The sequence below is a fragment of the Armatimonadota bacterium genome (assembly GCA_031460175.1).
Taxonomy (GTDB): domain Bacteria; phylum Sysuimicrobiota; class Sysuimicrobiia; order Sysuimicrobiales; family Sysuimicrobiaceae; genus Sysuimicrobium; species Sysuimicrobium tengchongense.
The window spans coordinates 283,942-337,589 of the sequence record JAVKGW010000003.1 but is presented as its reverse complement, the minus strand read 5'-3'; the positions used below and the strand labels follow the sequence as shown (position 1 = coordinate 337,589).

Sequence of the window (53,648 nt, the reverse complement as noted above, 5' to 3'; positions counted from 1 at the left end):
GAGGGAGCGCGGAGGCCAACCGGCAGCGGCTCCGGGCGCTGTGGGGAGAGGTCGCCTTCCTGGAAGGTTACGGTCTCACGGAGTTGTTCACGTTGGGGACGAACTGTCCGTACTCTGCGGCGCTGCACATTTCTGGGGACGTGGTGCTGACGGAGGTGGTGGATCCGAGGACGGGGGATCCGGTGCCGGAGGGGGAGCCCGGGGAGTTGGTGTACACCATGCTGGTGGGGGACACGCAGCCGCTGTTGCGGTACCGGTCTGGGGACATCGGGCGGCTGGAGCCGGAGCCGGTGTGCAGGTGCGGGTCGAGTTGGCCGCGGATCGCGCGGGGGATTGAAGGGCGGGCGGACGAGGTGATCTGGTACCGGGGGGTGAACGTGTATCCCGCGGCGGTGGAGCAGGTGGTGCGGGGATTTCCAGAACTCTCGGACAGCTACCGGATCGTGGTGCGGGGCACCTTCGAGCGCCCGGAGCTCGCGGTGCAGGTGGAGCCGGCGACCGATGAAGAGCCCGAGAGCCTACGGGAACGGCTCGAGGCTCGGCTCCGGGAGGCCCTGGGCGTGCGGGCTGCCGTGGAGATCCTGCGGCCCGGGACCCTGCCCCCCGCGGAGTACAAGGTTCGGAGGGTAAGCGACGAACGCCGGAAGGAGGTGGAACCGTGAGGGCAGATGGACGAAGATGGGGAATCCTGGCCGCGGCTGTTCTCCTGGTACTCTCCGCCGCCTCATCCGCGAGGAGCGGGGTGTCCGTCCGGGAGCGGATCTGCGAGGCGGCCCAGCGGGAGGGACGTCTCCACATCCTCCTGCACCTGCAGGAGGTGGCGGAGGATCTCGAGAAGGCGCTGAAGAAGCAGTTCCCTTGGCTTTCCATCCGTTCCGTGGCGGACATCGCGGCCCCCACCCGGGCGGTGGCGGAGGCCCAGGCCGGGCGGCACGACCACGATCTGTTCTACTGGAGCATCCCCGGCGTGCTCCCCCTATACGAGCGAAGGCTGCTGGCCTCCTTCTCCGATGAGGAGATTCGGGCCTTCGACATTCCCGGAAGCGGCCGGCTCTTGGGAGGGGCCGCCCTGAGCGTTGCCAGCGTGGTGCACACCCTGGCGTACGACAGCCGGCGGATTCGCGCGGAGGAGGTCCCCCGGAAGTGGGAAGATCTGCTGCAGGAACGGTGGCGGGGGCGGCTGGTGAGCGAGATCACCGCGGTCACCAACGGCATCGCGGCCCTGGGGTTGCTCTTCGGCGAGGCGTGGGCGTTCGACTTCACCCGGAGGCTCCGGGACGAGGCCCGGATCACCCTGGTTCCGAGCCCCGAGATCGCCCGCCGGATGGTGCTCTTCGGAGAGAAGGACCTGCACTGGACGCCTCTCGGGACCATCCTCCAACGGCGGGAGCGCTTACAGGAGCCCTGGGGGTGGGCACCCGTCTCCCCCACCTTCGCGGGCCGGTTCGTGATCGCCCTGTTCGCCCGGGCGCCACACCCCAACGCGGCCCGCTGCGCGGCTCTGTGGCTGGCGAGCCGTGAGGGAAAGACGGTCCTGGAGGAGGTGAGCTACTCCTTCGGGGACGCAACTCCGGGAAGCCCGACCCGGGTGCGGAAGGAGCTCGATCGGATGCGGATCCGGGTGTTCCTGGAGAACGTGGAGGTGGCCCGGCGGCGGCTGGAGCTTTACGGGCGCCTGGTCCCCGTGCTCACCGGACAGGTGCGCTGAAAACCGCTGGATCCAACCGCGAGACGTGATCCGGGAGGAGGGAGGAAGCATGGCGGAGCCGATGCGGTTTCCCAGCCCGTTCGAGGTGGAGGCGCCGCCGGGCGCGGAGGACTGGCACGAGATGTACCCTCCGTACGTGCGGTTCACCCCGGAGCGGAGGGCGGAGGACGAGGCGCGGCTGTGGTTCTACAACGGCATGCATTTCCCCGAGCCCGTGGCCCCCTTCGATCTGCTGGTCCCCGAGATCTGGTACATCGCCATCGGGGAGATGAACAGTCGTCTGTTCTGTATCCCGCCTGCCATGGGTGTGGACTTCCGGGTCCTCAACGGGTACGTGTACATCAGCAGTGTCCCCGTGATGGATCCCGCGAAGATCCAGGAACGGGCACAGCTGTTTAACGAACGGGCGGGCTATTACTACGCGAACTGGAAGACCCTCTACGAGGAGTGGACGCAGAAGGTCGTCGGGGAGGTACGGGCGCTTCAGGAGATCCGCTTCCCGGATCTCCCAGAAGTGGAGCCCAAGGAATGGGTGTTCTCCCGGAGAGGTCTGGGCACCTCGTATGACCTGTTCCGGGGCTGGACCCAGTTCCTCGAGAGCGCGAACCGGGCCGCCCAGTACCACATGGAGATCGTGATGATCGGGTTCGCCGCCTACCTCACTTTCTACGACTTCTGCAAGCGGGCCTTCCCGGAGATCAGCGACCAGGACATCACCCGCATGATCGGGGCCATCGAGGTAAGCATGTTCCGGCCCCAGGACGAGCTCCGGCGGTTGGCCCAGCGGGCGGTGGAGCTGGGGATCGCGCCTGCCTTCCAGGGCCGGGCCCCTGCGCAGGAGGTGTTCCAGGAGCTGGAGCGAAGCCCGGAGGGCCGGACGTGGCTGGAGGAGTGGAAACGCAGCAGCGATCCTTGGTTCTACGTGAACACGGGCTCCGGCATGCAGCACCAGCACCGGGCATGGGTGGACGATCCCTCTCCCGCCGTAGATGCCCTGCGTGTCCTCATCGGCAAGATCCAGCGAGGAGAGCCCGTGGAGCGGGATACGGAGACGGTGCGCCGGGAACGGGACGAGATCACCCGGGGGTACCGGGAGCTGTTGGCCACGGACCAGGACCGGCAGGCCTTCGATCAGCTCCTGGCGCTCACCCGGGACGTGTATTACTCCATCGAGGACCACAAGTTCTGGGTGGATCACTGGTACCAGAGCGTGTTCTGGAACAAGGTCCGCGAGCTGGGACGCGTGTTCGTGCAGCAGGGCTTCCTCCAGGATGCGGAGGACATCTTCTACCTCCACCACACGGAGGTGTACCAGGGCCTGGTGGACCTCCTGATCGGATGGTCCGTGGGAGCCCCCGCCTGGGGCCCGCGGCACTGGCCCAGGCAAGTGGCAAAGCGGAAGGCACTCCTGGAGCGGCTGCGGGCGTGGAGCCCACCGCCTGCCCTGGGCACCGTTCCCGAGGTCATCGGGGATCCCGCGGTGATCATGCTGTGGGGAATCACTCCGGATCGGCTCCGGGTATGGCTCACCCCCGAGGACGGGAAAGTGGTGCGGGGAGCCGCAGGCTCGCCGGGCACCGTGGAAGGGCCGGCCCGGGTGGTCCACAGCGTGGGAGAGCTGCATGAGGTACAGCCCGGAGAGATCCTCGTGTGCCCCGTCACGGAGCCCAGCTGGGCACCCGTGTTCGTCAAGGTGCGGGGCATCGTGACGGACATCGGGGGAATCATGTCACACGCGGCCATCGTGGCCCGGGAGTACCGGATCCCCGCGGTCGTGGGCACCGGGATCGGGACCAAGCGGATTCGCACCGGCCAGTGGATCCGGGTAGACGGGAGCGCGGGGACGGTGACCATCCTCAGGGAGTGAGGGGGCACCCGGGGGGGCGACCCCGGGAGAGCTCCCAGATGGCCCGGCACACGCCCGGAACCTGCCGGAGGAAGCTGGGGCCGTAGTGGGCGAGGGTGTCCGCGGGGAGGGTGAGGATCCGACCCTCCCGGACCGCCCGTAGGTCCGCGAGACCCCGCTCCTGCATGCGCCGGAGGCCCTCGTCCCCGCGGGGATGGAAATGCTTGGACTCGTACACGATCACGTCAGGATCCGCGGCCCGGATCTCCGAGGCCACAGAGATGGGTTCATAGCCCGCCACGGGCATCCCGTAGAGGTAGCTCGCCGGGACGTGCCCGAACACGTTGTGGATCCCCGCAAGGTCTAGGGCCCCGGTCACGTGGTTGGCATAGGCGGGAACTGTGGGGCCGCCGAGGTCGATCTCCACGTAGACCCGGGGGGCTTCTCCTTCCCGTCGGAGGGAGAGGAGGACATTGAGGCTCTCCGCGAGGCGGGCCGCGAGCGCCAGGGCCCGATCCGGCGCTCCCACGAGTCCACCCACCTCCACCACCACGGAGAGGATGGCGTACACGTCCTTTGGGAACGGGATGGGATAGAGGACAAAGCCGGAGGCACAAAGCTGCTCGATCAGCGGTCTCTGAGTCCCCGTGGTGGTGAGGACGAGATCCGGCCGGAGCGCCTGGAGCCGGTCCTCTAGGACCTGGACGTAGCTCCCCACCTTGGGCTTGGACCGGGCCTGCGGCGGCCGGTGGCACCAGCTGCTCACCCCCACCACCCGGTCTCCGAGGCCGAGCTCGAACAGGATCTCCGTGACGGAGGGGCTGAGGCTCACGATCCGCTCGGGCCGATCCGGGAGCGTCACCCACCCGACGAAAGGGTTGTACACCCGCATGCGGTTGCTCCCTCCCTTGACGGGGATGAGTACCGCCCAAATCATACAGGTGCGGACACGTCGGTTTTCGGGGGCGTTCCGATGGACGAGCTCATCGCCCGGGCCCTGAACGCGGCGCAGCTGCGGGGGGCCACCTATGCGGACGTGCGGGTGGTGGAGACCACCCGGCAGTCGCTCTTGGTCCGGAACGGCACCGTGCAGGGCATCGCCCAGACGGAGGACGTGGGGTTCGGGGTACGGGTGGTGGTGGACGGCGCGTGGGGGTTTGCCAGCAGCCACCGGATGGAGCTCGCGGAGGCCGAGCGGGTGGCGGAGCAGGCGGTGCGCATCGCCCGCGCAAGCGCCCTGGCGAAGCGGGAGGATGTGGATCTGGGCCCGCCCGTGGTGCAGCGGGGGAGCTACCGAACCCCGGTGGAGATCGACCCCTTTACCGTTCCCCTGGAGACGAAGCTGGACCTTCTGCTTCGGGCGGATGCGGAGATGCGCCGGATCCGAGGGGTGACCACCACGGAGGCGGAGATGGTCTTTCTCCGTCAGCGCAAGACCTTTGCGAGCACGGAAGGAAGCTACGTGACGCAGGAGATCATCGAGTCCGGATGCGGGATCGAGGCCACGGCGGTACGGGCGGGAGAGGTCCAGCGGCGCTCCTACCCCAACTCCGTGGGCCGCCATCAGCAGACCCGAGGCTGGGAGTTCATCCTGGAACAGGATTTGGTCGCCAACGCCCCCCGCATCGCGGAGGAAGCGGTGGCGCTGTTGCGCGCGGATCCTTGCCCGGACACGGTGACCACGGTGATCCTGGGCGGAGCCCAGGTGGCCCTGCAGATCCACGAGTCCTGCGGACATGCCATCGAGCTCGATCGGGTGTTCGGGACGGAGGCCGCCTATGCGGGAACTTCCTTCCTCACGCCCGACAAATTGGGCCGCTTCCGGTATGGGTCAGAGGTGGTAAACATCGTGGCGGACGCCACGGTTCCGGGGGGGCTTGGGACCTTCGGGTGGGACGATGAAGGGGTTCCCGCCCAGCGGGTGGACATCGTTCGGGAGGGTCTCTTTGTGGGCTACCTCACGGACCGGGAGACCGCGCGCCGGCTGTGGCGGCTGTTGGGCTCCTCCCCCGACGTCCCGGGGGAGTCCAACGGCGCGGCCCGGGCCATGAGCTGGAACCGCATCCCCCTCGTTCGCATGACCAACATCAACCTCCTGCCGGGCGATTGGCGACTGGAGGATCTCATCGCGGACACGGACGAGGGGATCCTCATGGACACGAACCGATCCTGGAGCATCGACGATCGGCGGCTGAACTTCCAGTTCGGGTGCGAGATCGCGTGGGAGATCAAACGCGGCCGGCGGACGCGTCTGCTCCGAAACCCCATCTACACGGGGATCACCCCGGAGTTCTGGCGGTCGTGCGATGCGGTGTGCAACGCGGACCACTGGGTGCTGTGGGGGACGCCCAACTGCGGGAAGGGAGAGCCCGGGCAGATCGCCCACACAGGCCACGGCGCCGCGCCCGCCCGGTTCCGGAACGTCCGGGTCTTCGGGAGGCGGTGACGATGTTGGGGAGGCGGAAGGTGGAGGTTCTGTTGCAGGAAGCCCTCATGCGCTCCGGGGCGGACGAGACGGAAATCGTCCTCCTGGCCGCTGAGGAGGCCCTCACCCGGTTCGCCAACAACACCATCCACCAGAACGTGGCGGAGACGAACGGGGAGGTGGCGGTACGGGTGGTGGTCGGTAAGCGCCTGGGGTCTGCGATCACCAACCGGCTCGATCCGGAGGCCATTGCACAGGCCATCGCCTGGGCGGAGGCGGCAGCTCGGCTGGCGCCGGAGGTTCCGGATTTCCCCGGACTGGCCGAGCCTCTGCCCGTAGACCCCGTGATGGCCTTCGATGACGCGGTGGCCGCGCTGGGTCCGGAGGACCGGGCCCGGGAAGTGCGGGAAGCGCTGCGGATCGCGGAATCCAGCGGGGCCATCGCGGCCGGGGCCCTCTCCGCGCGCGTGGAGGAGGTGGCGGTGGTGAACTCCAAGGGGGTGTTCTGCTACCATGCGGGTACCCGGGTCCGGTTCAGCACCGTGGCCCACAGGGAGGACGGCTCAGGCTATGCGGAACGGGCCGCGTGGCGGTGGGATGCGCTCGACATCCCCTCCCTGGCCCGGTCCGCGGTGGAGCGGGCCGTGCGGGCCCAAAACCCCAGGGCGGTGGCCCCTGGGGTCTACCCCGTGGTGCTTGATCCGTACGCGGTGCGGGACGTGGTGAGCTGGCTGGGACACGCGGGTGCAGGCGCCCTGGCGGTTCAGGAGGGCCGCAGCTGGATGAACGGCCGGATCGGAACCCGGGTCCTCTCGGAGCACGTGACCCTGTGGGACGATGGCCGGGACACAGCGGGGATTCCGCTCCCCTTTGACTTCGAGGGCGTTCCCCGGCAGCGGGTGGGGATCGTGGAGCGGGGCGTCCCGCAGGGGCCCGTGTACGACACCGTGACCGCGGCCCGGGAGGGGAAGCGCTCCACGGGGCACGCGCTCCCGCGAGCCTGGCCCGAGGCCGCAAGCCTCGGCCCTCTTCCCGCCCACCTCTTCCTGGCGCCCGGGGAGGCGACGCTGGAGCAGCTCCTGAGGGCTCTGGATCGGGGGCTTTACATCACCCGGTTCTGGTACACGCGGCTTGTACATCCCCGGGACTGCGTGGTGACGGGGATGACCCGGGACGGGGTGTTCTGGGTGGAGGGTGGAGAGATCACCTATCCGGTGCGGGACCTGCGGTTCACCCAGGGCTACGTCCAGGCCCTGGCCGCGGTGCGGCAGGTGGGACGCGAGACGTGGCTCCTGAGCGACGGCCGGTTCGGTTCGGACCGGGTTCCGGCCCTGTTCCTCGAGGCCTTCACCTTCACAGGCACGACGGAATCCTAGTCCCGTTCCACCGCGAGGGCCACCGCCTCCCCGCCCCCCAGGCACACGGCCGCAATGCCCCGTCTGGCACCGCGTTCCTCCATGGCGTACAGCAGGGTGGTGAGGATGCGGGCACCGCTTGCGCCGATGGGGTGTCCCAGGGCCACGGCCCCGCCGTGCACGTTGACTCGATCCAGGTCCAGCCCGAGCTTCCGGCTCACCCCGAGGACAACTGCGGCGAAGGCCTCGTTGATCTCGTAGAGGTCTACTTCCTTCGGGGTCCATCCGAGCCTACCGAGCAGCCGCTCGATGGCGTAGGCAGGCGCGATGGTGAACCATTCGGGTTCCGTGGCCGCGGTGGTGTACCCCACGATCCGGGCCATGGGCGCCCGTCCCAGCCGCTCCGCCACCTCTTCCGCGGCCACCACCACCGCGGCGGCCCCGTCGCTGATGCTGCTCGCATTCGCCGCGGTCACGGTCCCGTTCGGCTCGAAGGCGGGCGGGAGGTGCGGGATCTTCTCGAAGTTCACCCGCCGGGGCTCCTCGTCCTCCTCCACCACACCCTTCCCGTCCGGGAGCTCCACGGGCACGGTCTGCGACCGGAACAGCCCCCGGTCCAGGGCCTCCAGGGCCAGCCGGTAGGACCGAACCGCATAGCGGTCCTGCTCTTCCCGGGTGATGCGGTACTCCGCGGCCAGAAGCTCCGCGCAGGAGCCCATGTGGCAGTTCCGGTAGGCGTCCCACAGTCCGTCATGGATCATGGAATCCAGGAGTTCCCCGTGTCCGAGCCGATAGCCGGTGCGGGCCCGGGGCAGGAGGTACGGCGCCTGGCTCATGTTCTCCATGCCGCCCGCCACCACCACCTCCGCATCTCCTACCCGGACGGCCTGCGCGGCCAGCATCACGGCCTTGAGCCCGCTCCCGCACATCTTGTTCACCGTGGTGGCGGGCACCGAAGGGGGAAGGCTGGCGTACATGGCCGCCTGCCGGGCCGGGGCCTGACCCAGCCCCGCGGAGAGGATGTTGCCCATGATCACCTCGTCGACCTGCTCCGGTGTAACGCCCGCCCGCCGCACCGCCTCCCGCACCACGAGGGCTCCCAGTTTGGGGGCCGGAACCGTGCTGAGGCCGCCCAGGAATCGGCCGATGGGGGTGCGGACGGCGCTGAGGATCACCGCCTGGCGCATGGATGTACCTCCGGAAGGTTCCGCTATCCCGATTGTATCGCAGCGGGCCGTCCCGCCGTCTGGTACAGTGTTGCGAAGAGAGCTCGTGCGGAGGGAGGCGTGCGGGAGGCGTTCGGTCGGACGAAGGAGGGACATCTGCGGCTTGGAGGTCTCAGCGCGGTGGAGCTCGCCCGGACCTACGGCACCCCGCTTTACGTGCTCGACGGGGAACGGCTGCGGGCGAACCTGGAGGCGTATCGGGAAGCGTTCCGGAAGTTCGTCCCCGCTGGCCGCCCCTATTACGCCTCGAAAGCCCTGTGCACCGTAGGCGTCTGTCAGCTGGTCCACCGGTACGGGTTCGGACTCGACGTCACAAGCGGCGGGGAGCTTTACACCGCCCTGCAGGCGGGTGTTCCGCCGCAGGACCTGTGCCTGCACGGGAACAACAAGACCCCGGAGGAACTTCAGATGGCCCTCCGGGCGGGGGTGGGCCGCATCGTGGTGGACAACTTCTATGAGCTGGCGCTTCTGGAGGAGATGACCCGCGAGCGAGCCCGTCCCGCGGAGATCTGGCTGCGGGTGACACCCGGCATCGAGCCCCATACCCACCGGGCCGTCCAGACGGGTGGGGTGGACACGAAGTTCGGGTTCGGGATCCTGGAAGGGGCCGCAGAGCGAGCGGTGCGTCGGGCCCTGGAGATCCCGGGGGTGCGGCTTCGGGGCTTTCACAGCCACATCGGGAGCCAGATCCTGGACCTGGAACCGTTCCGGCTCAACGCACAGGTCTTGGTGGCGTTTGCGGCCCGGATCCGGGCCGAGCTCGGGTACACCCCTGAGGAGCTGAACCTGGGCGGGGGACTCGGAATCCGGTACACCGCGGCTGACCGGCCTCCTTCCATCGAGGACTACGTGCGCGCGGTGGCGGAGGCGGTACGGATTGCCTGCGCGGAGCACGGCCTACCGCTACCGGCCCTGTTCCTGGAACCGGGACGGTCCGTGGTGGGGCCTGCGGGGGTGACCCTCTACACCGTGGGGGCCGTCAAGGAGATCCCGGGCGTGCGCACCTATGTGGCGGTGGACGGTGGGATGTACGAGAACCCCCGGCCCGCCCTCTACGGAGCCCGGTACGAGGCCGTGGTGGCGGACCGGCCGGATGCGCCGCCCACCCGGACCGTGGCCCTGGCAGGCCGGTGCTGCGAGTCCGGGGACGTGCTCATCTGGGAGGCCCGTCTCCCGGAGGTAGGACCCGGGGACGTCGTGGCGGTGTTCGCCACGGGGGCCTACACCTACTCCATGGCCAGCAACTACAACCGATTCCCGCGGCCCGCCCTGGTGCTGGTGGAGGAGGGGAGGGTGCAGGTCGTGGTGCGGCGGGAGACCTACGAGGACCTGGTGCGCTGCGATCTCCCGCTCCCGCCGGAGGGATAGCTCCGCCCTGGCATGGGAGATGCTCCCGAACCTGCCCGGATGCGAGCCGGCTACGCGGTCCTGGCGGTCTGCGCTCTCTCCTACGCGGTGGCGGGCCATGTGCTCCTCCGGCACCGGGCCTTCTGGAGCCCAGACCAAGCGCTGCGGTTCGTCCAGGTGGAGGTCCTGGCGCGGTCCGGACAGGTGCCCGTGCCGTACCCGGCGGGGGAGCTCGATCCGGAAGGCCGCTTCTTTCCCGCGGGGAGCTGGTTTCACTTCGCGCGGGCCGGAAAGCACTACCTCAGCTACCTCCCATACTTCTCCGCCCTCACGGCACCCCTGTACGCCACGTTCGGATGGCCGGGGCTTCTCTTCCTTCCAGGAGTTGCCGGTCTTGCGTCCGTGGGGGTCACCCTTCGGTTTTTGGGAGATCGGGCGTCGGGAGGAGCGGTCCTCGGCGGCTTGGGGCTCGGGCTCGGCTCACCCCTCGTCCTGTACGCCGCCTCCTTCTGGGACCACGCCCTCGCGGTGGCCCTCGCGGCGGGGGGTTGTTCCCTCGCGGTTCGGGCCCTGGAGGGGGCTTCGCTCCGGACACTCGGCCTCGCGGGTTTCGTGTTGGGTCTGGGGTTGTGGCTGCGCAACGAGATGTACGTGCTGGCGGCCGCGGCCCTGGTGGGCTGGCTTTTGTGGGGGACTCCGCGGATCCGGGGGGCCGTGGCCCTGGGATCCGGGGTGGTGGCCGCCGGCCTTCCCCTGTGGGTCATAAACGCCGGTCTTTTCGGCCACCCCCTCGGCTACAAGGGCTCTAGTCTCGCGGCCTCCCGGGCCGAGGCCATTGCCACCGCGGCGGACGGGGGATGGGAGTGGTTGGGGCAGCGCCTCCTCGTGGCCTACTACCAACTCGTGAACACCGACTTCTACGGTCTCACCTGGCGCCACCTGTGGATCTCCCTGGGGGTCACCGGGGCGCTTGCGGGGGCCGTGCTTTTTATCCTTCTGGGCCTGCGGGAGCGGTCGGAGCGGCTCGTGGCCCTGGGAGGCATCCTTGCGGTGGCATCGGTCCTCTCCGTGGTCGCGGGGCGTTCCGCGGTGAGCGGCCTCCTCCCGGTCTTTCCCCCGCTCTTGCTGGCCTTTCTCCCGGACCGGCGGCAACGGTGGGAGAAGTTCCTGTGGGCGGTGTGCCTGGTCTTCGGGGTCGGGGTCGTGGCCACGGGGACCCGGGGTGGGGTCCAGTGGGGACCCCGCTACCTCCTTCCCATCTTGCCGGCCCTGACATGGCTTGCCTTCGCCTCCCTGGACCGCTGCCGCCTACGCTTCCCGGAGACCTGGCCCGCCCTGCGTGGGGTTGCGGCCGCGCTCGTGGGGGCAGGGATTCTGATCCAGGCCTCAGGGGTGGACCAGCTGGAGCAGTGGACCGTCCGCAACCGGGCAGGGATGGAAGGGTTGCGGCGGGCGCCCGCGGAGGTGGTGGTGACCTCCTTCGAGTGGATCGCACTCCTCGCGGGCCCCGTGTACTTCGAGAAGAAGCTCCTGTTGGTGCAGAGCCCGGAGGACCTGCGGGCCCTCGTGCGCCGATTTGCTATGCTTCGAGTCCCCCGCTGGACGTACATCCCGGCCTCCGGAGTACGGTTCGTGCCCGCCTTCGTGCTCCGGTGGTCCCGGGAGGCGAGCTGGCCCTACAGGGTGGCAGAGGACCGTGTGGATCCGGAGAGCGGCCTGCGGCTCGTGACCTTCGAGGGGGGTCGGTGAGGAGGCGTCTGGAAGCCCTTGGAGCGGTGGCCGCGGGGGCCGGGGTGCTGGTCCTGGCAGGCCTATCGGTGTCACGGCACCGAGCCTTCTGGTCCCCGGATTCAGGTCTGCGCTTCGTGCAGGTGGAGGCCCTCGTGCGCCAGGGGTACCGCCGCGTCTCCATCCCGTACCCGGGGGCCCCGTTCGACCCGGGGGCCCGCTACCTCCCCTTCAGCGGCTGGTTCCTGGTCAGGCGGGAAGGAGAGCTCCACATCCTCTATCCGCCGTACTTCCCGGCCCTGGCCTCCCTCCCGTATCAAGTGGTGGGCTTCCCCGGCCTCCTCCTCCTGCCCCTAGCCGGCGTGGTGGCGGTGCTCGGGACGACCGCATCTCTCCTGAAAACGTGGACACCCCTGGCCGTGCCCGCGATCCTGAGCACTCCCCTCTCGATCTACGGTCTCCTGTTCTGGGATCACGCTCCCGCCGTGGGGCTCTGTGCAGGTGCGACGGCGCTCGTCCCGGCCGCGGGCCTGGAGAAGCGTTCCGTCCCTGCGTTCCTCGCGGGAGTGCTGGCGGGGCTTGGGCTGTGGCTGCGCACCGAGATGTACCTCTTTGCCCTCGCGTTGGTCCTGGCCGCCTGGCAGGTGTTCGCAAGACGCGTGGCGGCCCGGATCGTGGTCGGCATACTGGTCCCGGCCCTAGCCGTGTGGGCCCTCAACCTCTACCTCTTTGGACACCCCCTTGGCCTCAAGGGAGAGGCCGCCGTGGGCGCCCGGGTGGCGGAGGTCCGATCTGCCGTCGGAGCGGTGGAGGAATGGACAAAGCGCCGCCTCCTGGTGGCCTACGACCTCCTCGTCAGCACGGAGCAGCCGCACAACGGGGAGCACCCCGAGCGGATCCCGCTCTCCCTCGCCGTCTCAAGCACGGTGGTGGCGGGGAGTGTCCTGCTCTTCTGGGGCGTGCGGAGCCGGGATCCGATCTGGGTTCTGGCGGGTGCCGTGGTGGCGATCTTAGGCCCCCTCTCCGCTGCGGTCACCGGCCAGCACCTCATGGGGCTCCTGCCCACCACGCCGCTTGTGGCCATCCTGTCGCTCGCCGCGCGGAGCCCCCTCCCCGAGGTCCGGTTCCCCCTGCTCACCGGGGCCCTCTACACCGCGGCCGTGCTCGTCTCGGCCAGCGTGGGCGGTCTCCAGTGGGGTCCCCGATACCTCCTGCCCGCGGTCCCCCTCTTCGCCTGGGCCGGACTGGCTGCCCTCGTCCACCAGAGCCCCTCTTGGCCCCGCGGAGAGCGGGCCGTGCATGCGGCCCTCGGGATCCTGATCATCGGGGGGCTCGTGGTGCAATCCGCGGGGATGGCGGGGATCCACGCCAGCGTCCGATCCCTGGCCACCCTCTCCGGGGAGGTCGAACGGCGCTCCGCTCCGATCTTGGTGAGCGGAGCGGAGCCGGTACTCCGGACGCTTGCGCCCTTGTACTTCCGGCGGGTCCTGCTGCGGGTGGACGGTCGCGAAGCCCTCCGGGACCTCGTACGGGCCCTGAGCCGCCACCGGGTGCGGGAATGGACCTACATCCCGTTCACCGGCCCGCGGTTTGACCGGGAACAGATCGAGCGGTGGTCGGAGGCGGAGAGGTGGCGTTTCCAGGTGGTGCGGGACGAGGTCCTGCCCATGGTGTTCGTGGCGGAGGCCCGGGAGTACCGGGCCCTCACCGCGGTGCGCCTCATCACTTACCGAGGGTGGGAGCCCTGACGCGGGAGGATCAGGCACGTTCCCGTGTCCGGGGCCTTGCGCCGCACGGACTGAGCGGGGAGGCAGAGGCCCTCTGGCCAACCCTGGAGCAGATGATCCGGGGTGGACCTTTTGGAGGGGCCGTGAAGTGAGGTACCGTACGGCACAGAGGTTGCTCCGGTCGGAGCGGGAGAGGTGGAGGCCGAGGGGTAAAGAGAGGGTGAGGTCGGGCCGCCCGGTGGGAAGCCATGGCCTAGGGATGCCGCTCTGGCGGAACTCCGCGGTGAACGTGGCCGGGCAGGCCCTGCCTGCTGTGGCCTACGCCCTCGTGCTGCCCTCACTCGTCCACCGGCTCGGCATGCACCGGTTCGGGGTGTTCGCCCTCGTCTGGACCCTCTTCTCCTACCTCACCCTCTTCGATCTGGGACTGGGCCGGGGAACCGTAAGGGCTGTGGCCCGGGCCCGGGAGCTCGGGGACGACCACCTCCTTCCCGGGATCGCTTGGACCTCGTGGCTGGTGTTGACTGGTGTTGGAGTAGTGGCAGGAGGATTGCTCTGGGCGGTGGCTCCGGTAGGGGGAGGGTGGCTCCGGCTCCCGCATGATCTCCGGCAGGAGGCCGTGGAAGTCTTTCGGATTGCCGGAGTGGTGCTCCCTGTGTTTCTGGCCGCTTGGGCGTTTCAGGCAGTGCTGGAAGGCCTTTGTTGGTTCAGGCCCATCGCGGCGGCGAGAGGAGTGTCGGGCGTTGTAACGGCTCTGGCCTTAGCCGGTGCGGTGCATTTTGGTCTGCCTGCTATGGTGGCGGCCATGGCGGGCGTCCGGGCTCTCTACCTCCTGGCACTCGGTTTGTTTTTAGGAAGGGCGATTAACGGGCTGTGGAAAAACCTCCGGTTCGACCGTCAGGTGGCGCGAGAGCTTCTTGAGTTCGGCCGATGGGTTATGGTGCACGCCTGGATGGCTCCTGTCCTCACCTATGGAGACCGGTTCCTGGTGGCCATCTTGCGAGGAGCAGCGGACGTCGCCCTCTACGCGGTGCCTCAGGAGACGGTCTTGAGGCTCATGATGGTCCCCGTGGCGGTGGCCACCGCGGCCTACCCAGCCCTGAGCGGAAGCCAGGCAGTAGGGAATACGGAAGTCATGCGGAGAACCTATACGGAAGGGATTCGCCTCGTGGGGATGGTACTGGGTCCATGCACAGTGCTCCTGGCCCTTATCCCGGGGGAGGTCCTGCGGTGGTGGATCGGTCCGCAGGCCCAGGCGGCTTCAGATCCCCTCCGCCTCCTGGCCCTGGGAGGGCTTTTGTTCGGGTGCGCTCACGTGCCTTCCGTGGCCTTCGCGGCCCTGGGGCGTCCCGATATCCCCGCGCGGGTCACCCTGGCACTCGCACCTCCGTTTGCGGTCGGCGCGGCCTTCCTGGTGTACACCTATGGAGCCACAGGCGCCGCGCTCGCTTGGTCCTTGCGGGCCGCCGTGCAGTTCGGGGCCTACGTGGTCCTGCTTCGGCCGCTGCTCGGGTCCGGTTCGGCGGGAAGGCCCCGGCCGGCCGGGGTTCCTCTCCCGGCGGACGGGAGCCCGTCTGACGCGGTGGGAGGATAGGAGATAGAGACACATGCGCTGGACGCGCCCAGTCCGCAAACTAAGATGGTACGTTCAGGAATACCGCTGGCAGGGGTTCGGCTACTTTGCCGTGGAGATGGCCTTCTGGCGGTTGCGGAATTTAAGGCATTTGTACAGGGTCGCGATGTGGAAGCGCATGGCCCGCCGGCACCCTCCGGATAGACTGTGTTTTGACGTTCGTGGGCTCCAGTTATATCTGAATCCCCAAGATGCGGGGCTGTCTGCCGAGCTCGCGATGGAGCGGGTCCACGAGCCCCTCCTGACCGCCTTTCTTGAGGACTTCCTAAGGCCCGGCATGACAGTGGTGGACGTCGGAGCCAACCTGGGTTACTTCACCCTGATTGCCGCGCGGGCGGTCGGGCCAACCGGGAGAGTCATCGCTTTGGAGCCGTTTCCTGAAAGTTATCGATTACTCCAAAAGAATATCAAAACAAACAACCAACGGAACGTGTTCCCTCTCCCGCTGGCTGCCGGGGCACAACCGGGCACGGCAAAACTTTATTTTTACCGTCAAGCGAACTGGAATGGCCTATTCACTCATACAGGAGAACCTCTGGGGTGGGTGAATGTAGAGGTTCGTCCTTTAGATCAGATTTTGGCGAATGAGCCCCGGGTGGATATGATCCGCATGGATGTGGAAGGTGCGGAGCTTGAGGTCCTCGAAGGAGGAAGAAAAATCCTAGATACCTTCGGCCCCGTCATCGCCATGGAAGTCCACCCTGCTTTCATCGGGCCCGTGGGGTGTAAACAACTGAGTCGCTTGTTGAGCCAATTTGGATACAGCGTGTTCTATGCTTGGGAAAGGTGGCGAGAAGAGATCCTATGGCCACGATGGGTAAGCCGGTGGTATTTGCCGAGATCCGTGTCGAGCTCTTTGGATCTCGATGTGGTCCTAAGCCCGGAGGACTGGATAACCAAAGAAAGCGGGATAACCATCATTGTGGCGCGATCAAAAGATCATACGGTGAACACAGCGAAATTCGGGAATTCAAGCGACCTTGTACGACGCACATGCTGTTCCTGAGCCAGGCAACCTCCTGCGGAATTGGCGATCGCCCGGGGACATCCGATATACAGGTCCTCCCTGACGACTTTCCTGGAAGGAAGTGGCTCGAAGGCTTTTGGCCGTCTACGAGGGCGTCCTGAAGAAGACCCGCTAGGACGAGCAGATCGGCCGATGATGTTCTCCCTGATTCTGGCCACCCGAGACCGACAGCACGAGGTGGAGCAGTTTCTGGAATCCGTAAAAGCCAACCGATGGGCGGATGTGGAAGTCATCGTGGTGGATCAGGGCGCAGAGGACGGATTGGAGGGACGGCTGGAAACCTACGCTGGAACTGTGAAGATCAGGTACATCCGAAAGAGGAACGAGAGGGGGCTTGCCCGGGCGCGGAACGCCGGACTCGAGGTGGCACGAGGGGAGGTCGTGGCTTTTCCGGACGATGACTGCCGGTATCCGCCCTGGCTTTTGAGACGGGTGGCGGGGTTCCTGCGGGAGCACCCGGACTGGGATGGGCTCAGCGTGCGTTCCGTGGATGCGAAAGGAAGAGCGTCGGGAGGGCGGTGGCACAGGACGGCGGGATGGATCGGACACCGGAATGTGTGGTTTCGCTGCGTGGCGTATGGGCTGTTTGTCCGGAAGCGGGTGGTCGAGAAGGTGGGCCTGTTTGACGAGCATCTGGGAGTTGGCTCTGCCTGGGGATCTGGGGAAGAACTCGACTACGTGCTTCGGGCACTGCAGCTGGGGGCGCGGATCTGGTACGAACCCAGTCTCTACGTGATCCACCCGAGGCGGGAGCCGAGCTTGGCTCTTGCCGGGCGGCTGTACCGGTACGGGAAGGGAATCGGCCGGGTCCTGCGGAAGCACCGCTGCCCGATTCTCTTCTCGCTGTACATGCTAGCCCGGCCCCTCGGGGGCGCGGTGGGTTCCATCGTCCTGTTGCGCCCGGGAGCGGCCCTTTCCTACGTAGCCGGGGCTGCGGGGAGGCTTTGGGGCTGGCTCCGACCGGGACCTCTGGGAGAAGCGGAGGGCCGGGCGGGAGGGGTAGGAGTGGATCTCTTGAGAGAGAAGTTGGCCCCCTACCGGATGGCGGAGGTGCTAGAGCTCGTCGCTCAGATCCTCTCTTCTCCTAAGCGCGGCTACATCGTCACCCCCAACGTGGACCACGTGGTGCGCTACCACCGGGACCCGGAGTTCCGCGGGGCTGTGGACGGGGCATGGCTCCGGTTGGCGGACGGGATGCCCGTGGTGTGGGCGAGCCGCCTCCTGGGCCGGCCCCTTCCCGAGCGGGTGGCCGGAAGCGACCTCCTCCCGGAGCTGTGCCGGCTCGCGGCGGAGCGGGGGTACTCGGTGTTCCTCCTGGGGGGCCGGGAGGGGGTGGCCCGGCGGGCCGCGGAAAAGCTGAAAAACCAGTTCGGTGGCCTGAAAGTTGCTGGTACCTACACCCCGGTGGAGGGGTTCGCGCAGGACCCTCAGGACCAGGAGGCCGCGGTGGAGGCCGTGAACCGGGCGACTCCCGACATTCTCTTCGTGGGCTTGGGCTCTCCGGCCCAGGAGCTGTGGGTCTACCGGAACTGGACCCGGCTGTGGGTCAAGGTGGCGGTTTGCTGCGGGGCCGCGTTGGACTACGCGGCGGGCAGGAAACCCCGGGCCCCCCGGTGGATGCGGCGGGTGGGGCTTGAGTGGCTGTGGAGGCTTGTGCACGAGCCGCGGAGGCTGTGGCGCCGGTACCTGGTGGACGACTTCGCCTTCTTCGGGATCGTGCTGCGGGCGGTGTGGGAAGAGCGCACGCGGAGGCGGGCTTGACCGGTCGGGGAGTCTCCCTCGGGGGTTCTCGGGCGCTCCCTCACATGGCCCTGCAGGCCCTGTGCGTCCTCGCCCTCCTTCTTTCTGACCTCGGAGCCCTCGTCACAGCGCTTGTGGGAGCCGTGGGGGTGCGGAACGCCATCCTCCCGGCCCTCTCTCCCGCCTTCTCGCGCTCCACCTATCCAGTCTCCCACTACCTGCAGCTGTGGTGGCTCCCCCTGGCGTTCCTCGGGGCCGCTGCGTACGCGGGGCTATACACCCGGAGGCTCCCGAGGTGGGAGGAGATCCGTCGAGGCCTGGGGGCCGCCACCGTGGGTGCGGTGCTGGCCTTCGCCCTGGTGTCCGCGGGGAAGCTCCAGGAGGAGGTCTCCCGGCCCGTCCTCGTGCTCACGTGGCTGGGCTATCTCGGTACCTTGCCCGCCTTCCGGGGACTGACCAAGCGCGCACTTTTTGCCCTGGGGCTCTGGCGCCGGAGGGCCCTCGTGGTCGGGGAGGTAGGGACGGCTCAGGCGGTGTCCTCGGCCCTCCGCCGGGATCCCTCGCTGGGCTACGAGGTGGTGGGGATCGTTCCCGACTGGGAGCAGGCCCCTGAAGCCGCCGCCCGCTGGGGTGCCCGAGAGGTGGTGGTGCTCTCGAGCGGTCTCGGATCCTCAGACGTGCTGCGCGTGGTGGAGGCCCTGCGCCCCGTGGCGGAAAATGTCCTCCTTGTCCCGGATCTCGCGCAGATCCCGGTGCTTGGGTTGGAGGCTTTGGGTCTCTTCGATGAAGGGACGGTCCTCCTCCGCGTCCCCAACACCCTCCTGCACCCCTGGAACGGGATCCTCAAACGGGCCATGGATCTGGTGATGGGAAGCCTCTTCGCCCTCCTCTCCCTCCCCGTGGTGCTCATCGCCGCCCTCCTCGTGAAGCTGGACTCCCCCGGCCCTGTCTTCCACGTGGAGCCCCGGATCGGCCGGGGGGGCCGGCGCTTTCCCTGCATCAAGCTGCGCACCATGTACCTGGACGCCTCCGAGCGTCTCGCGGCCCATCTCGCGGAAGATCCCCGGGCCCGGGAGGAGTGGGAGCGCTATCGGAAGCTGCGCAGCTACGACCCGCGCGTTACCCGCGTGGGCCGGTTCCTGCGCCGGTGGTCCCTCGACGAGATCCCACAGCTATGGAACGTCCTGCGGGGCGAGATGAGCCTTGTAGGTCCTCGCCCCTACCTCCCGGAGGAGTTGCAGCTGCTGAACGCGAATGGAATGCTGGACGTATCGCCGGGGCTGACGGGCCTGTGGCAGGTAAGCGGCCGCAACGCGCTGGACTTTCAGACCCGGCAGCTCCTGGACCGGTGGTACGTGGGGAACTGGTCCCCCTGGCTTGACCTCCTCATCCTCCTGCGGACCCCCTTTGCGGTCCTGCGGGGGGAGACAGGTGGGTGATAGGGTCCTCACCGGGACGCTGTGCATCGCCCACCCGCACATCGTGGGGCACAGGCGACCGCGCAGGGATGGTCCGCATCCCCATAATGTACCCCGCCGAGGTAGGATGGAGTGGGTATGCCGTTTTCTGTGAATGACCTCCAGGATCTCCTCCGGCTGCTTGAGCAGCACCCGGAGTGGCGGGCCCACCTCCGCGCCGTGCTGCTGGGCGATGAGGTCCTGACCCTGCCTCAGATCGTCCGGGAGCTCGGCCAGGAAATCCGGCGGCTCGTGGAGGCCCATCGCCGTGCGGAGGAGCGGCTGGCCCGCCTGGAGGAGGCGCAAATCCGTGCGGAGGAGCGGCTGACGCGGCTGGAGGAGGCACAGATCCGCACGGAGGAGCGGCTCCGTCGCCTGGAGGAGGCGGTCGCGCAGCTGGTGGAGGTCCAGCGGAGGTTCGAGGAGCGGCTGGAGCGGGTGGAAGCCCGGCTGGAGCGGGTGGAGGTCCGGTTGGATCGAGTGGAGGACCGCCTAGGGCGACTTGAGGCCGTGATCGGGCCCACGGTGGAGGCGGAGGCGGAGGGCATCCTGAGGATGGTGCTGCAGGACAAGGGCTACCGGATGCTCACCGAGCCCGTGTCCCTGGCGCTGAACGGGGAGGTGGATGTGGCGGTCCGGGTGGTGGATCCGGCCGGGCGGGAGCTCACCGCGGTGGTGGAGGCGAAGGCCCGACAGAGCTGGCGGGCGGTGGAGGCGTGGGCCTCGCGCATGCGGTCCGAGGGGTTCCAGAGGCGCCTTGCGGCCGTGGGGTTCCCCGGGCCCTACCTCGTGTACGCTTACGGAATCCGGGTGGACGCGAGCGCGGAGCGGGCCGCCCAGCAGTTCGGCATCGGGCTGTTGAGTGGGCAGGGAGAGCGGGTGGTACCCGAAGAGCTCTTGGGGTCCTCCCCGTAGTCCTATCCCCTTCCGAAGGTCCGCGCGAGGGTCCTCCACAGCTCCTCTCGCTCCCCGGGAACCAGGGGGAAGTATGGGGTGATGCGGTCCACCAGTCCCTCGTAGCGTGCCCGGAGGAGCTCGGGGATCTCTGCCACTTCTTCCCCCACCACGCAGAAGGCCTTGAGCATCTCGTCCGGTATGAGCCCGGACATCTCCGACCACCGCCCCGCGCGGGCCAGGGCCGAGAGGCGCTCGCCGATCTCCTCCCAGCCGTGCACCGCCAGCACCGTGCGGTAGGAGGGAGTACTGGCATAGAAGGCCACCTGGGACCGCAGGAACTCCCGCTCCTGCGGGTTCGTGGCGATCATCACCGAGGCGGAAACCGTAACGTCCCTGTGGCTGCGGCCTGCCCGTCCGGCTCCCGCTTCCAGCGCGGGCAGGACCACTCTCCGCAGGTACTCCGGGGAGTGCAGGGGGTGTACACAGAACCCGTCGGCCACCTCCCCCGCCAGACGCACCAGCCCCGGATTCACGCCCGCCACGTAAATGGGAATCTCAGGGTGCGGGATGGGACCCGGGTTGAAGAAGGGGGACATGAGGGTGAGGGTATGGTACCGACCCCGGAAGGAGAGCCGCTCCCCGGTTTGCCAGCACCGCCACAGGGCCCGGATCGCCTGGATCTGCTCCCGCAGCTTGGCGACCGCGGAGTCCGGCCAGGGCATCCCGAACCGCCGCTGTACGTGGGCCCGTACCTGGGTTCCGAGTCCCAGAATGAACCGGCCGCCGCTCTGCTCCGCGAGGTCCCACGCGGTGTGGGCGAGGAGGGTGGGGCTGCGGGCGAAGGCCACCGCGATGGCGGTGCCGAACGCCAGCCGCCGCGTGTGCTCGTACACGAGGGGTCCCGGGAGGAAGGGGTCGCGCTGGGTCTCGCTGGCCCACAGGCACCCGACCCCGAGCCGCTCCGCCAGCCGTGCTACCTCCGGCACCCCTCGCAGGGAACCCACGGGAAGCGCGGCGTCGAGAATCATCGGGCAAGCATTTCCTCCTGCACGGCCCAAACTCCTGGTTCCGTGCGGTATGATCGGCTTCGATGGAGCCTCTCCTCGAGCGCGCGCGGCGGGAGCTGTTGCGGCTTGTGTCCATCCCGAGCCCCACGGGACACGAGCAGGCCCTCCTCGCGTATCTGGAGGCCCGGCTGGAATCCCTGGGGCTAGTGCCTTTTTGGCAGCCCGTGGAGGAGAACCGGGCGAACCTGATCTGGCGGGGAGCGGAGCGGCCAAGGCTGTTGCTCACCGCCCACGCGGACACGGTTCCTATCGCCGATCCCCCGGACCGGCCCCGGGTGGAGGCCGGGTGCGTGTGGGGGTGGGGAAGCGCGGATGTGAAGGCGGGGATCGCGGCCATCCTCCTGGCCCTGGAAGAGATCCCGGAGGTCCGGGAGATGCCCGTGGCCGTGGCCTTCACCGTGGATGAGGAACAGGGAGGGCTGGGGAGCAAGGTGCTGCCGGAGGCGGTGTGGGCGGAGGCGGCTGTGGTGCTGGAGCCCACGGAGCTCCGCATCTGCCCCGCGCAGGCCGGTAGCCTCGAGGTGCGCATCGAGCTATCGGGGATCCCTTCCCACGGGGGGGAGTTCGAGGCGGGCCAGAACGCCATCCTGCGGGCCACAGAACTCCTGCGGGCGTTCCAGGCCATGGGGTTCGTGCGGGCCGAGCACCCCCTGGTCGGGCGTGGCGGGTTCAACGTCATGGAGATCCGAGGAGGGCAGCTGGCCCTTTTGGTCCCGGACCGGTGTACCCTCAGCGTGGACTTCCGGGTGCTTCCGGGCCAGGAGATCGAGGCGGTCAGGCAGGAGGTCCTGCGGGTGGTGGAGGCGCACGGGGGAGATGCGGAGGTTCTCGATGAGAGCCCCCCCTTTGAACTCCCCGAGGATGCGCCCGTCCTCTGCCTTCTGCGGGAGGCGTACGAGCAGGCCCTGGGGCGGCCCGCGGAAGTCGGGGCCATCCGCAGCTGGACCGATGCGGAGAACCTGGTCTCCGCGGGGATCCCCGCGGTGGTGTTCGGGCCCGGACGGCTCGCGGTGGCCCACACGGCCTTCGAGCACGTGGAGCTCCGACAGGTGGTGGATGCGGTCCGGGTACTCACTTCGGCGATCCGGCTTGCGGGTCATCCCTGATCATCCGCACCCAGATTCCCCACTGCCCCACCTTCCGGAATCCCAGCCTCTCGTAGAGGGCTTGGGCCCGCAGGTTGGATTCCCCCACCCAAAGCCCGAACCGCCGGTGCCCCCGATCCCGCAGGTGCTGAAGCCCAGCGAGGCACAGAGCCTTGCCGATCCCCCGGCCCTGGTAAGGTCCGTCTACCGCGAGTTCGTGGATCTCCCCGATCCGCTCCCCCCGGTAGTCCACCCATCGGGCGTCGGTGGCGATGAACCCCACCACCTCTCCGTCCAGGTCGGCTACCAGAAACCCTTCCGGATCCCGCTTATGGAGCCACCGGAGGTACTCCACCACCTCCCGATCCGTGCGGTACGCATACGCCTCAAGACCCCGGTAGGCGCTGCGGTAGACGGCCACCAGGCGCCGAAGGAGCGGCCACGGGTCCTCGTGTCGGATGGCAATCCCGGGTTGCACAACCGGCCTCCAACTCCCCACCATTGTGCAAAGCGGGAGGCCCCATGCGCACCCTGAAGCTGGTGATCGCCTACGACGGGACCCGCTACGCGGGCTGGCAGCGCCAGCCCCGCGCCCCCTCCATCCAGGAGGAGTTGGAAAAGGCTGTGGAGCGGGTGACGGGGGAGGCCATCCGGGTGGTGGGGGCTGGCCGTACGGACGCGGGGGTGCATGCCCTGGCCCAGGTGGCCCACTTCCGCACCTCTTCCCCCCTTCCCGCGCACCGGTTCGTGGGGGCCCTCAACCACTACCTCCCCCGGGACATCGCGGTGCGGTGCGTTCAGGAGGCTCCCGAGACTTTCCATGCCAGGCGGGACGCCCGCTGGCGGGCCTACCGCTACCTCATCTGGAACCGGCCCGGCCGCAACCCGCTACTTTTAAATCGGGCCCTCTTCTGGGAGGGAAGGCTCGACCTCTCGGCCATGCGGGAGGCGGCCTCCTCCCTGGTGGGCCGGCACGACTTCGCCTCCTTCTGTGCCACCGGCAGCCATCCCCGCACCACCTTCTGCACCGTGTACCGGCTGGAAGTTCGCCAGCAGGGGCCCCTGGTGGTGGTGGAGGCGGTGGCGGATCGGTTTCTGCGGCACATGGTGCGGATGATGGTGGGGACCCTGCTGGAGGTGGGGGCAGGGAAACGGTCTCCGGAGTCCATGGGGGAGCTGCTGGCGGCCCGAGATAGCCAGCTCGCGGGTCCCGTGGTGGAGGCGGGAGGGTTGTACCTCGTGCGGGTGGGATATACTGAATTCCGGGCGGGCCCGTAGCTCAACGGCAGAGCGGCCGGCTCATAACCGGTTGGTTCCAGGTTCGAATCCTGGCGGGCCCATGTCGTACAATACTCCCCGTGGCGATCGAGCTCGGCCGCGGTCCCCTCCCTCCGGAGCAGAAGCGGGCATACGTGCGCGCCATGTTCAGCCGCATCGCCCGCCGCTACGACCTCCTGAACGGTCTGCTGAGCCTCGGGCTGCACCGCCGGTGGAAGCGGTTCGCAGCCGCGTGCACGGGACTCGTCCCCGGAGGCGCCGCCCTCGATGTCTGCTGTGGGACCGGAGATCTGGCGCTGTTGCTATGGGAGCGGGTGGGCCCCGGTGGCCGGGTGGTGGGAGTGGACTTCGCTAGACCCATGGTGGAGATCGCCCGGGGACGAGCGGGGAGGAGGAAGGGGGTGTGGTTCGTGCAGGGCGATGCGGAATCTCTCCCGCTCCCGGATGAGGCCTTTGACGCGGTCACGGTGGGGTTCGGGATCCGCAACGTGGCGGACCTGGACCGGGCCCTGCGGGAGCTCCATCGGGTCCTGCGGCCGGGTGGGCGGCTGGTGATCCTGGAATTCGGGCGGCCCCGCAACGCCCTCTTCCGGGCCCTCTACGACCTTTACTCCTTCACGGTGATCCCCTGGCTGGGCCGCCGGCTCTCCCGGCATCCCGATGCCTACCTGTACCTCCCGGTCTCCATCCGGGCGTGGCCAGACCAGCGGGAGTTCCCGGAGATCCTCGCGCATGCAGGGTTTGCGTCGGTGGGGTTGCATGACCTCGCGGGCGGGGCCGTGGTGGTGTACGTGGCCTGTAAACCCCGAAGGGAGGGAGAGGGGTGACGGAGCAGACCGGGATCTACCGCGTGGGGGAAGGGGAGGAGGACGTCTTCCGCATCCTCCTGGAGGTCTACCGGGCCTTGCAGGAGCGGGGTTACAGCCCCCGGGACCAGCTGGTGGGCTACCTCATCAGCGGGGACCCCACCTACATTACCGGTCATCGGGGCGCCCGCTCCCTCATCCGCAAGGTGAGCCGCGACCGGATCCTCGATGAGCTGGTGCGCTTTTACGTGGAGCAGCGAATCGAACCCGCCTTGAGGTCGGCATGAGCGACGAGGTCCTCATCGTACGGGGAGGTCAGGCCCTGGAAGGTACGGTAGAGGTAGCGGGTGCGGTGAACACCGTGCTCCCCATCATGGCCGCGGCGGCCCTGGCGCCGGATGTCTCGGTGATCGAGAATGTCCCGCACTGCCGCGACGTCCTGGTGATGGCGGACATCCTCCGGGCCCTGGGCTGCGAGGTGGAGGTGGAGCGAGGGTGCTGCACCATTAACGCCCGCCGCCTCACCGGAACCCACGCGCCCGCGGAGCTGTGCGGGCGCATCCGGGGTTCCTACTACGCCGCGGGCATGCTCCTCGCGCGGTTCCGGCGATTTGAGGTGGGACTCCCGGGGGGAGACAGCATCGGCGGCCGGCCCGTGGACTTCCACATCCGGGGCTTTCAGGCCCTGGGCGCGGAGGTGGTCACGGAGCGGGGCTACATGATCGGGTGGGCGGAGGAGGTGCGGGGGGCGGAGTTCTACGTGCCGCGGCGCAGCGTGGGCACCACCATCAATCTCATGCTGGCCGCCACCCGGGCTCGGGGGACGACCGTGCTCCACAACGCGGCCCTGGAACCCGAGGTGACGGACACCGCGGTGTTCCTGAACCTCATGGGCGCCCGCATCCGCGGCGCAGGCACCTCCATCATCGTGATCGAGGGTGTCCGGGAGCTCCACGGAGCCCGCACTGCGGTCATCCCGGACCGCATCGAGGCGGGCACGTACCTCATCGCGGGTGCCGCCACCCGGGGAGACGTGGAGGTGGACGGGCTCATCCCGGAGCACGTCACCGCCCTGCTCACCAAGCTCGCGGAGGCCGGGTGTGAGATCGAGGCGAACACGGATCGCGTACGGGTGCGGGCCCGCCGACGTCTGCGGGCCGTGGACATCGACACCGCGCCCTTCCCGGGATTCGCCACGGACCTCCACCCGCCCTTCGTGGCCATGCTGGCCACCGCGGAGGGCGAGGCGGTGATCCGGGAAACCATCTACGACGGCCGCATGGGGTACGCCTACGAGCTGCTGAAGATGGGGGCGGACATCCGGGTGGAGGGGAACACCGCGTACCTGCGGGGGGTGGACCGGCTCACGGGGGCGGCCGTCCAGGCCCTGGACATCCGGGGAGGGGCGGCCATGGTGGTCGCAGGGCTGGTGGCCGAGGGGGTGACGGAGATCTACGGGGTGGAGCACATTGACCGGAAGTACGAGGGGCTGGACGAGAAGCTCCGCGGGCTCGGCGCGGATGTGCGCCGCGCCACAGGGGTGGAGGCGCCCGCGCTCAGCCCGGGAGGGGGCTTGCCTTGAGGACACGCACTTCTTGTGCCAGAATCTAGCGGTGGGATGTTCCAGGACGGTTCCTCGGAGACGCGCATGAGAGACGGTCCGATCCGTTCCGGCGGCCCGGAGGTGACCTCCATCGCCCGGATCCCGGTGGAAGGCTCTCAGGTGGCTCCCATCGAGCAGCTGGCGGATGTCCTGTATAAGCTTCCCGGTGGGGCACTGCTGCTCACCACCGTCGAGAACGTCCTGAACTGGGCCCGGGCCAGCAGCCTCTGGCCCCTCACCTTTGGCCTGGCTTGCTGCGCCATGGAGATGATGCAGGCGTTCGCCACCCGGTTCGACCTGGACCGATTCGGCGTCATCCCCCGGGCCACGCCCCGGCAGGCGGACCTCATCATCGTTTCCGGCCGATGCACCATCAAGATGGCCCCCGTGGTGCGGCGCCTGTGGGAGCAGATGCCGGAGCCCAAGTACGTGATCAGCATGGGCAGCTGCGCCACCTGCGGAGGCCCCTTCTACTACGACAACTACTCCATCCTCAAGGGCATCGACACCGTCATCCCCGTGGACGTGTATGTGCCGGGCTGCCCGCCCCGGCCGGAGGCCCTCATCGAAGGCGTGCTGAAGCTGCAGGAGAAGATCATGCGGGAGCGGCGCCTGAGCCGCAGGGGAGCCTAGGATGGCAAGAGCCCTGCGCACGGAGGAGCTCATCCTGAACATGGGGCCGCAGCACCCCAGCACCCACGGGGTGCTGCGGTTGGTGGTCACCCTGGACGGGGAGAACATCGTGGAGGTCCATCCGGACATCGGCTACCTCCACTCCTCCGTGGAGAAGATGATGGAGCACCGCAACTACACCCAGTGCATCTCCCTCGCGGACCGGGGCATGGACTACCTCGCGGCCCTCCTCAACGAGATGGCCATCCTCCGGGCCGTGGAGACCCTGGGGGGGATCCCCGTGCCCGAGCGGGCCCGATACATCCGCACCATCTTCATGGAGCTGCAGCGCATCGCGAGCCACCTCCTGTGGCTGGGAACCTACGGCATCGACCTCGGGGCCACCACCGCGTTCCTGTGGTGCATGCGGGAGCGGGAGCTCATCATGGACCTCTTTGAGTCCGTCACGGGCGGCCGGCTCCACCACGTGTACTTCCGCATCGGAGGGGTGAACGAGGACCTGCCGCCGGGCTGGACGGAGCGGTGCCGGGAGTTCTGCCACTACTTCCTCAACCGGCTGGGAGAGTACCATCGGCTCCTCACCGGAAACCCCATCTGGCAGGCCCGGACCCAGGGGATCGGGGTGCTCACCCGGGACCAGGCCATCGCCTACGGCGCCTGCGGACCCGTAGCCCGGGCTTCCGGCCTTCCCTGGGACGTACGCAAGAGCCATCCCTACGAGGTCTACGACCGGGTGGAGTTCCAGGTGCCCGTGTACACGGAGGGGGACTGCTTCGCCCGGTACCTCGTGCGCATGGACGAGATGCGGGAGTCCGCCCGAATCATCCTTCAGTGCCTGGATCAGATGCCGGACGGGGAGGTGCGGACCCCCCGGGTCTCCCTCACCCCGAAGCTCCCGCCCGGGGAGGTGTACACCCGGGTGGAGAGCCCCCGAGGGGATTTGGGGATCCACCTGGTGAGCAACGGCGGGGAGACGCCGTGGCGGGTGAAGATCCGGGCTCCGTCGTTCTCCAACCTGTTCGCCCTCACCCAGATGATGAAGGGGTGGAAGGTGGCGGACATCATCGCCATCCTGGGCAGCATCGACATCGTGCTCGCGGACGTGGATCGGTAGGAGGGGGAAGATGCCGGCGGTCTTCGAGAGAGCCACCGCGGCGGTCCGGGGGCTGATGACGGGATTGCGGGAGACGCTGCGCACCGCGGCCCGACCCAAGGCCACCCTGCTGTACCCACTGGAGAAATCCAACGTCTCCCCCCGCTGGCACGGGATCCTGGCCCTTCCCGTAGACAGCGAGATCGGCAACGACAAGTGCATCATCTGCTTCCAGTGCGAGCGCATCTGCCCGAGCCGCTGCATCCACATCGAGGCCACGGGGCGGGGCAAGGAGCGGGTCCTCACGCGGTTCGACATCGAGATGGACAAGTGCCAGTACTGCGGGCTGTGTGTGGAGGTCTGCCCCACGGAAGCCATCGTCTTCACCCCCCACTACGAGGCCAGCACCTACAACCGCGCCAACCTCCTATACACCCTCGAGGATCTCCACCGGGCCGCGCCCAAGGAGCCCGTCGCCCGGGGGATCCTGCGATGATGCGCCCGAGCCCTCGCCCGAGCGGTGGCCACTTCCCGGAAGAGCTGATCCGGAAGTTGCGGGAGCGGTTCCCGGAGGTCCGGGACCTGGTGGAGGCGGCCCGGGAAGAGTTGGAGCGGTTCGAGCGAGAGCAACAGGAGCGGCAGCGGGCCTACCAGGAGGAGGTGGAACGGGCCCGGGCGGAAGGCAAAGCCCCTCCCCGACCTCCCCGCCGGGAGGAACCCACGGTCCACCGATACCTCACCCCCGCCCTCCAGGTGCCGCTTGGACGCTTCCGGGAGGTGATGCGGTTCCTGCGGGACGACCCGGAATTCCAGATGGACTATCTGTCCTTCTGCAGTGCCATTGACTGGGGAGACCGCCTGGAGTGCACCTACCACCTGTGGTCCACCACGCACAACCACGAGCTGCTCATCAAGGTCCCCGTGGATCGGGAGAATCCCCGGATCCCCACGGTGAGCGACCTGTGGGTGGGGGCCAACTGGCACGAGCGGGAAACCTACGACCTCTTCGGCGTGGTCTACGAGGGACACCCAGACCTGCGCCGGATCCTCATGACGGAGGACTGGAAGGGGCACCCCCTTCGGAAGGACTACGTCTACGAGGATCCGGAGTGGCTCGTGGAGCTCGCGAAGATCCGCCAGAGCGAGATCGCGGGGATCGAGCCTCCCATCGGGGAGCGGGCCTAGGGGCAAGGGACCGGCCACGCACTCCACGGGTCGGGTACCCTTGCTTGACAGCCGCCGTCGGCCTTCCTAGGATTTGGTTGGGCTATCGTCGGGATCAACCTGCTCGATCGGGGGACGCCGCGGGTGAATCGGGCTCGTCTTCGGGGCCGTCGGGGTGGGGGAGTGCAGGCTCCGTCCCTCGAACGCTCGCGGGATGTTCTCTCTCACGTCCAAAACCCACATGGGACGCGCAAGGGGGAGGGGGAATGATGACGGACGCTTTGCGGTTCCAAAGCCCGTTCGAGGTCCAGACACCCCCCGGCTGCGAGGGCTGGACGGAGATGTATCCGTACTACCTCCTGTTTAGCGAGGACCGCAGGCAGGAGGAAGAGAACAAGCTTTGGTTCTACAACGGCATGCACGCCCCCGAAGCCGTGCATCCGTTTGACACCATCGGATTCGAGGCGGGCTACCTCGGCATCGGGGAGATGAGCAGCCGGATGTTCGCCATCCCGCCGGCCATGGGGATTGACTTCCGGTTCCTGAACGGCCGGCTGTACATCAGCCCCACCGCGGTGGGAGATCCCAAGAAGATCGAGGAACGGGCCAAGCTCTTCGAGCGTCGGGCGGGGTACTACTTCCAGAACTGGCCGCAGTTCTACGAGGAGTGGCGGGAGAAGGTAAAGCGGGAGATCGAGCAGCTGAAGGCCATCCGGTTCCCGGAGCTCCCGGAGGTGGAGGACGAGCGGCTCGTCTTCGAACGGAAGGGATACGGCACCTCCCAGGAGGTGTTCGAGGCCTACCACCGGCTTCTGGAGAGCATCTTCCGGATCTGGCAGATCCACATGGAGATCGTGATGATCGGGTTCGCCGCCTACTTTACCTTTTACGAGTTCTGCAAGAAAGCGTTCCCGGAGATCTCGGACCAGGCCATCACCCGCATGGTGGGCGCCATTGACGTGAGCATGTTCCGCCCCAACGATGAGCTGAAGCGCTTGGCCAAGCGGGCCGTGGAGCTGGGGGTGGATTCCCATTTCCGGCCCGGTGCGGACGTGAAGGAGGTGTTCCAGGTTCTGGAGCAGACCGAGGCGGGCCGGACGTGGCTAGAGGAGTGGCGTCGGAGCTCGGACCCCTGGTTCTACATGAACACGGGGGATGGGTTCCACCATCATCACCGGGCGTGGGTGGACGATCCGGGAGCCGTCTTCGGCATCCTGTGCGACTACGTGGCGAAGGTGAAGCGGGGAGAGTCCCTGGAGCGGGACATCGAGGGCCGCCGGCGGGACCGGGATCAGATCACGGAAGGGTATCGGGCTTTGCTGCAAACGGAGGAGGATCGGCGGGCCTTTGATCAGCTCCTGGGGCTGGTCCGTAACGTGTACTACTCCATCGAGGACCACAAGTTCTACGTGGAGCACTGGTACCAGAGCGTGTTCTGGAACAAGGTGCGGGAACTGGGGGCCCTGTTCGTGCGGCAGGGGTTCTTCCGGGACGTGGAGGACATCTTCTACCTGCACTGGAGTGAGGTGCACCAGGCCCTCATGGACCTTTTGCTCTCCTGGACCATCGGGGCACCGGCCCGGGGCCCCGTGTACTGGCCGCCCATCATCGCCCGGCGGCGGGAGCTCATGAGGAAGTTGCGGGAGTGGAACCCACCCCCGGCTCTTGGGACCGTGCCCGAGGCCGTGGTGGACCCCGCGGTGGTGATGCTCTGGGGCATCACGCCCGAACGCCTGCGGGCGTGGCTGGAGCCGGAGAAGGCGGAAGAGAAGGTCCTGCGAGGGTTCGCGGCCTCGCCGGGGGTGGTGGAGGGGCCCGCGCGGGTGGTCCTGAGCGTGGATCAGCTGCACGAGGTCCAGGAAGGAGAGATCCTGGTGTGTTCCGTCACGGAGCCCAGCTGGGCTCCGGTCTTCTCCCGGATCCGGGCCACGGTCTCCGACATCGGCGGGATGATGTCCCACGCGGCCATCGTGGCGCGGGAGTACGGGATCCCCGCGGTGCTGGGGACGGGATCCGCCACCAAGCGCATCCGGACCGGACAGCGGATCCGGGTGGACGGGGATGCGGGAACCGTAACCCTGCTGGAGGACTAGAAGGGGGGTCGGATGAGATGATGGGAGAGGTGCCCTTCGTCCTGGACTTCTCACGGGTGGGATTCACGGAGCGCGCCCTCGTGGGTGGGAAGGTGGCGAGCCTTGGAGAACTCCTCCGGCACGGGTGCCGGGTCCCGCCGGGATTCGCGGTCACCAGCTTCGGATACCGGCGCTTCCTGGAAGCCAACGGCCTGGAGGATCGGCTGCGGCAGGTGCTGGCCTCCGTGGCGCCCAACGACCTGGAAAGTCTCGAGCGGGCGAGCCAGCAGATCACGGGCATGTTCCTGGAAAGTCGGATTCCGCGGGAGGTGCAGGGGGCCATCGAGCGAGGGTACGAGGAGCTGAGCATTCGGACCCAGGTTTCGGACCCGCCCGTGGCGGTGCGCTCAAGCGCCCTGGCGGAGGACAGCGAGCAAGCCAGCTTCGCGGGTCAGCAGGAGACGTACCTGTGGGTGCGCGGAGCCGAGAACGTGTTGGACTCCGTGCGCCGGTGCTGGGCGAGCGCGTTCACCCCCCGGGCCCTCTCGTACCGGCTGACCCAAGGGATCTCCCTGGACGACGGGGTGGCGGTGGGGGTCCAGCAGATGGTTCATCCCAGGGCTGCGGGGGTCCTGTTCACCCTCAGCCCCCGGACCGGGGACCGTTCCCTCATCGTGGTGGAGGGGAGCTGGGGCCCCGGGGTGGCGGTGGTGAGCGGGGAGGTCACCCCGGACGAGTTCACCGTCAACAAGGTGACCCTGGAGATCGTGCACCGCAAGATCTCGCCCAAAACCGCGCAGTTCGTGCCCACGGGCAGCGAGGGGGTGCTGGTGAAGGTTCCCGTTCCCGAGGATCTGCAGACGAAGCCCTGTCTTTGCGACGAGGAGGTGGTGGAACTTGCGCGGCTGGCCCGGCACCTGGAGCAGGTCTACGGGTTCCCCTTGGACATCGAGTGGGCGGTGGCGGAGAACGAGGCCTTCCCCCACAACCTCTACCTGCTCCAGTCCCGGCCCGAAACCGTGTGGAGCCGGCGTCCCAGAAGCTCCATCGCGGCCAACTTCAAGGACCCGCTCAGCTACGTGGTGCAGACCCTGGCGGGCAAGGCGCTGTCCCGGTGAATCCGGCCCCTCATCATGGAGAGGCGGATCCAGCTGATCGACGTCACCCTCCGGGACGGGAACCAGAGCCTGTGGAGCGCCACGGGCATCACCACCCCCATGATCCTGGCCGTGGCATCGGATCTGGACCGGGTGGGGTTCAAGGCCCTGGACTTCACCACCAGCACCCACATGGCCGTGTCCGTGCGGTGGCACCGGGAGGATCCCTTCGAGCGGATCCGGCTCACCCGGGAGCGGATGCCCCGCACGCCCCTGACCTTCATGACCACGGGCCTCCGGTTCATCCGGTGGGAGCCCTGTCCGCGGGAGCTCATCCGGCTTGCCATGCGCACCGTGGTCCGCCACGGCATCCGCCGGATCCAGGTGGTGGATCCCATGAACAACGTGGCGGAGATGGTGGAGGGGGCCCGGATGGCCCGGGAGGAGGGGGCGGAGGAGGTGGTGGTGGCCCTGGTGTACAGCATCAGCCCGGTCCACACGGACGAGTTCTACACCCGCCGGGTCCGGGAGCTGGGAGAGAAGGCCCGGGGCGTGGTGGACGCGGTGTACATCAAGGATCCCGCGGGTCTCCTCACCCCGGATCGGGTCGGGACTCTGGTGCCGGCCCTCCGGGAGGCGCTCGGGGATACCCCCCTGGAGGTCCACTCCCACTGCAACATGGGGCTCGCCCCCGTGTGCTACGTGCGAGCCGCGGAGCTGGGAGTCCGCACCTTCCACACCGCCATCCCTCCCCTCGCAGAGGGGACCAGTCTCCCGAACTTCTTCCGGACGGTGGCGAACCTGCGGGAGCTGGGCTTCGAGGTGGAGGTGGACCTGGAGGCCGCGGAACGGGTCTCCCGGTACTTCTTTCAAGTGGCTCGGCGGCGGAACCTGCCCATCGGCCGCCCCTCGGAGTACGATCTGGCCTATTACCGGCACCAGGTTCCGGGCGGCATGGTCACCACCCTGAAGCGGAACTTGCGGGAGATCGGGCAGGAGGAGAAGTTCGAGGCGGTGCTGGACGAGATCGTCCGGGTGCGGGCGGAGCTGGGCTATCCCATCATGATGACGCCCTTCAGCCAGTTCGTGGCCACCCAGGCCCTGCTGAACCTCATCGGGCCGGAGCGCTACCGCCTCGTGGCGGACGAGACCATCCGGTACATCCTGGGGCAGTACGGGGAACCGCCCGGTCCCATCGATCCCGAGGTGCAGGATCGGGTGCTCTCCCTCCCCCGGGCCAAGGAGATCCCCCGGGAGCGGCCGGAGCTCTCCATCGCGGAGCTGCGGAGGATCTACGGGGGGGGATCGGACGAAGAGGTCCTGCTCCGGTACGGGCTCCCGGAGGAGGAGGTCCAGGCCATCCAGCGGGGTAAGGCGGCTCCTCTAGTCCTGGATGGGGAAGGGACCGGGGAAACCCTCCGGCGCCTCGTGGAAGCCCTCTCCGCAGGACAGCGGAGGGTAACCTACGTCCGGCTGGAACGGAAGGATCTGGGGATCACCCTGAGACGGACGCGGACCGCATGAACCTCCGGGGCCGATGCTTCGTCCTGGACGTGGACGGGACCTGTATTGTTGCGGATTCCGCGGAGTGGCGCAACCCGCAGGTCCTCCCCGGGACGCGGGCGGTCCTCGAGGCGATCCGCGACGGCGGAGGCCGGTTCGTCTTCCTGACCAACGGGAGCGCCCTGCCCCCGGAGGAGTACACGGGGGTCTTGCGGGCGAGCCAGCTCCCCGTCGAGGATCAGGAGGTCATCACTCCGGGAGCCATCGCCGCGGAGATCATCGCCCGCGAGTATCCGGGCCGCCCGGTCCTCGTGCTGGGCCAGCGGGGACTGTGGGCACCCTTGGAGCGGAAGGGGATCCCGTGCGTGGGCGTGGAGGAGGGGGAACGGGCAGGGGTGGTCCTGGTGGGCTGGGATCCCGTCTGGACGTATGAGAAGCTCGCGGCGGCCTGCCGCGCCATCTGGAACGGTGCCGCGTTCCTGGTGACCTCCCTTTCTCCCTGGTACGCCACCAAGCATGGCAGAACCCCAGGCCTGTCCGCGGCCCTCGCCGCGGCCATCACCTACATCACACAGAAACCCGCCCGGCTCGTGGGCAAGCCCAGCCGGGACGCCCTGCGGGTTGCCGCGTCCCGGCTGGGGGTACCGGTGGAGGAGGTGGTGGTGGTCGGGGACGACGTGGAGCTGGATTTCCGGATGGGAAAGGAGGCCGGTGCCCGGACCGTCTTGGTGCTCACCGGCGTCACGTTGGAGGAAGAGCTGGAGAAGCTTCCTCCCCGAGAGCGGCCTGACTTGGTGTTGAGGGGGATCCAGGACCTGCTGGCGTACTTGTAAGGTTTCGGAGCGATGAGGGCGGCCCGACTCCACCGGTACGGACCCGTAGAGGACCAGAGCCCGGCTCTGGTCCTGGAGGAGGTTCCGGACCCCAGGCTGCAGGCCCCGGACGACGTGATCGTCCGGGTGGCCGGGGCGGGGGTGTGCCGGACGGATCTGCACGTCCTGGAGGGGATGTTCCGGGGGGTGATGCGGGCACAGCTCCCGTACATTCCCGGACACGAAAACGCGGGATGGGTGGAGGAGGTGGGACCCGCGGTCCGCTCCGTGCGCAGGGGGGATCCTGTCCTGGTGTATCCCATGGTCTCGGACGGCGTCTGCTTCGCCTGCCGACAGGGGCAGGAGATGCACTGCGAGAACGGCGCCTTCGTGGGCCTGGATCGGGACGGCGGGTTCGCGGAGTACCTTCTCGTGAAGGAGCGGAACTGCATCCGGCTCCCGGAGGGGTTCCCTCCGCAGGATGCGGCCCCTCTGGCGGACGCGGGCTTAGCCGCCTACCATGCGGTGAAGCGGGCGATCCCGCTCCTGGAGCCGGGGACCGTGGCCGTGCTCCTGGGATTCGGCGGACTGGGGCACCTGGCGTACCAGATGCTGCGGGCCCTGTCCTGCGCCCGCGTCGCGGTGGTGGACCGGTCGGAGGAAGCCCGGAACTGGGCCCGGGAGATGGGTGCGGACGCGGTGTTCCCCGCGGAGTCGGAGAGCGCCGCGCAGGTGATGGAGTGGACCCAGGGACGGGGCGCGCGGGTGGTCCTGGACTTCGTGGGGGAAGGGGGGGCTCCCCAGCTGGGGTGGTCCTTGCTCGGGCGTCGGGGAACCTACTTCGTGGTGGGGTACGGGGATCCCCTCACGGTGCCCACCATGGAACTCGTGGCCACGGAGAAGGCCATCGTGGGCAACCTCGTGGGGACCTACACGGAGCTCGTGGAGCTCGTGCACTTGGCCGCGCAGGGGGCGGTGCGGGCGAGGATCGTACGCTATCCCCTGGAGGAGGCGAACCGGGCACTCACGGATCTGCACCGGGGAAGGGTGCACGGCCGGGCGGTCCTGATTCCCTGAGGGGACGAGGAGGCAGGCGGTGCGGTTCGGCGTGGTGGGGGCGGGGGCCATGGGGTGCCGCTTCGGCGTGCACCTCACGGAGGCCGGGCACGAGGTTTGGCTCGTGGACGTGTGGGAGGAACAGGTCGCTGCCCTCCGCCAGCACGGGGTGTGGGTGGACGACGGGATGCGCCCGCGCGTCGTGCGGGTCCGGGCCACCCGGGACCCCACGGACGCGGGGCAGGTGGATTACCTCCTGATCTTCACCAAGTCCAACCACACCCGGAGCGCGGCCCAAAACGCCCTGCCCATGGCGGGACCCGACACGTGGGTGGTGACGCTCCAGAACGGGCTGGGGAACGTGGAGGCCCTCGCGGAGGTGTTCAACCCGGACCGGATCCTGGCGGGCGTTTGCTTCCTCTGGAGCGACCTGGTGGCCCCGGGACGGATCCGGTGGACCCCGCACCCCGTGGAGATCCTGTTGGGGCCTCTTGCGCCAGATCGATTCGGCGCCGCGCAGGAGCTCGCCACCCTGCTCACCCAGGCGGGCCTGCCCGCGCGGGCTCTCCCCGATCCGTGGGAAGCCATCTGGTACAAGGTGGCTTTCAACGCGGCCGCGAACGCGCTCTCCGCCATCACCCGTCTCCCCGTTGGGCCCCTTGTGGCCCAGCCCGCCGCGCGGGAGATCTTCGAGCGGATCGTGGCGGAGACGGTGGCGGTGGCGGCCGCGGAGGGAGTTTCCCTGGATCCGCAAAGGGTCCTGGATACGCTCCTCCGGCGCCACCAGTCCCCACAGGAGCGCACCCACCTCCCTTCCATGCTCCAGGATGTGCTCCGACGCCGTCCCACGGAGATCGCGTTCCTCAACGGGGAGATCGCGCGGCGGGCGGAACGCCACGGCATCCCCGCGCCCTACAACGCCCTCCTCACCCGGATCGTGGAGATCCTGGAGCGTACCTACCCGCACCAGGTGCAGCATCTGGATTGAACCTCACAGGGCCCTCCGGAAGTTGCCCGCTCGGACGGAACCCCGGTAAGATGGAAAAAGCAAGCGAAAGGCCAATGTATGACCCACGAGGAGCGGCATGAACCGTCCCGAGGCCGTTCGCCCGAAGTACGAAAACCGGCTCCTGCAGAGCCTCCAGGAGGGAAGGTTCGTCCTCACCCTGGAGTCCCCGCCGCTGAGCGGCTCCAAGCCCCTTGAGGAGGTGGCGGACTCCGTGATCCGGATGGGACGGTGGGCCCGGCAGGACGGGCGGATTGCAGCCCTCACCATCTCGGACCGGGTACGCACGGACCACGACCACGATGCGCTCCTGGTGGGTCGCATGGTGGCGGAGGCCACGGGGATCCTCCCCGTGGTCCACTGGGCCGGCAAGGGACGCACCCTCCCGGATCTGGAACGGGACCTGGAGCGGGCAAGACAGGAGGGGTTGGAGGCATTCCTGTTCATCACGGGAGATGCCCTGCGGGAGCCCCCTCCGGACAGGCCTGCCCGGTACCTGGACTCCGTCCAGTCCCTCTGGATCGCCCGGAAGGAGCTCCCCTCCGCGTTCCTGGCCGCCGCGGTGAACCCGTTCAAGTACCGGGAGGAGGAGCTCTTCGGGCAGTACGTGAAGGCCCTGAAGAAGCTCCGGGCCGGAGCGGATGTCCTCATCACCCAGATCGGGTGGGACCCCCGGAAGTTCCAGGAGCTCCAGGCGTTCCTGGCTTCCCGGGGCGTCCGCGTCCCGATCCTGGCCAGCGTGTGGCTGCTCACGCCCTCCCTGGCCCTGCGGATCCGGGATGCGAAGCTTCCCGGCGTTCCGATCCCGGAGGACTTCCTGCGGCGCCTGGAGGAGGACGCGAAGTTGGAGGACGGAGGGAGGTCGGTCGCCATCCGACGGGCTGCCCTGCAGGTGGTGGGCGCACGGCTGTTGGGATACGGGGGCGCGCACCTGTGCGGGGTGCATACGGAGCGCACCCTGGAGCAGCTCCTGGATCAGGTGGCCACCCTGGAGGCGAGCTGCCGGGACCTGGAGTCGTGGCAAGAAGCCTGGCAGGAGGTGATGACCCACCCCGACGGACGTCCGGTGCGGCTGGCACCGGAAGGGGCTTTCTACCTCGACCAGGGGGCGGGGGCCGTGGTGGCTTCGCCCGGAGAGGTGCGGGGGTTCCGGATCCTGGAGGCCGTGGATCACTGGATGTTCCAGCCCTCTAGCCCCGTGGCGAAGCTGGGAGCGATCCTGTTCCGCCCCGTTTCCCGGCAGAGTGCCGCGGGACGGGTTTTGGCACGGGTGGAGCACGCCCTCAAGGGACCGTGGGTGGGCTGCCAGCTGTGCGGGTTCTGTCGGCTCCCCTACACCTTCTTCGTCTGCCCGGAGACCTGCCCGAAGGGGCTCGCGAACGGCCCCTGCGGGGGCACGGACGGGAACACCTGCGAGTTCGGAGACCGGGAGTGCATCCACGCCCGCATCTACCGGCTCGCGAAGCACACGGGCCAGATGGAGAGGTGGGAGCAGACGTGGGTGCCACCCGTCCCCGAGGAGATCCGCGGGACGTGCTCCTGGATCGGGCACTTCCAGGGGAGTGGGCCGGAGGCGAGGATCCTGCCTCCGGTGTCGCAGGCCCGAGAACGCGCCGCGGCGCCTCCCGGGCCGGTACCGGTGCCGGGAGGGAGCTTGCCGTTTCCAGAGGATGGTTAGGAACCGCCAATTGCCGGGAGGGAGGCTGGAATGACCGGAAAGGGGCTTTTTCTGGGGTTGGTCTGTTTGCTCGCGATCTTCGCCGCCTCCTCCGCCCTTGGACAGGCCTTGGTCTCCATCCGGGCAGGCACCCCGGGCGCGGTGTCCGATGCGGGGATCTTCATCGGCCTGGAGAAGGGGTACTTCGCGGAGGAGGGACTCCAGGTCCAGCTCAACCACCGCATGCGGTCCACGGAGATCATCCCGGCGCTCGCCACGGGCCTGCTGGACGTGGGCGGCATCGAGATCATCCCGGGATTCATCAACGCCATCCAGCAGGGGGCGGGGATGCGGATTGTGGCCACCAAGGGCTCCTTCGCCAAGGGCCACGGGTTCAACGTGCTGGTGGTCCGGCGGGAGCTGTTCGACGCGGGCACCGTGCGCAGCGTACGAGACCTGCGGGGCCGGAGGGTGGCGGTCACCAACCTCGCGGGGGTGCAGACGTTCCTCCTGGAGCGGATGTTGGCCCGGGGCGGGGTGAGCCTGCGGGAGGTGCAGCTCGTGCCCATGGCCATCCCGGACATGCCCGTGGCGGTGCACAACGGGGCCGTGGACGCGGCCATGATGGTGGAACCCTCCGCCACCATCTCCACCCGGCGGCTTCGGTCCGGCATCGCCCTCTTGACCGCGGACGCGGTGGTGACGGACTTCCCCGCCGCGGTGCTGGTGTACTCGGAGCAGATGCGGGCCCGGACGCCGGTGGCGACCCGATGGATGCGGGCGTACCTGCGGGGGCTGCAACTCTACAACGACGCTTTGCGAAATCCCGCCGCGCGTGCGGAGGTGGTGGAGGTCCTGAAGAAGTACACCCCGCTCCGGGAGGACGCCCTCTTCCAGGAGATGATCTGGCCGGGGCTGCGGCGGGACGGGGTGTTCGACGCGCGGCACCTGCTGGCCCTCCAGGCGCACATGGTGGCGCAGGGCGCCCTGGCATCCCCCCTTCCCGTGGACCGCTTGGTGGATTTCCGCTTCGTGCGGGAGGCTGCCCGGGACCTGAAGGTGCAGTAGGAGGAGGACCATGCTCAAGATCGACGCCTTCTGCCACATCTACCCGAAGGGGTTCTACGACCGGATGGTCGAACACGCTTCCGCATCGGGATATCTCCAACGGCTGGTCCGAGGCGTGAGCACCCTGTGGGATCTCGAGAAACGGTTCCGGATCATGGACACCCTCGGCGCCTACGTACAGGTGCCATGCCTGGCGGCCCCGCCCATCGAGGCGGTGGCCACGGGGCCCCAGGGGGTGGAGCTCGCCAGGGCCGCGAACGACGGCATGGCTGAGCTCGTGGACCGCTATCCAGACCGGTTCGTGGGCTTCGTGGCTTCCCTGCCCCTGGACGACGTGGAGGCCGCGGTGCGGGAGGCGGAGCGGGCGGTAGAGGAGCTGGGCGCCACCGGGGTCCAGATCTTCACCAACGTGCTCGGAAAGCCCCTGGACCAACCGGAGTTCCTGCCCCTCTTTGAGCGCATGGCCGCCTACGACCTCCCCATCTGGGTCCACCCCACCCGGGGGCAGGACCAGGCGGATTACCCCACGGAGAACCGTTCCAAGTACGACATCTGGTGGGCCCTGGGCTGGCCCTATGAGACCGGGGTGTTCATGACCCGGATGGTCTTCTCCGGGATCTTCGACCGCCTCCCGAACCTCAAGATCATCACCCACCACCTGGGCGGGATCATTCCGTACGTGGAAGGACGGCTTGGCTGGGGAGGGTTGGACCGGATCGGCCACCGCACGGACTCCGCAGAGGACGTGGAGGCCCGCCGGAGGCTCAAGCGGTCGCCCCACGAGTACTTCCGGATGTTCTACGCGGACACGGCCCTCTTCGGCAACGTGCCCGGCGTGGAGTGCGGGGTGGCGTTCTTCGGAGCAGAGCACGTGCTGTTCGGCTCCGACATGCCCTTCGGCCCCGAGGAGGGAGCCATGTACGTGCGGGAGGCCATCCGGGCCGTGGAGAACATGACGGCATCTTTGGAGGACAAGCGGAAGATCTTCGAGGAGAACGCCCGGAAGCTCCTCCGCCTGCGCCTCCCCCGCTAGCCGGAGGCGGTGGGAAGGCTGGCCCGGCGGAGGCCTAGGTAGGCCTCCGCCACCCGGGGATCCTGGAGGAGGGCCTGCGGAGGGCCCTGGGTGACCACCTCGCCGGCCTCCATCACGTAGGCCCGATCCGCGAGCTGCAGGGCCATCCGGGCGTTCTGCTCTACGAGGAGCATGGTGGTCCCCCGGGCCTTCAGTTCCCCGAGGATCCGGAAGATCTCCCGGACCACGAGGGGGGCGAGCCCCAGGCTCGGCTCGTCCAGCAGCAGGAGGCGGGGCCGACCCATCAGGGCCCGGCCGATGGCCAGCATCTGCTGCTCGCCCCCGGAGAGGGTCCCCGCCATCTGACGTCGCCGTTCCCGCAGCCGGGGAAAGAGCGTGTACACCCGCTCCAGGTCCTCCTCCACCTCTGTCCGGGACACGCCCCGCTGGATACGGGAGAAGGCGCCGAGGTGCAGGTGGTCCTCCACCGCGAGGGTGGGGAAGAGTTCCCGGCCCTCGGGAACCAGAACGATGCCGTCCCGGTGGAGCTGTTCCGGCATGCGGTGCGGGAGGAGCTTCCCCTCGAACCACACTTCCCCCGTGGCGGGGACCATCCCCACGAGGCCCAGCAGCGTGCTGGTTTTCCCCGCGCCGTTGGGCCCGATCAGGGTGACGACCTCGCCCGCGTTCACCTCCAGGTGGATCCCGTGGACCACCTCCACGGCCCCGTACCGCACCCGGAAATCCCGGAGCTCCAGGAGCTTCATCCCGCTGCCTCCGCGGGCAGACCCAGGTATGCCTCCAGGACCCGCGGGTTCTGCTGAACCCCCTCCGGAGCCCCTTCGGCCAGCTTCTCCCCGTAGTGCATGACCACCACCCGATCCACCAGCCCCATGATGAGGTCCATGTCGTGGTCCACGATGAGGATGCTGGTTCCCGCTTCCGCAAGACGCCGGAGGAGCTGCGCCAGCTCCCGCTTCTCCCGCGCCCGCAGGCCGGCAGCCGGCTCGTCCAGCAGGAGCAGCTGCGGGGCGGAGGCGAGGGCCCGGGCGATCTCCAACAGCCGCTGCTGCGCGAGGGGGAGCCTCCCGGCCTTCTCGTGGGCAAGGTGTGCGAGGCCTACGCGTTCCAGGGCCCGGTGGGCCTCCGCCAGGGCCGCCTGTTCCTCGCCCCGGAGCTTGTCCCACCCCACCAGACACGCCAGCATCCCACTGCGGGTCCGGCTGTAGGTGCCCAGGGCCGCGTTCTCCAGGACCGTCATCTCCCCGAAGAGGTGCGGCTGCTGGAAGGTCCGGGCGATCCCGAGTGGGTGGATGGCGAAGGGGGGACGCCCGGAGATCCGGTGCCCGTCAAACCAAACCTCTCCCCGCGTGGGCGGGAGGAGGCCCGTGATGAGGTTGAAGCAGGTGGTCTTGCCCGCTCCGTTCGGTCCGATGAGCCCCACCACCTCTCCCCGACGGACCGTGAAGGAGATGCCGTTCACCGCGAGGAGGCCCCCGAAGTTCTTGGTGAGCTCCCGGACCTCCAGGAGGACCTCCGAGCGAGGGAGGGGGATCGGAGGGGCAGGAAGGGTGCGATCCGAGATGGGAGGGAGGCGGCGACGGGGGAAGTAGACCTCCAGGAACGGCCATAGACCCCGCGGGGCCAGGAGGAGGATCCCTGCCAGGATGAGGCCGTACGCGATCACCTCGTACTGGGCGGTGCGTCCGAACAGCACCGGGAGGATATCCTGTAGCCAGCTCCCCAGCAGGGTCAGAAGCCCCGCGCCAAGGAAGATGCCCCCGATGCGGTCCACCCCTCCGGCCACCGCCATGATGACGTACCGCATGGAGGCCTCAAGCCCGAAGGGTTGGGGATTCACGAACCGGAGGAAGTGGGCATGGAGCCATCCCGCCAACCCCGCGAACAGGGCGGCCAGCACGAACACCTGCAGGCGGACCAGCGGGAGGTTCACGCCGAAGCTGGCGGCCACCGCGCCGTCTCCCCGCACCGCCCGCAGGGCCCTGCCCGTGCGGCTGGAAGCCAGCTGCGCGCAGGCCAGGGCGAGCAGCACCGCGCATCCGAGGCTCAGAAAACCGTACTCCCGGGGGTCCCGCAGGGAGAGGGGACCGAGTCGGAGGGCAGGGATCTCGCTGATCCCCCCGTGTCCTCCCGTGATGGAGACCAGGTTCCCCATCAGGATGGAGAGGGCCATCTGCCACGCGATGGTCGCGAGCGGCAGGTAGTGCCCCTTCAGGCGGACGGTGACACTCCCCAAAACCACGGCCGCGAGCCCGCAGAGGGCCAGGGCCAAGGGCAAGCTCATCCACGGGGACCATCCCCACCGGGTGGTGGCGATGGCGGTGGTGTACGCGGCGAGGCCCATGAAGGCGGCTTGGCCGAAGCTGCTCATTCCCGCGAGCCCCGTCAGGAGGTACAGACCCAGGGCCACCACCGCGCTGATGGCCGTGAAGTTCAGCAGGGTGAGGTAGAAGGGGGGGAGGAAGGGGATCGCCGCGAAGGCTAGCCCGAGGAGGATCCAGCGGATCACTCTTCCACCCCTCCGATTTCCAGCGTGCGCAGGCTCTGGACGAAGAGGATGGGGAGCAGGAGGGCGAAGACGATGGCCTCTTTGTAGGCGCTCGCGTAGAAAGCGCTGAAGGCTTCCAGGGTTCCCACGAGGATCGCTCCCGCCGCGGCCAGGGGATAGCTCACAAGCCCCCCCAACACCGCGGCCACGAACCCCTTCAGGGAAGGGAGGAACCCCATGAAGTACGCGGCGTTGGTGAGGGGCGCGAGCAGCATGCCTCCCAGGGCACAGATGAGGCCGGCGAGGGTGAAGGCCACCCGGCCCGCGTCCCGGATGCGGATCCCCGTGAGACGGGCTCCCCGGCGGTTGATGGCGCAGGCGAGGAGCGCTTTCCCGTACAGGCTCCGGGAGAAGAACCCGTAGAGCAGCAACACCCAGAGGAGGGCCAGACCGTAGACCGCGAAGTTCTGTCGCGGAAGGGGCACGGGGCCCAACTGTGCCTCTCCCGGCAGGAGCGGGGGAAGACGGTACTGCTCCGGCCCGAAGAACACGAGCCCTAGCCCCTGGAACACGAAGTGGAGGCCGAGGGAGAGGATGAGGTAGGTGAGCACGGAGGCGTGGGGGATGGGCTCAAAGAACAACCGGTAGGTGGCGATCCCCATCAGGACCACGACCCCCACCGCCAGCACCCATGCGAGGATGGGGAAGCCCGTGGTGGCGGCCCACGCCCCGGCCCCCAGGAGCGCCGCCGCGCCCGCGAAGAGCACTAGGCTGATCCGCCGCGCTCCTGCCAGGAGGTCCAGCACCCCCCACGCCGCGAGGAGGACGGCCCCGAGCCAGAGGGAGCCAGGAAGCTTGTGGTCCACGAGAAGGGCGTAGGTGAGAGGGGCGTACATGAGGAGCTCCCCCATGGGCACGAAGAGCACCCGGGTCACGGTGAACACCAGCACCAGGGTGATGGCCAGGAGTCCGTAGATCACCCCGTTGGTGATCCCGTCCGCGACCAGAAGTCCCAGGATGGTGGCATCCACCGACGGCTTCCCGTCCCCCTCTACTGACGTGGGAGGAAGGTGCGCAGGAGCTTCAGTTTTCCGCCCTGGACCTGGACGAAGACGTTGCTGTACTCGAACCGGTGCCCGAGGTGGTCGATGGGCGAGTAGGTGAACACCCCGTGGGCCCCGGGCAGGTTCCGGGTGGCCTCGATCTCGTCCCGGAGAGCAGCCCGGAACGCGGGGAGGTTATCCAGGCTCGCCCGTCGAAGGGCCCGCTCCAGGGCGGGCCGGACGATGAGCCAGAAGTCGTGGACGTGGGCCCCGAACTGGGAGACGCTCCCCGGCCCGTACCGGCTCTCGTAGATCCGCTTGTGCTCCAGGGCCGGCCGCTTGCTGGGATGGTTGTCCGGAAGCTGATCCGCTACCACCGCGGGGCCGACCGGGAGCAACGCGCCCTCCAGGTCCTTCCCGCCGACTCGCAGGACGTCGGGGTCTCCGACGGCGTGCGTGTGGTAGATGATGCCCCGATACCCCCGCTCCCGGAGGGTCCGATGCGGGAGGATAGCTGGGGTTCCACTGGCGCCGATGAGGATCGCGTCCGGCCGTGCCGCCAGGAGGCGCAGCACCTGCCCCGTCACGCTGGTGTCCGCCCGGGCATAGCGCTCGTTGGCCACCACACGGATGCCGAGGTTCGGGGCCGCCTGGGAGAGGGAGGTCCACCACTCCTCCCCCCACACGTCGTTAAACCCGATGTAGCCCACGGTCCGGATTCCCCGCAGCCGCATGTCCAACGTCACCGCCTGGATGGCGCTCGCCGCGGTCTGCGGCAGGAGGAACACCCACCGGCGCTTCTCGTCCACGGGGTGGACGATGTTCTGGGTGGCCCCCATGGCCATCTGCGGTACCCCGGCCTCCCCGGTGACGTCCACCATGGCCAGGGCGCTCACGGAAACCGTGCTCCCCGCGATGGCCACCACCCGGTCTTCGGCGATGAGCTTGCGCGCGTTCTGGACCGCGAGAGTCGGGTTGGTGGCGTCGTCCAGGATGATGTACTGGATCCGGTGGCCCGGGATGGCATCCCGGAAGAGCTCCTCGTACAGCAGGAAGGCGTTCCGTACCGGAATCCCCAGGGCCGCGGCGGGTCCCGTGGCGGAGACCACCACGCCGATCCGGATCACCCGTGGAGCCTGGGCGTAGCCCGCTCCCAGAATCCCCGCAAGGGCAACGCACACCACGAGCCCGAGCACCGTCCACCGGCGCATGCCCATTCCCTCCCGTCTCACGGTTTTTATCGGGTCCATCGAGCCTTTCTATTTTTACTGTGGATCCCGCCCTCTCCGCAAGGTACCTCGGCCCGGACCGCGCCGGACGGGGGTGGTATGATGAAAACGGAGGGAGCATGGCGCGCGTCGCGGTGGCCATGAGCGGTGGCGTGGACAGCTCGGTGGCCGCGGCCCTCCTCGTGGAGGCCGGGCACGAGGTGGTGGGCCTCACCATGAACCTGTGGCCCAGCTGGCTCCCCGCGGAGGAGGCGGGCTCCGGGTGCTGCGGGATCGGGGCGGTGGAGGATGCCCGGGCCGTGGCGCGCCGGTTGGGCATCCCCCACTACGTCCTGAACCTGCGGGAAGCCTTCGAGGCCGCCGTGATCCGCCCCTTCGCGGAGGCCTATGCCCAGGGCCGGACTCCCAACCCCTGCGTGGCCTGCAATCGGCGCATCAAGTTCTCCCTGCTGCTCGAGAAGGTGGCTGCCCTGGGGATGGATTACCTCGCGACGGGCCACTACGCCCGGGTGCACCGTGAAGCAGGACGGTTCCGGCTCCTGCGCGCCGTGGATCGCGCCAAGGATCAGTCCTACGTCCTCTACGCCCTCACCCAGCGGGAGCTCGCGCGGTTGCTCCTCCCGGTCGGGGAGCTCACAAAGCCCCAGGTCCGGGAGGTGGCCCGGCGTCTGGGGCTTTGTGTGGCGGACAAGCCCGAAAGCCAGGAGATCTGTTTCGTGCCCCGGGGACACTACACCCAGGTGGTGGCCCGGTTCGCCCCGGAGGCCCTTCGGCCGGGCCCCATCTACGACACGGAGGGCAGACTCCTGGGGACGCACCGGGGAATTGCCCGGTACACCGTGGGACAGCGCCGGGGACTCGGTCTCGCCACGGGCAAGCCCCGGTATGTGGTGGCCATCCTGGCGGACCGCAACGCCCTCGTGGTCGGAGAAGAAGCGGATCTGCGGGCCACGGAGGTGGAGCTGGAGGAGGTGTCCTGGGTACAGGGGCAGCCCCCGGCCAGTCGGTTCGCAGCGACCGTGCGTCTGCGCCACGGCGCCCAGGATGTCCCGGGAGAGGTGGAGTGCCGGGGGGACACGGTGCGGGTGCGGTTTTGGAATCCTCCCTGGGCCACGAACGCGGGGCAAGTGGCTTGCCTCTACCAAGGGGAGGAGGTGCTGGGCGGAGGCGTGGTGCGCCGGGTACGCACCGTGGGGGGGGAGCGGTTCGAGCAGGCCGTGGCGGTGCCTGTCTACACCGGATAGAGGAGGGATGCGGGATGGCGGAGCGTTCCGATTTCCTCAGCGGATTCGTGGTGGGTGCCTTGGTGGGGATCGGGTTGGGGTTGCTGCTGACCTCCCAACCCGGGGAGCGGGTGCGCCACCGGTTGAAGGAACGGACGGAGGAGCTCGCGGGCCGGTTGCGGGAGGGAACCCAGACCCTTACGGAGCGGGTCCGCGATACCGCGGAGACGGTGCTCCAGCGGGGCCGGGAGGTGGTGGAGCAGGGGGCCGAGCGGGTCCGGGAGGCCATCGTGCGGGGCAAGGAGGCGGCTCAGGAGCAACGGGAGGAGATGCTGGGCCGGTTGGAGGAGCTGGAGGAACGCTGAGCCCCGCGGAGTCCGCCCGGGAGGTCGTCCGGCGCCTCCGGGAAGCCGGGTACGAGGCGTACTGGGCAGGGGGGTGCGTCCGGGACCTGCTTCTCGGGCGAACCCCCAAGGACTATGATGTGGCCACCTCCGCCCGGCCTGAAGAGGTCCTGCACCTGTTCCCCCATGCCTTCCCCGTGGGGGTGGCCTTTGGCGTGGTCCGCGTGCGGATGGGGGATCACTGGGTCGAGGTGGCCACCTTCCGAGTGGAGGGCCCGTATCTCGATGGCCGGCATCCCTCGGAAGTGCGTTACAGCTCTGCCCGCGAGGACGTGGCCCGACGGGACTTCACCATTAACGGGCTGCTGTACGATCCCCTCACCGGTACCCTTTACGACTGGGTCGGTGGACAGCAGGATCTCCTGCGGCGGCGGATCCGTACCATCGGAGATCCCCGGGAGCGCTTCCAGGAGGACCGGCTCCGGATGCTGCGGGCGGTGCGGCTTGCATGCGAGCTCGATTTCGAGATCGAGCCGGATACGCTGCAGGCCATCCGGGCCCTGGCGGATCGCATCCGCACCACGAGCTGGGAGCGAATCCGGGACGAGCTCGCACGCCTCCTCACCGGTCCCCGCCGCGCTCGCGGGCTCCGGCTATTGGACGAAACCGGGCTCCTCTCCCAGATCCTCCCGGAGGTGGCGGCGATGAAGGGCGTCGTGCAGCCGCCCGAGTACCACCCGGAAGGGGACGTGTTCACCCACACCGTCCTGGCCCTGGACGCCCTGCGGGACCCTTCCGCGGTGCTGGCCTTCGCCACCCTGTTGCACGATATCGGCAAGCCCTTGACCCTCACGCGGGACGGCCGGATCCGGTTCCCCGGTCACGACCGGGTGGGCGCCGAACGGGCTCGGGAGGTCTGCCAGCGCCTCCGGCTGAGCCGCGAGGAAACCGAACGGATCGTGGCCCTGGTCCGGGACCACATGCGGCTCGCGGACCTCCCCCGCATGCGGGAGGCCAAGCGCAGGCGGTTCTTCGCCCGTTCGGACTTCGAGGAGCTCTTGGAACTGTACCGGGCGGACTGCGTGGCGAGCCACGGAGATCTCACCACGTACGAGTGGATCCTCGCCACCCGCGCGGAGCTCCGACCCGAGGAGGTGAACCCGCCCAGACTCCTCACCGGGGACGATCTCATCGCCCTGGGGCTTCGACCCGGCCCCCCATTCCGGGAGTTGCTGGAGGCGGTGCGGGATGCCCAGCTGGAGGGGCGGGTGCGGACCCGGGAGGAGGCCTTGGCGCTCGTCCGCGAACTCCTGCGCGCGCAGGAAAAGTCCCTTCCTGGGTCGAACTCGCACCCGGAACCCCCAGGGGAGGTCCGAACGGTCCCGTGAGCCCGTGGACGGAACAGAGATCCGAGATGGCACGGGGGCAAGACGCGGGGCGCGTCATCGCCCTCGTCAACCAGAAAGGGGGCTGTGGGAAGACCACCACCGCAGTGAACCTCGGGGCGTGCCTGGCGGCCCTGGGCTTCCGGGTGCTGCTGGTGGATCTGGATCCGCAGGCGAACGCCACGGTGAGCCTGGGCTTGGAACCCGGGGAGCTGGAACAGACCATCTACCACGTGATCACGGAGAGCCGTACGGATGGGGGCGGCATCTCCCTGGAGGACATCCTGCGGCCCTCCACGGTCCCAGGCCTTGCGGTGGCTCCCTCCTCCATTGACCTGGCCGCCGCGGAGTTGGAGCTCGTGGCTCGGATCGGGCGGGAGCACGTCCTGCGTCGGAAGCTCGAGCCCCTGCGGGATCGGTACGATTTCGTGGTCATCGACACCCCCCCTTCCCTGGGGCTGCTGACCCTGAACGCCCTCGTGGCCGCGGACCAGATCGTCATCCCCATCCAGACCCACTACTACGCCCTGCTGGGGATGCGGCAGCTGCTGCGTACCCTCCAGATGGTGCGGGATGAGATCGGGCATCGGGTGGAGATCCTGGGGGTGCTTGCCACCATGTACGACGGCCGCAACAACCTCAGCCGGGAGATCCTGCGGGGAATCCACGAGTTCTTCGGGGAGAAGGTTTTCCAGACCACCATTCACTTCAGCATTAAACTGGTGGAGTCCTCCATGGCGGGGGTCCCCATCTTCCTGCACCTCCCCCAATCTCGGGGGGCACAGGAGTACATGAGCCTGGCAAAAGAGGTGGTGGCACGTGAGCAGATCGCGGGAGGAACTCCGACGCGGGATCCGGGCCCTCATCCAGGACACGAGCCAGAAGCTGCGCGAGCTGGAAGCCCCCAGCCATTCGGAGGGGACGAGTAGCGGCCGGCCACTCCCGGACCCGGAGACGCCCACGACGGCCCCCTCCGTGCCGGCCGCGGGCCCCGCGGGATCCCGGCAACCTTCTGTGGAGCTGGAGGAGCTGCAGAGCTACGACGAGCGTCGGGGGGTGTGCTTCGCGTTTTTCCTGAATCGGAAGTGCTGGGAGGTTCCGGAGGCTTACTGCAACCAGGCCCTGCACATCTGCATGCTCCGGCAGTGTCCCGTCTACTTCCTGCACCGGGAGGACCTGGAGCGCCGGTTCGCCGCGAAGTTCAGGTACCTGTGGTGAGGGATCCCACCCGCGCTGCGGGTTCGTATCGGGCCCGGAACGCCTCGGGGGTCATCCCCGCGGCCGCGCTCAGCCGTCGCAGCATCTGCGGGTCCCGTAGGTCCTCCGGCTCCAGGCGGATCATGTACTCCCGGGCCACCCGGTAGGCGGTGGACTGGAGGTCCACCCGACGCACCCGGGTCCGTCCCGTCTGGGGGTCCAGCAGCTCCGTGAAGTCCACGTAACGCAGCTGCCCCGCCTCCATGCACACCATGGCTCCCTGGGACCCGGCCTCTTCCAGGAGGTAGCGCACCGCTCCGTAGCCGAGGTCCCGCACGTACTCGGAATCCGAGGCGATGGGCGGGGCGCACCGCAGCTCGTACCCGATGCTCTTGTGCACGATGGTGATCTGCTCCCCCCGATCCCTGAACCGCCGCTCCACCATGCTCTTCAGGATGTACGCCAGATCCAGTTCCGCCAGGCGCAGATGACCGTAGGGGTCCCGTACGATCCGGACACCCTCCTGCGCGGCCAGCTCCTCCTCCGGCACCCGCTCCAAGATCCCTTCCGCCACGATGGCCACCCCGTCCTCCCGTCCCATGACCCGACGCTTCAGCATGGCCGCTTCCAGCACGTCCGCCACCAGGGTCAGGGAGGTCCGCTCGGGGAACTCTTCCGGGATCAAGGTGAGGGTGGCGCCCGCCGCCTTCCCGATGCCCAGGGCCAGGTGCCCCGCACTGCGGCCCATGACGCTGATGAAGAACCAGCGGTTCGTGGTGCGGGAGTCCTCCATGAGGTTGCGCACCAGTTCAAACCCCACCTGCTTGGCGGTGTTGAACCCGAAGGTGGGCGCTCCGCCCGGGAGCGGGAGGTCGTTGTCGATCGTCTTGGGCACGTGGACGAACCGGATGGCGCCCCGCGCCCGCTCGCACACCCGGGCCGCGGCGAAGGCGGTGTCGTCTCCCCCCACGGTGACGAGATACCCGATTCCCAGCTCCTGGAGGTTGCGGACCACCCGGTTCAGGTCCTCCTCCCGCCGGGTGGGGTTTGCCCGGGAGGCCCGGAGGAGGGATCCGCCGTCGAAGTGGATCCGGGAGACGTCCGCGATCTGGAGCTCCCGCACGTGCCCCCGCTCCCGCAGGGTCCGGGCCTCCTCCTGCATGAGCCACTGCCACCCATCGTAGATCCCCCAAACCCGGAGTCCCCGGTTTCGGGCCTCGATGGTGACGGCCCCGATGACCCCGTTGATCCCGGGAGCCGGTCCCCCGCCCACCAGGATGCCCAGGTCCTTTCCCCGAGGGTCCATGCCACACCACCCTTTCGGCGTCTGGGTTTAGGATGAGGGCTCGCGCCGCCTTCGGGCAACCCGCATGATTAGGTTCGGGAGGTGGCGCATGGAGGCGAGGTGGATCCGCGTGTGTGAGGTGAGCCGGCACGTGGGGGAGGAGGTGGAACTGCGGGGGTGGCTGTATGACAAGCGGAGCAGCGGCAAGGTCCGGTTCCTGCTGGTGCGGGACGGCTCCGGCATCCTCCAGGCGGTCCTGGCGAAGCCCGAAGCCTCCGACGACCTGTTCCGCCTCTACGACGCCCTCACCCAGGAGTCCGCCCTCATCGTCCGAGGGGTGGTGCGGGAGGATGCCCGGGCGCCGGGCGGATACGAGGTCGCGGTGCGGGATCTCTGGATCGTGCATCGGGCGGAAGGGTATCCCATCACCCCGAAGGAGCACGGGATTGAGTTCCTGCTGGATCACCGGCACCTGTGGCTCCGCAGCCGCCGCCCGAACGCTGTGCTCCGCATCCGGGCAGACGTGATCCGGGCCGCGGAGGCTTACCTCCAGGGGCAGGGATACCTCCGGGTAGACGCGCCCATCCTCACGCCCGCCGCGGTAGAGGGGACCACCACCCTCTTCGAGGTGGACTACTTCGACCGCAAGGCCTACCTCACCCAGAGCGGACAGCTGTACATGGAGGCCGCGGCCATGGCCTTCGGCCGGGTGTACTGCCTGGGCCCGACCTTCCGGGCGGAGAAGTCCAAAACCCGGCGCCACCTCACGGAGTTCTGGATGCTGGAGCCGGAGGCCGCCTACATGGGCCTGGAGGAGTGCATGGCGCTCGCGGAGGGGCTCGTGGTGGCCATCGTGGAGGAGGTGCTCCGACACCGACGGGCCGAGCTCCACCTCCTCGGTCGGGATCTCGGGGCGCTGGAGCGGGTCCGCCCGCCGTTCCCCCGCATCTCCTACGACGAAGCGGTGCGGCGGGTGAACGAGGCCGGTCTCGTGATGCCCTGGGGGAAGGACTTCGGGGGGGATGAGGAGACGGTCCTCAGCCGCGCCTTCGATCGCCCCGTGTTCGTGCACCGCTACCCCGCGGCCTGCAAGGCCTTCTACATGCAGCCCGACCCGGAACGCCCAGAGGTGGTCCTGAACTTCGACCTCCTGGCTCCCGAAGGGTACGGGGAGATCATCGGCGGGGGGCAGCGGATCCACGACCTGGCGCTCCTGGAGCGACGGCTCGCCGAGCACGGACTCCCCCCGGAGCCCTACGCGTGGTATCTGGACCTGCGGCGGTACGGCTCCGTACCCCATGCGGGGTTCGGGCTGGGGATCGAGCGGACGGTGGCGTGGATCTGCGGCCTGGATCACGTGCGGGAGGCCATCCCCTTCCCCCGGCTCCTCTACCGGCTCGGCCCCTGAGCGGGCCGGCGCCGCCGTTGCGGACCCCCCGGACATCTGTGCGGCACTCCGCGGGAGCAGGTTGCCGGTTGGGCGGAGACGTGGTATGCTGACCCTGAGCGGCCAGGTAGGCGTAAGGAAGGTGTTGTGGCGCGCACGCGGGAGTGGGTCGGAAGCCCACTCCTTCGTTTTAGAGGGGACTATGGGCACGGATCGGCAGGTGATCCTTCGACGGGTGAGCGAGCTGGCCCAGCCCATCGCGGATCGGATGGGGCTGGAGCTGGTGGATGTGGAACTGGAGGGGCAGGGCGCCCGCACGGTCCTACGGATCCTGGTGGACCGGGAGGGCGGGGTCTCCGTGGAGGACTGCGCCCGACTGTCCGAGCGCCTCTCCCGCCAGCTGGACGTGGAGGATCTCTTCCTCCACCGGTACACCCTGGAGGTGGCCTCGCCCGGGCTAGACCGGCCCCTGCGTCGGACCGGGGACTTCGACCGGTTTGCGGGTCGGCTGGTAGAGGTCACTACCGTCTCCGAGATCTCCGGCCAGCGCCACTTCACCGGGCGGCTGCGGGGGATCGTGGCGGGACGGGTGGTGGTGGACCTGGGGAGGGGTCGAGAGGCCCACATCCCCCTGGAGGAGATCGCCCAGGCTCGGCTGCGGGTGGATCCCGAGGAGATCCGGCGGGATCTGCGTCGCCGCTCGGACGCCCGGTCCGGAAATTTCCGAACGAGGTGGGAGGGCAGATGAACGGAGAGCTGATCCGCGCGCTGGACCTCTTGGAGGAAGAACGGGGCATCTCCAAGGAGGTGCTCATCGAGGCGGTCCAGAACGCGCTCGTGTCCGCCTACAAGAAGCACTTCGGCGGCACGGGCCAGAACGTCCGGGTCGAGCTCGACCCGAGGACGGGGGAGGTACGGGTGTACAGCACCAAGACCGTGGTGGAGCGGGTGGAGGATCCCACCACGCAGATCTCCTTGGACGAGATGCGTCGGGAGGATCCCACGGCACAGGTCGGGGACCTCGTGGAGGAGGAGATCACGCCCCGGGACTTCGGTCGCATCGCGGCTCAGACCGCCAAGCAGGTCATCGTGCAGCGGATCCGGGAGGCGGAGCGGGAGCTGGTGCAGAAAGAGTTCGAGAAGCGCGAGAAGGAAGTGGTCACGGGGATCGTTCAGCGGATCGAGAAGCGGAACGTGTACGTGGACCTGGGACGCGTGGAGGCCGTGCTCCCGCCCACGGAGCAGATCCCCCGGGAGACCTACCGGCAGGGGGAGCGCATCAAGGTATACGTGACGGAGGTGCGCACCACCAACCGGGGCCCTCAGATCTTCGTCTCCCGGGCCCACCCGGGGCTCGTGCGCAAGCTCTTCGAGCAGGAGGTACCCGAGCTGCGGGAGGGGATCGTGGTCATCGAGAACATCGCCCGGGAACCCGGCTCCCGCACCAAGATCGCGGTGTACTCCCGGGATCGCAACGTGGATCCCGTGGGCGCCTGCGTGGGACCAAAGGGGAGTCGGGTGCAGGCGGTGGTGGACGAGCTGCGGGGGGAGAAGATCGACATCGTCCCTTGGAGCCCGGATCCCGCCCAGTTCGTGGCCGCAGCCCTGCAGCCCGCGAAGGTGAGCCGGGTGGAGATCGACGAGGAGACCCGGACCGCCACCGTGATCGTGCCCGACAACCAGCTGTCCCTGGCCATCGGTCGGGAGGGACAGAATGCGCGGCTGGCGGCGAAGCTCACGGGTTGGCGGATCGACATCAAGAGCGAAACCCAGGTGCGGGAGGCGGAGGCCCGCAGGCTGTTCCGGGACCTCACCCCCGAGGAGTTGGCGGAATCCACGGAGGTCCAGGAGGGCGCGTAGCGGATGCCGCGGCGGAAGATCCCCATCCGGATGTGCGTGGGCTGTGGGGGGATGCGGC

The 53,648-nt window shown here is 68.6% G+C and carries 49 protein-coding genes and 1 tRNA gene (1 of these 50 running past the window's edge); 41 read left to right on the top strand and 9 right to left on the bottom strand.

Annotated elements, in window-relative coordinates:
• The 3 genes from QN206_06480 to QN206_06470 all read left to right on the top strand — a co-directional run.
• On the top strand, window positions 1-662 hold a 662-nt coding region (locus tag QN206_06480), incomplete at its 5' end, for a phenylacetate--CoA ligase family protein (protein MDR7614456.1).
• 80 nt (window positions 663-742) lie between these two features.
• Window positions 743-1,708, top strand: a complete 966-nt coding sequence (locus tag QN206_06475) for an ABC transporter substrate-binding protein (GenBank protein MDR7614455.1) — start codon at window positions 743-745, stop codon at window positions 1,706-1,708.
• A 49-nt stretch (window positions 1,709-1,757) separates the two neighbouring features.
• Window positions 1,758-3,575 (top strand): PEP-utilizing enzyme, encoded by a 1,818-nt coding sequence (locus tag QN206_06470; GenBank protein ID MDR7614454.1) that lies wholly within the window; start codon window positions 1,758-1,760, stop codon window positions 3,573-3,575.
• Here QN206_06470 and QN206_06465 read toward each other — a convergent pair.
• The gene (locus QN206_06465; protein MDR7614453.1) at window positions 3,565-4,446 is read right to left on the bottom strand and encodes an ABC transporter substrate-binding protein; all 882 of its coding nucleotides are present in this window, start codon (window positions 4,444-4,446) and stop codon (window positions 3,565-3,567) included. The two genes, QN206_06470 and QN206_06465, sit on opposite strands and share 11 nt — an antisense overlap.
• A gap of 81 nt (window positions 4,447-4,527) precedes the next feature.
• Here QN206_06465 and QN206_06460 point away from each other — a divergent pair, with 81 nt between their 5' ends.
• Together QN206_06460 and QN206_06455 are read left to right on the top strand one after the other, a co-directional pair.
• On the top strand, window positions 4,528-6,000 hold the full coding sequence (locus QN206_06460) for a TldD/PmbA family protein (GenBank protein ID MDR7614452.1): 1,473 nt from the start codon (window positions 4,528-4,530) through the stop codon (window positions 5,998-6,000).
• A gap of 2 nt (window positions 6,001-6,002) precedes the next feature.
• A complete protein-coding gene (locus QN206_06455; protein MDR7614451.1) occupies window positions 6,003-7,355 on the top strand; it encodes a TldD/PmbA family protein in 1,353 nt (450 codons plus the stop codon).
• Here QN206_06455 and QN206_06450 read toward each other — a convergent pair.
• Window positions 7,352-8,521, bottom strand: a complete 1,170-nt coding sequence (locus tag QN206_06450; GenBank protein ID MDR7614450.1) for an acetyl-CoA C-acetyltransferase — start codon at window positions 8,519-8,521, stop codon at window positions 7,352-7,354. The two genes, QN206_06455 and QN206_06450, sit on opposite strands and share 4 nt — an antisense overlap.
• Window positions 8,522-8,620: 99 nt before the next feature.
• On the opposite strand from QN206_06450, the gene lysA reads away from it, so the two are divergent.
• The 8 genes from lysA to QN206_06410 all read left to right on the top strand — a co-directional run bounded on the left by lysA (window position 8,621) and on the right by QN206_06410 (window position 20,134).
• On the top strand, window positions 8,621-9,928 hold the full coding sequence (gene lysA, locus QN206_06445; protein ID MDR7614449.1) for a diaminopimelate decarboxylase: 1,308 nt from the start codon (window positions 8,621-8,623) through the stop codon (window positions 9,926-9,928).
• Between the two features lie 39 nt (window positions 9,929-9,967).
• On the top strand, window positions 9,968-11,656 hold the full coding sequence (locus tag QN206_06440; GenBank protein ID MDR7614448.1) for a hypothetical protein: 1,689 nt from the start codon (window positions 9,968-9,970) through the stop codon (window positions 11,654-11,656).
• Window positions 11,653-13,383 (top strand): hypothetical protein, encoded by a 1,731-nt coding sequence (locus QN206_06435; protein ID MDR7614447.1) that lies wholly within the window; start codon window positions 11,653-11,655, stop codon window positions 13,381-13,383. The genes QN206_06440 and QN206_06435 overlap by 4 nt, the downstream gene beginning before the upstream one ends.
• Window positions 13,384-13,621: 238 nt before the next feature.
• Entirely contained in the window at window positions 13,622-14,956 is a 1,335-nt protein-coding gene (locus QN206_06430) for a flippase (GenBank protein MDR7614446.1), read from the top strand.
• 13 nt (window positions 14,957-14,969) lie between these two features.
• On the top strand, window positions 14,970-16,001 hold the full coding sequence (locus QN206_06425; protein MDR7614445.1) for an FkbM family methyltransferase: 1,032 nt from the start codon (window positions 14,970-14,972) through the stop codon (window positions 15,999-16,001).
• A 153-nt stretch (window positions 16,002-16,154) separates the two neighbouring features.
• Entirely contained in the window at window positions 16,155-17,783 is a 1,629-nt protein-coding gene (locus QN206_06420; protein MDR7614444.1) for a WecB/TagA/CpsF family glycosyltransferase, read from the top strand.
• Window positions 17,780-19,201: an exopolysaccharide biosynthesis polyprenyl glycosylphosphotransferase gene (locus QN206_06415; GenBank protein ID MDR7614443.1), complete on the top strand. Its 1,422-nt coding sequence runs from the start codon at window positions 17,780-17,782 to the stop codon at window positions 19,199-19,201. Before QN206_06420 ends, QN206_06415 begins: the two co-directional genes overlap by 4 nt.
• A 117-nt stretch (window positions 19,202-19,318) precedes the next feature.
• Complete coding sequence (locus tag QN206_06410) at window positions 19,319-20,134, top strand: hypothetical protein (protein MDR7614442.1); 816 nt, start codon at window positions 19,319-19,321, stop codon at window positions 20,132-20,134.
• A 2-nt stretch (window positions 20,135-20,136) separates the two neighbouring features.
• On the opposite strand, the gene QN206_06405 is transcribed toward QN206_06410, so the two are convergent.
• Window positions 20,137-21,144: a TIGR03617 family F420-dependent LLM class oxidoreductase gene (locus QN206_06405; GenBank protein ID MDR7614441.1), complete on the bottom strand. Its 1,008-nt coding sequence runs from the start codon at window positions 21,142-21,144 to the stop codon at window positions 20,137-20,139.
• A gap of 62 nt (window positions 21,145-21,206) precedes the next feature.
• On the opposite strand from QN206_06405, the gene QN206_06400 reads away from it, so the two are divergent.
• A complete protein-coding gene (locus QN206_06400) occupies window positions 21,207-22,289 on the top strand; it encodes a M20/M25/M40 family metallo-hydrolase (GenBank protein MDR7614440.1) in 1,083 nt (360 codons plus the stop codon).
• Here QN206_06400 and QN206_06395 read toward each other — a convergent pair.
• On the bottom strand, window positions 22,255-22,746 hold the full coding sequence (locus QN206_06395; GenBank protein MDR7614439.1) for a GNAT family N-acetyltransferase: 492 nt from the start codon (window positions 22,744-22,746) through the stop codon (window positions 22,255-22,257). The two genes, QN206_06400 and QN206_06395, sit on opposite strands and share 35 nt — an antisense overlap.
• A 44-nt stretch (window positions 22,747-22,790) precedes the next feature.
• Here QN206_06395 and truA point away from each other — a divergent pair, with 44 nt between their 5' ends.
• From truA to QN206_06305, 18 genes are all read left to right on the top strand, one after another.
• The gene (gene truA / locus QN206_06390) at window positions 22,791-23,546 is read left to right on the top strand and encodes a tRNA pseudouridine(38-40) synthase TruA (protein ID MDR7614438.1); all 756 of its coding nucleotides are present in this window, start codon (window positions 22,791-22,793) and stop codon (window positions 23,544-23,546) included.
• Window positions 23,537-23,608 (top strand) — tRNA-Ile (locus QN206_06385). Before truA ends, QN206_06385 begins: the two co-directional genes overlap by 10 nt.
• Before the next feature lie 18 nt (window positions 23,609-23,626).
• The gene (gene ubiE / locus QN206_06380) at window positions 23,627-24,373 is read left to right on the top strand and encodes a bifunctional demethylmenaquinone methyltransferase/2-methoxy-6-polyprenyl-1,4-benzoquinol methylase UbiE (protein MDR7614437.1); all 747 of its coding nucleotides are present in this window, start codon (window positions 23,627-23,629) and stop codon (window positions 24,371-24,373) included.
• Window positions 24,370-24,639 carry an IreB family regulatory phosphoprotein gene (locus QN206_06375; GenBank protein ID MDR7614436.1) on the top strand — a complete coding sequence of 90 codons (270 nt, stop codon included), beginning with the start codon at window positions 24,370-24,372 and terminating at the stop codon, window positions 24,637-24,639. The genes ubiE and QN206_06375 overlap by 4 nt, the downstream gene beginning before the upstream one ends.
• On the top strand, window positions 24,636-25,934 hold the full coding sequence (gene murA / locus QN206_06370) for a UDP-N-acetylglucosamine 1-carboxyvinyltransferase (GenBank protein MDR7614435.1): 1,299 nt from the start codon (window positions 24,636-24,638) through the stop codon (window positions 25,932-25,934). Before QN206_06375 ends, murA begins: the two co-directional genes overlap by 4 nt.
• A 66-nt stretch (window positions 25,935-26,000) precedes the next feature.
• Window positions 26,001-26,588, top strand: a complete 588-nt coding sequence (locus QN206_06365; protein MDR7614434.1) for an NADH-quinone oxidoreductase subunit B family protein — start codon at window positions 26,001-26,003, stop codon at window positions 26,586-26,588.
• A 1-nt stretch (window position 26,589) separates the two neighbouring features.
• Window positions 26,590-27,702 carry an NADH-quinone oxidoreductase subunit D gene (locus QN206_06360; GenBank protein MDR7614433.1) on the top strand — a complete coding sequence of 371 codons (1,113 nt, stop codon included), beginning with the start codon at window positions 26,590-26,592 and terminating at the stop codon, window positions 27,700-27,702.
• Between the two features lie 10 nt (window positions 27,703-27,712).
• Window positions 27,713-28,177 carry an NADH-quinone oxidoreductase subunit I gene (locus QN206_06355; protein MDR7614432.1) on the top strand — a complete coding sequence of 155 codons (465 nt, stop codon included), beginning with the start codon at window positions 27,713-27,715 and terminating at the stop codon, window positions 28,175-28,177.
• Entirely contained in the window at window positions 28,174-28,866 is a 693-nt protein-coding gene (locus QN206_06350) for an NADH-quinone oxidoreductase subunit C (GenBank protein ID MDR7614431.1), read from the top strand. Before QN206_06355 ends, QN206_06350 begins: the two co-directional genes overlap by 4 nt.
• A gap of 248 nt (window positions 28,867-29,114) precedes the next feature.
• Window positions 29,115-30,938: a PEP-utilizing enzyme gene (locus QN206_06345; GenBank protein MDR7614430.1), complete on the top strand. Its 1,824-nt coding sequence runs from the start codon at window positions 29,115-29,117 to the stop codon at window positions 30,936-30,938.
• A gap of 17 nt (window positions 30,939-30,955) precedes the next feature.
• Window positions 30,956-32,035: a PEP/pyruvate-binding domain-containing protein gene (locus tag QN206_06340; protein MDR7614429.1), complete on the top strand. Its 1,080-nt coding sequence runs from the start codon at window positions 30,956-30,958 to the stop codon at window positions 32,033-32,035.
• A gap of 15 nt (window positions 32,036-32,050) precedes the next feature.
• Window positions 32,051-33,538: a biotin carboxyl carrier protein gene (locus tag QN206_06335; protein MDR7614428.1), complete on the top strand. Its 1,488-nt coding sequence runs from the start codon at window positions 32,051-32,053 to the stop codon at window positions 33,536-33,538.
• Window positions 33,535-34,350 carry an HAD hydrolase-like protein gene (locus tag QN206_06330; protein ID MDR7614427.1) on the top strand — a complete coding sequence of 272 codons (816 nt, stop codon included), beginning with the start codon at window positions 33,535-33,537 and terminating at the stop codon, window positions 34,348-34,350. The genes QN206_06335 and QN206_06330 overlap by 4 nt, the downstream gene beginning before the upstream one ends.
• Before the next feature lie 12 nt (window positions 34,351-34,362).
• Entirely contained in the window at window positions 34,363-35,406 is a 1,044-nt protein-coding gene (locus tag QN206_06325; GenBank protein MDR7614426.1) for an NAD(P)-dependent alcohol dehydrogenase, read from the top strand.
• A gap of 19 nt (window positions 35,407-35,425) precedes the next feature.
• Complete coding sequence (locus QN206_06320; GenBank protein ID MDR7614425.1) at window positions 35,426-36,373, top strand: 2-dehydropantoate 2-reductase; 948 nt, start codon at window positions 35,426-35,428, stop codon at window positions 36,371-36,373.
• 97 nt (window positions 36,374-36,470) lie between these two features.
• A complete protein-coding gene (locus tag QN206_06315; protein ID MDR7614424.1) occupies window positions 36,471-38,069 on the top strand; it encodes a methylenetetrahydrofolate reductase C-terminal domain-containing protein in 1,599 nt (532 codons plus the stop codon).
• 30 nt (window positions 38,070-38,099) lie between these two features.
• Window positions 38,100-39,116, top strand: coding sequence for an ABC transporter substrate-binding protein (locus tag QN206_06310; GenBank protein ID MDR7614423.1), 1,017 nt, complete (start codon window positions 38,100-38,102; stop codon window positions 39,114-39,116).
• Between the two features lie 10 nt (window positions 39,117-39,126).
• Window positions 39,127-40,149: an amidohydrolase family protein gene (locus QN206_06305; GenBank protein ID MDR7614422.1), complete on the top strand. Its 1,023-nt coding sequence runs from the start codon at window positions 39,127-39,129 to the stop codon at window positions 40,147-40,149.
• Here the strand turns inward: QN206_06305 and QN206_06300 are convergent.
• The 4 genes from QN206_06300 to QN206_06285 are packed head-to-tail and all read right to left on the bottom strand — an operon-like array spanning window position 40,146 to window position 44,891.
• A complete protein-coding gene (locus QN206_06300; GenBank protein ID MDR7614421.1) occupies window positions 40,146-40,895 on the bottom strand; it encodes an ABC transporter ATP-binding protein in 750 nt (249 codons plus the stop codon). The genes QN206_06305 and QN206_06300 overlap by 4 nt on opposite strands.
• Complete coding sequence (locus QN206_06295) at window positions 40,892-42,658, bottom strand: branched-chain amino acid ABC transporter ATP-binding protein/permease (protein MDR7614420.1); 1,767 nt, start codon at window positions 42,656-42,658, stop codon at window positions 40,892-40,894. The genes QN206_06300 and QN206_06295 overlap by 4 nt, the downstream gene beginning before the upstream one ends.
• Window positions 42,655-43,668, bottom strand: coding sequence for a branched-chain amino acid ABC transporter permease (locus QN206_06290; protein ID MDR7614419.1), 1,014 nt, complete (start codon window positions 43,666-43,668; stop codon window positions 42,655-42,657). The genes QN206_06295 and QN206_06290 overlap by 4 nt, the downstream gene beginning before the upstream one ends.
• A gap of 20 nt (window positions 43,669-43,688) precedes the next feature.
• On the bottom strand, window positions 43,689-44,891 hold the full coding sequence (locus tag QN206_06285; protein ID MDR7614418.1) for an ABC transporter substrate-binding protein: 1,203 nt from the start codon (window positions 44,889-44,891) through the stop codon (window positions 43,689-43,691).
• Window positions 44,892-45,028: 137 nt separating this feature from the next.
• Here QN206_06285 and mnmA point away from each other — a divergent pair, with 137 nt between their 5' ends.
• Genes mnmA through QN206_06260 form a run of 5 tightly spaced genes read left to right on the top strand, consistent with a single transcriptional unit; the run spans window position 45,029 to window position 49,079 of the window.
• Window positions 45,029-46,153, top strand: coding sequence for a tRNA 2-thiouridine(34) synthase MnmA (mnmA, locus tag QN206_06280; protein ID MDR7614417.1), 1,125 nt, complete (start codon window positions 45,029-45,031; stop codon window positions 46,151-46,153).
• Between the two features lie 14 nt (window positions 46,154-46,167).
• Window positions 46,168-46,497 (top strand): YtxH domain-containing protein, encoded by a 330-nt coding sequence (locus tag QN206_06275; protein MDR7614416.1) that lies wholly within the window; start codon window positions 46,168-46,170, stop codon window positions 46,495-46,497.
• Window positions 46,494-47,864: a CCA tRNA nucleotidyltransferase gene (locus tag QN206_06270; protein MDR7614415.1), complete on the top strand. Its 1,371-nt coding sequence runs from the start codon at window positions 46,494-46,496 to the stop codon at window positions 47,862-47,864. The genes QN206_06275 and QN206_06270 overlap by 4 nt, the downstream gene beginning before the upstream one ends.
• A gap of 26 nt (window positions 47,865-47,890) precedes the next feature.
• Window positions 47,891-48,790 carry an AAA family ATPase gene (locus QN206_06265; GenBank protein MDR7614414.1) on the top strand — a complete coding sequence of 300 codons (900 nt, stop codon included), beginning with the start codon at window positions 47,891-47,893 and terminating at the stop codon, window positions 48,788-48,790.
• Window positions 48,681-49,079, top strand: coding sequence for a hypothetical protein (locus QN206_06260; GenBank protein MDR7614413.1), 399 nt, complete (start codon window positions 48,681-48,683; stop codon window positions 49,077-49,079). Before QN206_06265 ends, QN206_06260 begins: the two co-directional genes overlap by 110 nt.
• On the opposite strand, the gene pfp is transcribed toward QN206_06260, so the two are convergent.
• Window positions 49,063-50,364 carry a diphosphate--fructose-6-phosphate 1-phosphotransferase gene (pfp, locus tag QN206_06255; protein ID MDR7614412.1) on the bottom strand — a complete coding sequence of 434 codons (1,302 nt, stop codon included), beginning with the start codon at window positions 50,362-50,364 and terminating at the stop codon, window positions 49,063-49,065. The two genes, QN206_06260 and pfp, sit on opposite strands and share 17 nt — an antisense overlap.
• Window positions 50,365-50,452: 88 nt before the next feature.
• Between pfp and asnS the strand changes: the two genes are divergently transcribed.
• The 4 genes from asnS to QN206_06235 form a co-directional block, all read left to right on the top strand.
• Window positions 50,453-51,751: an asparagine--tRNA ligase gene (asnS, locus tag QN206_06250; GenBank protein MDR7614411.1), complete on the top strand. Its 1,299-nt coding sequence runs from the start codon at window positions 50,453-50,455 to the stop codon at window positions 51,749-51,751.
• Between the two features lie 181 nt (window positions 51,752-51,932).
• Window positions 51,933-52,478, top strand: a complete 546-nt coding sequence (gene rimP / locus QN206_06245) for a ribosome maturation factor RimP (GenBank protein MDR7614410.1) — start codon at window positions 51,933-51,935, stop codon at window positions 52,476-52,478.
• Window positions 52,475-53,590: a transcription termination factor NusA gene (gene nusA, locus QN206_06240; protein MDR7614409.1), complete on the top strand. Its 1,116-nt coding sequence runs from the start codon at window positions 52,475-52,477 to the stop codon at window positions 53,588-53,590. The genes rimP and nusA overlap by 4 nt, the downstream gene beginning before the upstream one ends.
• 3 nt (window positions 53,591-53,593) lie before the next feature.
• A protein-coding gene (locus QN206_06235; protein ID MDR7614408.1) for a YlxR family protein crosses the window boundary here: on the top strand, window positions 53,594-53,648 show its 5' end (the start). It continues 260 nt past the right edge of the window; only the first 55 of its 315 coding nucleotides appear in the window; its start codon is at window positions 53,594-53,596; its stop codon lies beyond the right edge, outside the window.

Excerpts from the sequence above, each read along its gene's own strand:
- QN206_06470 (MDR7614454.1), top strand. The coding sequence starts at position 1,758 with ATGGCGGAGCCGATGCGGTTTCCCAGCCCGTTCGAGGTGGAGGCGCCG.
- QN206_06465 (MDR7614453.1), bottom strand. The coding sequence starts at position 4,446 with ATGCGGGTGTACAACCCTTTCGTCGGGTGGGTGACGCTCCCGGATCGG.
- QN206_06460 (MDR7614452.1), top strand. The coding sequence starts at position 4,528 with ATGGACGAGCTCATCGCCCGGGCCCTGAACGCGGCGCAGCTGCGGGGG.
- QN206_06455 (MDR7614451.1), top strand. The coding sequence starts at position 6,003 with ATGTTGGGGAGGCGGAAGGTGGAGGTTCTGTTGCAGGAAGCCCTCATG.
- QN206_06450 (MDR7614450.1), bottom strand. The coding sequence starts at position 8,521 with ATGCGCCAGGCGGTGATCCTCAGCGCCGTCCGCACCCCCATCGGCCGA.
- QN206_06440 (MDR7614448.1), top strand. The coding sequence starts at position 9,968 with ATGCGAGCCGGCTACGCGGTCCTGGCGGTCTGCGCTCTCTCCTACGCG.
- QN206_06430 (MDR7614446.1), top strand. The coding sequence starts at position 13,622 with ATGCCGCTCTGGCGGAACTCCGCGGTGAACGTGGCCGGGCAGGCCCTG.
- QN206_06425 (MDR7614445.1), top strand. The coding sequence starts at position 14,970 with ATGCGCTGGACGCGCCCAGTCCGCAAACTAAGATGGTACGTTCAGGAA.
- QN206_06420 (MDR7614444.1), top strand. The coding sequence starts at position 16,155 with ATGATGTTCTCCCTGATTCTGGCCACCCGAGACCGACAGCACGAGGTG.
- QN206_06410 (MDR7614442.1), top strand. The coding sequence starts at position 19,319 with ATGCCGTTTTCTGTGAATGACCTCCAGGATCTCCTCCGGCTGCTTGAG.
- QN206_06405 (MDR7614441.1), bottom strand. The coding sequence starts at position 21,144 with ATGATTCTCGACGCCGCGCTTCCCGTGGGTTCCCTGCGAGGGGTGCCG.
- QN206_06400 (MDR7614440.1), top strand. The coding sequence starts at position 21,207 with ATGGAGCCTCTCCTCGAGCGCGCGCGGCGGGAGCTGTTGCGGCTTGTG.
- truA (MDR7614438.1), top strand. The coding sequence starts at position 22,791 with ATGCGCACCCTGAAGCTGGTGATCGCCTACGACGGGACCCGCTACGCG.
- murA (MDR7614435.1), top strand. The coding sequence starts at position 24,636 with ATGAGCGACGAGGTCCTCATCGTACGGGGAGGTCAGGCCCTGGAAGGT.
- QN206_06365 (MDR7614434.1), top strand. The coding sequence starts at position 26,001 with ATGAGAGACGGTCCGATCCGTTCCGGCGGCCCGGAGGTGACCTCCATC.
- QN206_06360 (MDR7614433.1), top strand. The coding sequence starts at position 26,590 with ATGGCAAGAGCCCTGCGCACGGAGGAGCTCATCCTGAACATGGGGCCG.
- QN206_06355 (MDR7614432.1), top strand. The coding sequence starts at position 27,713 with ATGCCGGCGGTCTTCGAGAGAGCCACCGCGGCGGTCCGGGGGCTGATG.
- QN206_06350 (MDR7614431.1), top strand. The coding sequence starts at position 28,174 with ATGATGCGCCCGAGCCCTCGCCCGAGCGGTGGCCACTTCCCGGAAGAG.
- QN206_06345 (MDR7614430.1), top strand. The coding sequence starts at position 29,115 with ATGACGGACGCTTTGCGGTTCCAAAGCCCGTTCGAGGTCCAGACACCC.
- QN206_06340 (MDR7614429.1), top strand. The coding sequence starts at position 30,956 with ATGATGGGAGAGGTGCCCTTCGTCCTGGACTTCTCACGGGTGGGATTC.
- QN206_06335 (MDR7614428.1), top strand. The coding sequence starts at position 32,051 with ATGGAGAGGCGGATCCAGCTGATCGACGTCACCCTCCGGGACGGGAAC.
- QN206_06330 (MDR7614427.1), top strand. The coding sequence starts at position 33,535 with ATGAACCTCCGGGGCCGATGCTTCGTCCTGGACGTGGACGGGACCTGT.
- QN206_06325 (MDR7614426.1), top strand. The coding sequence starts at position 34,363 with ATGAGGGCGGCCCGACTCCACCGGTACGGACCCGTAGAGGACCAGAGC.
- QN206_06315 (MDR7614424.1), top strand. The coding sequence starts at position 36,471 with ATGAACCGTCCCGAGGCCGTTCGCCCGAAGTACGAAAACCGGCTCCTG.
- QN206_06310 (MDR7614423.1), top strand. The coding sequence starts at position 38,100 with ATGACCGGAAAGGGGCTTTTTCTGGGGTTGGTCTGTTTGCTCGCGATC.
- QN206_06305 (MDR7614422.1), top strand. The coding sequence starts at position 39,127 with ATGCTCAAGATCGACGCCTTCTGCCACATCTACCCGAAGGGGTTCTAC.
- QN206_06300 (MDR7614421.1), bottom strand. The coding sequence starts at position 40,895 with ATGAAGCTCCTGGAGCTCCGGGATTTCCGGGTGCGGTACGGGGCCGTG.
- QN206_06285 (MDR7614418.1), bottom strand. The coding sequence starts at position 44,891 with ATGCGCCGGTGGACGGTGCTCGGGCTCGTGGTGTGCGTTGCCCTTGCG.
- mnmA (MDR7614417.1), top strand. The coding sequence starts at position 45,029 with ATGGCGCGCGTCGCGGTGGCCATGAGCGGTGGCGTGGACAGCTCGGTG.
- QN206_06275 (MDR7614416.1), top strand. The coding sequence starts at position 46,168 with ATGGCGGAGCGTTCCGATTTCCTCAGCGGATTCGTGGTGGGTGCCTTG.
- QN206_06265 (MDR7614414.1), top strand. The coding sequence starts at position 47,891 with ATGGCACGGGGGCAAGACGCGGGGCGCGTCATCGCCCTCGTCAACCAG.
- pfp (MDR7614412.1), bottom strand. The coding sequence starts at position 50,364 with ATGGACCCTCGGGGAAAGGACCTGGGCATCCTGGTGGGCGGGGGACCG.
- asnS (MDR7614411.1), top strand. The coding sequence starts at position 50,453 with ATGGAGGCGAGGTGGATCCGCGTGTGTGAGGTGAGCCGGCACGTGGGG.
- rimP (MDR7614410.1), top strand. The coding sequence starts at position 51,933 with ATGGGCACGGATCGGCAGGTGATCCTTCGACGGGTGAGCGAGCTGGCC.
- nusA (MDR7614409.1), top strand. The coding sequence starts at position 52,475 with ATGAACGGAGAGCTGATCCGCGCGCTGGACCTCTTGGAGGAAGAACGG.